The following is a 57,045-nucleotide window of genomic DNA, read 5'->3' as shown; positions in this document are numbered from 1 at the left end:
AAATTCCAGCCAATATCAAAGCTTTACTCGACCAAAGCTTTACGGATTACGACATTGAAGGAGCTGAAATTGCTGAGGCAGCTTCTGGGAAATCTTATGAGTTCGAAATTGAAGTGGGAGAAGAGGAGTTTGAAGTGGTGATAGATGCCAATGGTAAACTGACCAAGAAAAAAGAGGCGGATGAAGAAGGTGATGAAGACGATGATAATGACTAAAAGTAGAGTGTTTTTACAGTTTGTGTTTATGGTGTTGCCAAGCCTAATTTGGGCTCAAACTACATCGGTGAACATATCTGGCAATGTTAAAGACAAGGCCTCGCAAGAGGCCATGCCTTTCGTGAACATTGTTTTGAAAAAAACTTCGGATTCAACTTTCGTTTCGGGTACAATTTCTGACGACAAGGGTTTTTTCACCCTTACCGATGTCGCTCCGAGCGAATATCTAGTAGAATCCACATTTATAGGTTACTCAAAATATACTGCGCCTCTCTTTGTGGGTTCTAATTCGAAGTATATTGATTTAGGAAGCATTTTAATGGCCGAAGCTACGGAAATGCTAAGTGACGTTACCGTTACTGGTCAGCGCGATGCCGTGGCGGAGGCTATGGATAAGAAAACTTATACTGTAGATGCGAACGTAAGTCAATCGGGTGGAAGTGTATTACAATCAATGAACAATCTGCCGGGCGTTACTACGCAAGATGGTCAAGTGCAATTGCGAGGTAATAGTCAGGTGATGATACTGATTGATGGCAAACAAACCGCAATTACGGGTTTTGGCAACCAAAATGGATTGGACAATATTCCCGCTTCAGCGGTAGAGAAAATTGAAATTATTAATAACCCTTCTGCAAAATATGATGCCAATGGAAATGCGGGTATCATCAACATTGTGCTGAAAAAGGAAAAGCAAGAGGGGTTTAATGGAAAAGTTGGTTTAAGTACAGGATTTGGCGCACTGTGGGTAAGGAAACAAAACCTACCAGATATCAGGCCGCAGTACACCGCTACGCCAAAGCTAAACCCTTCCGTTTTATTGAATTATAGAAAGAACAAAGTCAACCTATTTCTTCAAGCTGATAATCTATACACCCAAACACTGAACAAAAACGAATTTATTACCCGAAGTTATGATGACGGAACTGTGATAAATCAGCAAATGAAGCGAAACAGAAACACTAACTTTTTTACTTCAAAAGCAGGTTTAGATTGGTTTATCAATGATGCGAATACGCTAACAGTCTCTGGCTTTTTCAGCCAAGAAATTATTAAGGATAGAGGCGATCAACCTTTCTTTGATGGAAACAGTGGAGACAAGCTAAGGCTTTGGCAGTTTTTGGAAGATGAAGTGTTGACCGCAGCCATGGCTACCGTAGCCTATGAACATAAATTTCAACAGCCAGGTCATAAGCTGAATATCGGCTTCAACTACACTTTCGATCGTGAGGATGAAAAATACTTCTTTGACAATCAAAAACCAGATTACAATACTCAGGAATCTTTCTTCTTGATTGCCGATCAAAAAGTAGCGGATTTCACTTTGGATTACACCAAGCCTGTAAGGCACGGTTTGCTGGAAACTGGAATCAAATTCAGGAGAAGGACAATTCCAACCAACATGCAATTCAATCCTTCTGCCACTCATTCTGTATTGGATACGGGTGCTGATGGCGTTGCTGAATACAAAGAAACCATTCCGGCTTTGTATGGTAATTACATATATGAAGTTAAAAAATTAGAAGCTGAATTAGGTTTAAGAGTAGAATATGTCGACTTGAAATATGTGGTGGATCCTAATCACAACACTTACCAAAGCGATGGCTATAACTACTTTCAGCCGTTCCCAAATGCGCGACTAACCTATAGATTGAATGATCAGAATAATTTTTCTGTGTTCTTCAATCGTAGGGTAGATAGGCCTGATGAAGTGGATATTCGCATTTTTCCAAAGTATGATGATGCGGAAATCATAAAGGTTGGTAATCCTGCTTTACAGCCTCAATTCACCAATACGATGGAGCTTGGCTATAAAAACATTTGGCAGAAAGGTTATTTGTATAGCGCACTTTATCATCGCATTTCTGATGGAACCATCACACGCGTTGCTACAACTGTAGATGATACAAACCTGATTTATAACGTTTCCCAAAATGCGGGCAAAAGTTATAACACTGGGGTCGAAGTGGTGCTTAATCAAGAACTGTCTGATCGGGTTTCTTTCAACCTAAATCTGAATGGCTACCGAAATCAAATCAATGCTTTTACGGTATACAACAAATATCCGGTTGAAAACACATTTACTGCCGAGAAACAAAAGGTGTATTCGGGCAATATTAAGCTCAACACTAATTTAAAGTTGAAAGGCAATACTGAAGCTCAATTTACTGCGATTTACCTCGCTCCGGATATTATTCCTCAAGGAACCATTCAATCGAGGTTCTCTCTTGACTTTGGGATTAAACGACCCATCCAACATGGAAAAGGAGAGCTCTTTTTCAACGCTACGGACTTGTTGAATACCATGAAAATCAAGAAGAAAATCAATGGTAATAATTTCTATTACACAAGCGCTGACTATTACGAAACTCAGGTGTTGAGAATTGGCTACAGCTATAAGTTTTAAAAGTTGAATGATGGACTTGGCTAAAATCGAGGCTTATTGTTCTGATATTTTGAAGGGGCTTTCCGCAAAGGAATACCCCTTTCATAATTTCATGCATACGCGAAATGTTGTAGAGCATGTGAAGGAAATTGCTGAACAAGAATCCGTCAGCAAATCGAATGTTGAGATTTTGACTGCGGCAGCTTGGTTTCATGATGTAGGCTATTCCGTGGTTAGGGAAGGGCACGAAGAAGAAAGTGCACGAATCGCATTTGAGTATTTAACTTCCGTCAACTGCAATTTCGAAGCCATTGAAGGCATCGTTTCTTGTATACGAGCTACCAGCATTCCTCAAAAACCAAACTCAAAGCTCGCCCAAATTTTATGCGATGCAGACCTTTATCATCTCGGTAGTTGTGACTATTTCTATTGGCAACATTTGCTGCGTATGGAGTGGGAAGGTTTTCAGCAAAAGAATTACAACGATTATGAATGGTTTCTGACTAACCGTAAATTCTTTCTAAAGCATAATTTCTTTACTTCATACTGCCGCCAAAATCTAGCACTGCAAAAGGAAAGGAATTTAAAGAGAATTGACGCTATGCTTTTACTTTATAGGTGAGAGAGAAGGGATATTTCGTTACCTCAAAACGCATGTTCTGAAACAAAAAAAGCCTTAGATTTCTCTAAGGCTTTTGCGGAACGGACGGGACTCGAACCCGCAACCTTCCCGAGTTATTCGGGACAGGCATTCTAACCCTGCCCATTATTGATAAGATCTATGATAAACCTCTTACTTTTCTGGGCTTTTATAAAGTTTTCCCTTTTAATGGCTTCTGTCTTAGTCTTAAAACTTTCAGTGTAGACAAGTTTCCAAGGTTGTTTTTTAGAGGTATATCCTGTTTTAGCGGAATTGTGTTTGTCTAGTCTCTTCTTGGGGTCATGAGAATATCCTATGTAGAAAGAACTATCCGTTTGACTTTGAATTATATATGTGTAAAACATACGGGCAATTATAAACAAAAAAAGCCTTAGATTTCTCTAAGGCTTTTGCGGAACGGATCCCGAATAACTAGGGAAACCCGCTACCTTCCCGAGTTATTCGGGACAGGAATTCTAACCCTGCCCATTATTGATAAGGTCTATGATAAACCTCTTACTTTTCTGTGCTTTTATGAAGTTTTCCCTTTTAATGGCTTCTGTCTTAGTCTTAAAACTTTCAGTGTAGACAAGTTTCCAAGGTTGTTTTTTAGAGGTATATCCTGTTTTAGCGGAATTGTGTTTATCCAGTCTCTTCTTAGAGTCTTGAGAATATCCTATGTAGAAAGAATTATCTGTTTGACTTTGAATTATATATGTATAAAACATACGGGTAATTATAAACAAAAAAAGCCTTAGATTTCTCTAAGGCTTTTGCGGAACGGACGGGACTCGAACCCGCGACCTCCTGCGTGACAGGCAGGCATTCTAACCAGCTGAACTACCGCTCCAAGATTTTTTTTGTGTCCCTTTCGTTTAAGGTGATGCAAAAGTAGTCGGTTAGATTTGAAATGCAAGGGGTGTTTGCGAAAAATATTTAAAGAAATTTGCTTCATTCTGTTTATCAGTCGGTTAATGGCGAAAAAAAATGAGATTAATTTTCTGCTTGCATTTAGCTGTTTCATAATGCTGGTTTTAGCTACCTTAACTTGATGGAATTCGAAATCAAACATAGAGAGTCCGAAACAAAGGGCGCTTTTTACATAGAAGAGAACGGAACTACGTTAGCTGAAATGACATATTCAAAAGCAGGTACCGACAAACTGATTATTGATCACACAGAGGTAAGCCCTAAGCTTAAAGGGCAAGGGGTAGGCTTGCAGTTAGTGAAACATGCTGTTGAATATGTTAGGGAGAAGGGAGTCAAGATACTTCCATTGTGTCCTTTTGCTAAGGCAACGCTTATGAAGCATCCGGAATGGAAAGATGTGTGGTGAAAAGGAGTTTTGTATACTCCTTCACATTACCATGTAGATGTTTTTAAATCTCTTGTGGCTTGCAAAATGTCTCTACGGCTTACTTGGCCTTTGAGTCTTCCGTTTACATCGACCACAGGAAAGCGCCTGTAATGCGTTCTGAGGAACTTTTGAGCACAGTCTAATACATCCATGTCAATTGAAATTGTTACTACGTTGTTGCTCATGTATTCGCTTACTGTGATTTTGCCATGATGCAGGTTGTGATAGGCTTCGTCTACCATAATTCTCATGCAGTCAATCTCAGAAAGTATCCCAATGATTTTACCTTTTTCGTTTACCACGGGAGCTCCTGAAATTCGATGTTCTAGAAAAACATCCATAGCATCGGCTATGCTCTGGTCTGGAGTGAAAACGATTACTTCCCTGCTCATGTAATCTGTTACCGGACGGTATTTGTGTACCCCTTTTGGCATTTCAGGGGCTTTTACGCCTTGAAAGTTCATATTAGTCTGATTTAATGGTTTATGGATTTTTTGAAACTTAAATAAACTACTGAAAATCAAACAAATATCAAAATTATAAATGGATTTATGTTTCTGTATTTAGTTTTTAGTCTGTGATGTTTTGGAAGAGTAAAATTATATTTTATGACCTGTCACTGGCTTAAAGGCATAAAAAAGGCTTACAATTTGTAAGCCTTTTCATTTCTTATTTAGAATCTTATCTATTTCCAATTTCTTGGTAAGCTCTTTCGGTATAACCAGTGTATACTTGTCTTGGTCTTCCGATAGGCTCTTTGTTCTCTCTCATTTCTTTCCACTGAGCAATCCAACCCGGTAGTCTACCCATAGCGAACATTACAGTAAACATGTCTGTAGGGATTCCTAAAGCTCTGTAGATGATTCCAGAGTAGAAGTCTACGTTTGGATAAAGCTTTCTTTCTACGAAGTAAGAATCGTTCAATGCCTCTTCTTCTAAGCCTTTAGCAATTTCCAATACAGGATCGTTTACGCCAAGCTTAGCCAAAACATCGTCAGCTGCTTTTTTAATGATTCTAGCTCTTGGGTCAAAGTTTTTGTAAACTCGGTGTCCGAAGCCCATCAAACGGAAAGGATCATCTTTGTCCTTCGCTTTCGCCATCCATTTTTTAGTATCTCCACCATCTTTCTTGATGTTTTCTAACATCTCGATTACGGCTTGGTTTGCACCACCATGAAGAGGTCCCCATAGGGCGTTGATACCACCTGAAATAGAAGCGTACAAGCTTGCGTGAGAAGAACCAACCATTCTTACTGTAGAAGTAGAACAGTTTTGCTCGTGGTCGGCATGAAGAATTAATAATTTATCTAGAGCAGAAGCTACTACAGGATCAACCTCATAATTTTCGGCTGGTGTAGCAAACATCATTTTCAAGAAGTTGCTGCAGTAGTCAAGGTTATTGTCTGGGTAATTTACAGGATGGCCAATTTGGTTTTTGTAAGACCATGCTGCAAATGTTGGCATCTTAGCAATTAAGCGGATGATGCTCATATCTACCTCATGAGAAGATCTGTTAGGATCTAATGAAGCAGGATAGAAAGCGGTTTGAGCACAAACCAAAGAAGATAAAACGCCCATTGGGTGAGCTGTAGAAGGGAAACCTTCCAAGATTTTCTTAACATCTTCGTGAACCAAGGTGTGATTCGTGATGGTTTGAGTAAACTCAGCGTACTCTTCTTGGGTTGGTAATTCTCCGTAAATCAGCAAATAAGCAACTTCTAAGAAAGAAGACTTTTCTGCTAACTCTTCAATCGAGTAGCCTCTGTATCTCAATATTCCCTTTTCCCCATCTAGGAAAGTGATTGCACTTTGCGTTGAACCGGTGTTTTTGAAACCTGGGTCAATGGTAATGACTCCGCTCTGTGCTCTTAATGAAGAAATATCGATGGCTTTTTCTTTTTCTTTTCCCTCGATTACCGGTAACTCCATGGTTTTACCGTCTACTTTAATCTCCGCAATGTTTGACATCTCTATTCTAATGTGTTTTTCGTTTTGGAAGTGCTCTCTCGTTGGCGAGCGAATTTAACGTATAAAACACGGAAATGAAACTGTTGTTCCCGTGTTTGGGGATTTTTAATTCACAGAACCAAGATTTAATGCTCATTGTCAATTCTGTAGCTCTTTTTCCCCAATTAATTTATTTTTAAGAACCGATTTTTTTCAGATTCTCTTCAATGATTTCTAGAATTTGATGAGCCACTTTTAAGGCTTTATAGCCGTCTTCAATGGTTACAACAGGCCTTGTATTATTCACTATAGCTTGATGAAAAGTGAATAATTCTTCGCGAATGGCATTGGAAGGATGAACTTTAGGATTTTCGAAAATGATCTCCTTTTTCCCTTTGTCTTCTCCCAAATCCAGAACCATGCTGAAAGGCCCTTCTTCACCCGTGGCTTCTTTCATGCGAACGACTTCCGATTTCTTTTCAAGAAAATCAACCGAAACATAAGCGTCTTTCTGAAAGAATCGAGACTTTCTCATGTTCTTAACGGCAATTCTACTGGTGGTTAAATTCGCCACACAGCCATTTTCGAACTCTAACCGAACGTTCGCAATATCAGGTGTATCGCTTACGACAGCTACTCCGTTGGCAGAAATGTTCTTCACTTCAGAACCCACAGCATGTAGAATCACATCAATGTCGTGAATCATTAAATCCAGCACTACGGGCACGTCTAATCCGCGCGGATTGAACTGTGCCAATCTATGCGTTTCAATAAACATGGGCTGTTTTAGGTGTTCTTGCGCAGCTATAAAGGCCGGATTGAATCTTTCAACATGGCCAACCTGGATTTTTAGACCTTTTTGATTGGCTAGCGAAATAAGTTCTTCTGCTTCCGCCACGGTATTGGTTACGGGTTTTTCGATAAACACATGTTTTCCGGCAGCTAAAGCTTCGGAAGCGCAATCGAAATGAGAAAGGGTGGGGGTTACAATATCTACAACATCAACTTCATTCAATAATTCTGCAATGGAAGCAAAGGCTTTGATATTGTGCTCTTCCGCTACATTTTGAGCGTTTTCTGGGGAAGCATCGTAAAAGCCTACAAGTTGATATTCGGGAATGTCTTTAATGCATTTGATATGGATTTTGCCGAGATGGCCGGCTCCGAGAACGCCTATTTTTAGCATAGAATGTTAGTTTTTTGCTTAGGGCAAAAGTAGCCATAAATCATTGAGGGTTCTAAGCAATAGGAGGGAAAGGTTTGAACCAGCCAACAATGGTGGCTTTTGGGGAGAAATGGTAAAATAGAGCTGCTTTCCGAATTTGGCAGCTCTATTTTGAATGGATTAATCTTCGATTACCACGATTTTTTCAATTTTATCGCCTTGTCTGATGTCATCGATAATATCTAGGCCTTCCATAACTTTTCCAAAGCAAGTATGATTTCTGTCTAAGTGAGCAGTGTTTTCTCTGCTATGGCAAATGAAGAACTGCGATCCGCCAGTGTTTCTTCCTGCATGTGCCATAGAAAGTACTCCTCTGTCGTGGTATTGGTTGTCACCATCAAGTTCGCAATCAATTTTGTAACCTGGGCCACCGTTTCCGATACCGTTTGGACAACCGCCTTGGATAACGAAATTTGGAATTACGCGGTGGAAATTGAGTCCGTCATAAAATCCCTTTTTAGCCAAGTCAGTAAAGTTTTTTACTGTATTTGGGGCGTCTTTTTCGTAGAATTCCACTTTCATTACGCCTTTTTCAGTATGTATTTCCGCTGTCATTCGTTATTTGTTTTATTTGAATACAAAAGTAACCAACACATCTTATGTTTAGGCTATCCAATCGCACTAAAATCAAATTGATGAACTTTTATCCGCCTTTTTTGGGAGCGGGAATCAGGGTGTCGCATATTTCTCCCGACTTTAAAAAGGCTGTGGTGAGCATGAAACTGAGGTGGTGGAACCGCAATTTGGTTGGTGTACACTTTGGCGGTTCGTTAATGTCGATGTCCGATGCGTTTTATATGCTCTTGATTTTGCAGAATATAGGCAGAGAGTATATTGTTTGGGACAAAGCCTCTACCATACGTTTTAAAAAGCCGGGCAAAGGGAAGGTGACCTGCGTTTTTGAAATCAATGATGCGATTGTGGAGCAGTTAAGAGCCGAAGCCGATGCCAACGGAAAAACTGAAATTATTCTTCCTCTACAAATTACAGACGAACAAGGCGATGTGGTCTGCGAATTGGATAAAACCATTTATGTAAGGAAGAAGTAAAAAGCCTTCCAATTATAATTTCAAAAACTTGAATGTCTGTGAGTTATGTGTAGCTATTGTTAACAAAACAGCCCGAGGTTCAAACCTCGGGCTGTTTTGTTAAATTTTTTATGTTGAACTGGATTAGTCGTTAAAGTGATATAGAAATATCATTTCACCTGAAAAAGCAGGTTTTGGGTTGTCTTTAATTTCCAATTTTACATTCAATTGGCATTTGGTAATGCCTCGTAAATCAGCCAAAGAAGTAAGTTTTACTCTTAAACGCACTTCAGAATCTACCACTACAGGTTGATTGAATTTGAGCTTTTCAATACCATAGTTGATCATCATTTTAATATTGTTGATCTCAGCAATTTGCTCCCATAAATGCGGTAGAATGGAAAGGGTTAAATAACCGTGGGCAATGGTGTTGCCAAATGAAGCTTCCTTTTTTGCTCTTTCGGCATCGAGGTGAATCCACTGGTGATCTAAAGTGGCATCGGCAAAAGCGTTGATTCTGTCTTGTTCTATTTTTAAGTATTCAGAAACGCCAAGTTCTTGACCGATATATTCTGCGAATTCTGCGTGGCTGCCTATTACTAGTTTACTCATAAGGTTGATTTGAATTGCCAATTTAAAAGAAATCGAACATTTATTAGTCTTAAATGTGAGTTGTTACTCCAATTGTCTTATGAATGGCATTTAAAAATCAATGGTGAGTTGATATGCCGTGGTATTGGTCTTGTGATCATCGTCTTCATTTTCAAAATTTGAACAGGTAACTCCCAAAAGCCTAACGCCTTCAGGGAAATCACTCCATTCAATTTGTTCTAAAAGGTTGAAGGTTAAAGTTTCGATTTCTGCCAGACGATCTATAAAATGAGTTTGGGTAATACTTCTTGTAATTTGAGTGAAATCGGAGAATTTAACTTTGAGTGTTAAGGTTTTTCCGAATTTCTCTGCCTTTTCCAGCCTTCTGAAAACCGTGTCCATTATGGGCAATAAGGCTGCTTTCATTTCTTCCAAAGTGGTCAAATCTTTTTCGAAAGTGTTTTCAGCACCCAAAGATTTTCTAATTCGATGAGGGTTTACCGGCCGATTGTCTTGCCCACGCACTATATTATAATAGTAGGCGCCTGCTTTTCCGAATTTGTGTCTTAAAGCCTCTTTGGTCCATTGTTTTAAATCGAAGCCATTGTGAATGCCCAAAGTGTGCATTTTTTTAGCGGTTACTTTTCCTACACCAAAGAATTTATCGATTTCCAGTTTTTCTAAAAACGGAATCACCTTATCAGGACCAATCAGGGTAATGCCATCGGGTTTTTGATAGTCGCTGGCAATTTTTGCCAAGAATTTATTCACGGAAATTCCGGCTGATGCGGTTAGACCTGTTCTTTCTTTGATTTCCTTTCTTATGGATTTGGCGATTAATGTGGCCGAAGCAATTCCCTTTTTGTTTTCTGTGACATCCAAAAAGGCTTCGTCTAATGAAAGCGGTTCTACTAAATCTGTGTATTCATGAAATACTTCTCTGATAATATTGGAGACCTCCTTATATCTTTCAAACCTTGGCCTTACAAAAATGATGTGCGGGCATTTATTGTATGCGGTTTTTGAAGGCATAGCCGAACGGACTCCATATTTTCGGGCTTCATAACTAGCAGCTGCCACTACGCCACGCTCTCGGTTTCCGCCTACAGCCAAAGGTTTTCCTCTGTATTCAGGATTATCGAGTTGTTCTACGGAAGCAAAAAAAGCATCCATGTCCACATGAATGATTTTACGATACGGTTCTGCTTCCTTTTTTTCCATGCGTTCGAAATTAACGAACGATTTTATGAACTTTGCGCACATTCATCAGATTCTAATTTCGTATGAACCGTTCTAAGAAAATATTTGTGGTGGTTTCTGTTTTGTTCATCATCGCCACATTGATTGTAGGATACGATATAACCACTAGAACTTCATTTCCTGGTTCTAAAAAGCTGCTGAAAGAATCCATAGCGCCTAGCGAAGATTCTGTTCAAGATACGGTTGCTGTTGACACGGTTTCGTTCGACCGTAAACCATAATCCAAATATTTGAGTTACAAAGGGCATGAAATCATCGGGCAAAAAGGTAGAGCTAGAGAACATTGATTTGGATAGAATGGGGGAGATGGCTGCTGAAAATCCAGGCTTGCTCAGCTATGCACATTCTGTAGGCGGTGCACTTGTAAAACCTGAAGATAAAGGCAAACTGAAGGGGCGAGCTGTTTCTGCAATGTATGAGCAAACCGATATGCAAGTTCAGCAGATTTATGAGCAGATGAAATTGTTGGCCGATCAAGCCAATGCCATCAGAAAACGTGTGGAAGTTTCTGAACGGATTTATCAGGCAAAAATGAGTTTTGAGCCTTTGATTGGAAAAACCTATCACCTTTATCAACGCGAAGATGGTTCCGATTTACTTTCGTTGATTGCGCCTAATGAATGGGGAAGATCCAAACCTTTTAAAAAGTTTGAAGCTAGTGTAAAGCTTTTAGCCGATCATACTTGGGAAATAATCAATGCAGATTATTAGATGATTGATCTACCTCTTCAAAATCCCTGAAAATAAATCTTATTGTTTTGTTCAGCCTAGTGACTTGAAAACTCATTTCGTGGGTTTGGAATCACAGTCTATATAAAAAAAATGTCCCGATAAAAACCGGGACTGGATAAGGTTCGATTAAAAAGTAGAGTTGCTTTTAATATTTTACACCACTAAGATAAGAATATAATTTGAACTTGCTAGATTATTTAACTGTTAAAATTTCAACTGAAAAGTCCATTGATCTCTAAATTGACTTTTTCAATGATAGAAGCGTAATCTTCTATATTTTTTACAAAATCCAACTCGTTTACGTCCACAATTAAGAGCTTGCCTAAGTCATATTTAGCAATCCAATCTTCATAATGAGTATTTAAATTTTTTAAATATTCTATACGAATCAGTTCTTCATAGTCTCTTCCTCGCTTTTGAATATTCCCTACAAGTTTTGGGATATCCGCTCTTAAATAGATCAATAGATCTGGTGGTTGAACATACTGAATCATGGATTTGAACAAATCCAAATAGTTATTGTAGTCGCGTTCAGTAATGTAGCCCGATTGCCTTAGGTTGGCGGCAAAAATGTGAGCGTCTTCATAAATAGTTCGGTCTTGAATGGTACTGGTTTCAGATTTTCTAATCCATTCTACCTGCTTAAATCTGCTGTTGAGAAAATAGACCTGCAAGTGAAACGACCAGCGTTTCATGTCTTCATAGAAATCTTTTAAGTAAGGATTGTCCTCAACCGATTCTAGCTGAACTTCCCAATGATAATCTCTCCCCAGCTTTTGTGCTAAAGTGGTTTTTCCACACCCAATGTTTCCCGCTATTGCTACGTGCATTTCCTTTTATGAATTTCAGGGCGCAAAGTTAGGGTTTCGTATAATTTTGAACCTATAAATACAGACATAAAAAAAGTCTGTGGAACCAGACCTTTTTTACGAACACCCAATAAATATGAAGAGATTTATTTATTGACCGAAAGGTAAGGTGGTAGTTTGTTTCGAGAGTAACCAGAAGATTAACAATATGTTACTTTCTTAAAAGATGGGCTGTGGGCTTTATATTTCGGTTTTTCATTTCAATAAATATTTACTCACGTAAGTTTTGAAAAGAAAAGCTTCTCTTGTTGTTTTGACTGTTTACAAACCACTCTGAACAAATGCCGCAAGTTAATTCGCGCTACAAGGGCCCACCATTTTACTATATCAATGGCCATTTTGAAACGGTGATTCCCAGCCTTAGGCGTAAGGTGGAAGGCGTGGTTTATGAGCGGCAGCGCATTGATACACCCGATGACGATTTTCTGGATATTGATTGGATTAAGGGTGATAATGAGAAACTCTTAATCATTAGTCATGGATTAGAAGGGAATTCTAATCGGCATTATGTGAAGGGTTTAGCAAAGCTTTTCGCTCATAATGGCTGGGACGTGGTAGCCTGGAACAATCGAACCTGTAATGGTGAAATGAACCGACAGCGTATTCTTTATCACCATGCGGCCAGCTACGATTTAAGAGCTGTGGTTGAACACTGCGTAAAGGAGAAAGACTACAAAGAAGTGGCTTTGGCTGGCATTAGCATGGGCGGTGGTCAAACGCTGCGCTATTTGGGAGAAGAACCAGATTTCAAAATTCCTGAGGTAGTTAAAAAAGCAGTGGTCATTTCTGCTCCATGTGCTTTGTTAGAAAGTGCAGAAACGCTTTCTGTACGCGCCAATCGTTTATATGAGATGAAGTTTTTGGTTCGTCTAAAAGATAAAATCAGGTTGAAGGCCGAGCAATTTCCTGATATCGACATTTCGAGATTGGATGCCATTAAAACCCTCCGTGAATTTGATGAGCTGTATTCCGGTCCAATTCATGGCTTTAAAGGCAGTGACGATTTTTATCAGCATTGCGATCCCTTACCATTCATTCCGCAGATTACTCGCGAAGTGCTTATTATAAATGCGTTGAACGATCCCTTGCTCAAAGGACTGTGTTATCCTTTCGAATTGGCGGATAAAATGAGTAATCTTTATTTAGAAACACCCAAAAGAGGAGGGCACGTGGGTTTTATTCAGTCTAATGCAGAGTTTGCGTATTCCGAAGTACGAGCGCTTGAATTCTGCCAAGAATACTAATCTAAATCGATAATTCGGTATTTAGCTTTCAGCAAAACGAAAACGCCATAAGCCAAAGTACCAATAGCGATTATGGCTAGAATAATGGTTCCAAATGTGTTTTCTAGAAATTGAAAAGCATCGGTGGTATTGTTCACATCACTGGTATTTGAACTCATTGCTGCCCTAAAGGCCAAATACGCGATCACTCCAAAAACAATAGCTCTAGATGAAAATCCAGCGATCCCAGCTTTAATCAAAATGTTCTTTTGTTGCTCACTTTCAATATCTGAAGTTTTGATTTTCTTTTTATAGATGCCAGAAGTTACCAAATGAACTTGATAGCACGCTTTAACAATAAATGACACAGAGAAAATATAAAGGAAAATTACACCTAAACTACTGTTGAGTAGAGGTTCAAAGAGTTTACTATCATCGGAATTATTCCAAGGGAAAACAACCAATTTAATGGCTGAAAAACCTAGCATTCCATAGAACAGAGCACCTGTTAAATAACTAAATCGCGTACTCAATCCTTTGGCATCGCGGCCAATATCTTCAGGGTCTTTTATGGCCACAATGCATGCCCAGAGCATATAAATAAAAAGGCCAAGTGCTGTTATACTCAAAAGTACCTTACCCAATATATTAGACGCTATATACTCAAAAGCATCTGTGCTTCCTGCTTTAGTGCCACCAAGACCTAAAACGGTTAATGTGGTTAGGCCTCCAATCAGTATGTAAACAAAACCTTTAGAAGCTATTCCAAATCGAGCTAGGGTTTCTTTCAGTTTCACGTTCTTGGTTTTGAAAGGACATAAAACGCGTGAATAATGCCTGGGATAATTCCCAAAATGGTGAGCAAAAGATTGATCCAGAATGCGCTGGACAAACCTCTGTCTAACGCAACAGCCACTGGAGGAATCAAAACAGCAAGGATGATTTGTAATAAACTCATAAAGATGGTTTTTGATTTTTATGAGTAAGTACAAACAGTGTGCTTTTTAGCTTTCTAAAGTAAAGTTGAAGTCAATATTGAATTGTAAAGCATTGTTTTACAGAGAATTGAATTTTTCATTTGGAATGAATAGGTAATGCAAAGAGAATATTGAATTGACCGAAAATGTAGAAATGAAATGGTGACTTTGTGGAATTCTTTCACCATTTCATAGTCAAGGATTTCTTCTAGAATCGCTTTAAAGCTAGGTCGCTAATGGTGTTGCCAATAGATAATGAAGAGGTTGCTGCGGGGCTTGGCGCGTTACAAACGTTTATTGCATTAGTTGCTTCAATAATAGAAAAATCGTCTAACAAACCACCAGTTCTGTCACAGGCCTGAGCTCTTACGCCAGCTCCTCCATCTACCAAATCATTTTCCTGAATTTCAGGAATTAACTTTTGTAATGCCTTAGTAAAGGCAGCTTTGCTGAACGAACGGTACATTTCGCCCATTCCAGTTTTCCAATATTTCCGAGCTACTTTTTGAAAGCCTGGCCACATTAACGATTCGGTTAACTCCGACAAATTGATTTGTGACTTTGAATAGCCCTCACGGCTAAAAGCAAGTACGGCATTTGGGCCTGCTTCAATGCCACCCTTCATCATTCTGGTGAAATGAACCCCTAAAAATGGGAAGTTAGGGTCGGGAACGGGATAAATTAAATGCTTAACGAGATATTCTTTTTCGGGCTTAAGCTTGAAGTATTCACCTCTGAAAGGAATGATTTTAAGATCTACTTCATCACTGGTTTTTTTGGCCATTTTATCACTGTATAGGCCACAACAGTTTATGATTAGCGCTGTTTCGAATGTTTGGTTTTCAGTAATAACCTCAGTGATTCCGTTCGTAGAACGAATATCGGTCACTTTATGATTGAGCAGAATTTGACCGCCTAGCTGTTCGATTTTTTCAGCATATTTTAAAGCTACTTTGGTGTAGTCTACTATGCCGGTATAAGGCACGTTGAGCGCTGCAATTCCGTTTACGTGCGGCTCAATTTCCTTTAGTTCTTCTACTGAAATTCTAGAGATTTTATCAAGCCCATTCTGGAGACCTCTTTGATAAAGGTTTTCCAAAAGGGGCTTTTGAAAATCGTCTGTGGCAACCACAACTTTACCACATAATTCATAAGGTACTTCTTCGCGATCGCAGAAATCAATTAGCATTTGGTAGCCATCAATGCAATTTTTGGCTTTTAAGCTGCCTGGTTTATAATATAAGCCAGAGTGGATTACGCCACTATTGTTTCCGGTTTGATGAGCGGCCAGTTTTCCTTCTTTTTCTAAAAGAACAAGTTTGGTATTGGGCCTTTTCTCCAAAATTTGATAAGCCGTAGCCAAACCAACAATTCCGCCACCAATTACGATCGCATCGTACTTCATATATTAAAACGGTAAATCGTCAGAATCATCACTGTTTAACCAATCTGGCTCATCGCCTGCGCTTGGTGGAGGAGGTGTGTTTCCGTCTGCTTGAGGTGCACTTTGTCCAGCACTTTCTGGAGTAATTCTCCAAGCTTGTAATGAATTGAAGTATTTAACTTGCCCCTGAGGGTCAGTCCATTTTCTGCCTTTCAAATTGAAGCTTACGTTCACCGTTTGGTTTGGCTTAAAGCTGTCCAAAAGGTCACATTTATCTTGAATGGCTTCGAACTTTATAAATTCTGGGTATTGAGGGTTGTCAGCATATTCTACCACAAATTCACGCTTTCTAAAACTGGCTGATATTTGTTGGGTTTCTGATATTTCGAGCAGTTTTGCTTTAATCTCCATGTATTCAAATTTTGTTCAAAACAATTGATTAATGGCGCAACTTGCAAATCTATTTTCAATCCAAAAAGGAATAAATAGGGCTAATTGCTTGATAGAGTGTTATCTGTACAAAGCAATTGAAATTGCTTCAATCGTTAAAGATTAGTAAATACGTAAAGAGAAACGTTTTCTTTCCTGAAAATGGAAGTAGCATAAAGCGTAAAATCATCATCTTTACTAGAATTAGAGAACGATACCAGAACAAGTTTTGTGAGGAAATTTTTAATAAGCTTTATTGGTTTGTTAATGATGGCTTTAAGTCTTTCGGCTCAAGTTACTACCGAGGGAAAAGACTTTTGGCTTGGTTACTTGCATAATGTTGATGCTCTTTTTCTAGAACTCTATTTCAGTGCTGAAGATTCTACAAATGTATTAGTGCAGGCACCTGGTGCTGGTTATAGCCAAAGGATTGTAGTGAAACCTGGTGTTTCTCAAAAATTGAACTTGCCTGTTTCTCTAATGCCTACGGAAGAAGGAGTCTATAATTATGGAATCCATATTACTTCAGATCGAAACGTTTCTGTTTATGCCTTAAACAAACGCCAGTTTAGTGCCGATGCTGCTGTGATTTTGCCTACACCTGCTTTGGGGAAGGAATATTATGTAGTTGCCCATATGGAACCGCCTGAAGATCGAGAGGAGAGGTCTCGTGAGTTAGAATTTTTAGTGGTGGCTTCCGAAGATGATACGGAGATAGAAATTACTCCTACAGGAAATACTTTTGGAGGATGGCGGGCAGGAGAAACTTATACCATCACTTTAAATGCTGGGCAAACTTACCAAGTTAAATCTGAACAAGATTTAAGTGGTTCCTATGTAAGAACGGTTGGGCAAGAAGCTTCAGATTGTAAAAATATCGCAGTTTTCGGAGGAAATGTTTTTACCAATGTAGGAGGTTGTGGAGGTTTTAGAGATCATCTTTTAGAACAGATGTTTCCCGTTTCAACATGGGGTAAAAATTTCCTTTTTGTACCTTATGAAACACGTATCGGTGGTGATTATGTGAAAATTATTGCTGCTGAAAATAATACCTTGATTAATATTAAAGGCTTTACCCCGATTACATTGAATGCAGGTGAGGTTAAAATTTATAAGGCTTTAGCAGGTGTACGAACTATTTCAGCGAATAAACCCATAACGGTTGCTCAGTTTAGTAGAAGTCAGGAATGTGATGACGTGCCTTCAGATCCTTTTATGATCATTGTAAGTCCTTTAGAACAGCGGATTAAGTCTGTAACTTTCAGTGCTTTTGTTGTGCAAACCATTGAGAAGTACTACTTGACGTTAATTACAGCTTCGGATGCGGTTAACGGCATCACTTTAGATAATAATGATATTTCCAATCGCTTCACTTTTGAAGGTTCTGCAGCTTATGCTTCTTTCGAAATTAGTCAGGGAAACCATAGGCTTGAAGCTCCCAATGGAGTGATTGCTTATGTATATGGATACGGTCAGGCAGAATCCTTTGGGTATTCTGCAGGTGCAAGTTTGGAAAATCTAAATGCTCAGCTTCTTTTAGATGACCCTTTGATTACTTCGGACGCTGAATTGGGTTGTGTTAATTCCAATATTACCTTCAGAGTGCATTTTGATTTACCAGAAGGAGAAAAGCTGCGATATAGCCAATTCGATTGGCATTTTGGAGATGGCCAAATGCTTTCGGGTCAAAAGGTGAATCATACCTACACAGAGGCGGGAGAGTACACAGTTACGGTTATTGCTTCGGATGGGGGGGAGCTGTGGCAACTCTGAAACTTTTGTAAAGGAAGTTACAATCATTGATGTAGAATCGGGTGAAATGGCAGGTCCGCAATCGGTTTGTCCAAATATTTCAGATGTAGAATATACTATCGATGGCTCTGATGAAAACACCTATAATTGGATAGTTTCAGATGATGGTAGGATCACAAGTGGTCAGGGAACAAAGAAAATTCAGGTTTCTTGGGGCGGGTCAAACGACAATGCTTTTGTAAAAGTTGTTGCTCGTAATACCTTAGGATGTTTAAGTGATACGCTTTTTCTGCCGGTAAAAATCAATAAAGAATTAGAACCACCCGCACCTTTTGGAGCTTCAGAAGTTTGCTTTCTGGATTATCAAGAAGTGGCATATTATACTCCACAAACGAATGGTTCAATCTATACTTGGGAAGTTGAAGGGGGAGAATTTGTTCCGAATGGAGCTAATACTGGAAATGAGGTGAAAGTGAAGTGGAATGGGATAGGAAAGGGGCGGCTTTGGTTCTTAGAGTTTAATACACTTATTGAAGACTGTGATGGCTATTCTGATTATTTGGATGTGATCATTTATCCTGAAATAAAAACACCTGCAAAAATCACTAATGTTTCCTGCTTTGGAGGAAAAGATGGAGCTATTGAAATTGCACCTTCAGGAGGTAAGCCAGGTGAATATTCAGTTTTGTGGGAAAACGGAATGACTGGCCTTTCTATTTCTGGTCTATCTGCTGGAGAATATAAAGCAACCATTACGGATGAAGCGGGCTGTGAAGTACAGAATTCCTATATAGTCATTGAGCCACAGAAGTTAGTGATCGAAAGCCTAGAGGTATTTCCTGTAAGATGTTTTCAAGAAGCAAATGGAGGGATTTTGGTTGAGGTTTCAGGAGGAACACCAACTTTAGGCAAGTACACCTTTGTAGTTACAGGTAACGGTGAGACTATAATAGGTCCAAATCCAGATATTTCTGGGCTTAAAGCGGGTAATTATACCGTTACGGTTAGGGATTCCAAGCAGTGCGAAACTTCACAGACTTTTGTAATTACAGAACCACCTCTTTTGGAAGTGGATATTAAGTCATTCATTAATAACCCCATTTGCCCACAAGCTTCAAATGGTGAAACGTATATTGAAGCCAAAGGAGGAACCCCAGATTACCAATTCTATTGGAGCAACAAACCAGATGAAGATAACCAACAAGGAAATGATTTTTCGCAGGGTGATTATGTTTTGAGGGTATTAGACAGCAACGGTTGTGAAACAAAAATGAATTTTACCATCGAAGAAAGATTTCCAAAGTTATTTCTGCCTACTGCTTTCAGTCCGGATGGAGATGGCCAAAACGATGAATTCAAACCTGTAAATGATTGTAATTTGAATTACACGCTTCAGGTATTTAACCAATGGGGTGCAATCATTTTTGCTACTGAAGGTACCGATAAAGGTTGGGATGGAACATTTCAAGGTGCGCCCGTGCCAGCTGGGCAGTACAGCTATATCATTTTTTATTCAGGAGCTGTTAATGGAGTCAGCTTTGAAGAAACCCGCAGAGGATCTTTGAAAGTCATTCGTTAATCATACCTAGTTTTCATTCCCTTTTTATAATTTCAACATTGGACTGAAAATTTTTCATTTTGGCATTAACCGTATATAAATCCTCGGCTGGTTCGGGCAAAACCTTCACGCTTGTGAAAGAATACGTCAAGCTTTTGATAAAGCGGCCTGACGATTTCAAACATATTCTGGCCATAACCTTTACCAATAAGGCTACCGAAGAAATGAAAACCCGAATTCTGAAAGCTTTGGAAGAAATGGGAGCCGGCCATCAAACGCAGCTTTTTAAAATTCTCTGTGAAGAACTGGCCGAAGATTTAACCCCGGTTCAGATTCAGCAAAGAGCAGAAGAGGCTTATGATCTCATCATTCATAATTATGGTCGTTTTGAAGTTTCTACCATCGATAGTTTCTTTTCTCGGGTTTTAAAATCCTTTGCCAGAGAGCTGGATTTGCCGCTGAGTTACGAAGTTGAAATGAATACTGCCCTAGCCTTGCAAGAGGCTATGCAAGAGCTTTTCAAGAGTTTGGACGAAAATCCAGAAGTCAGGCAGTGGCTTACACAATATGCCAAAGAGCAAATTGAAAACGATAAATCCTGGAATGTAGATCAGCAAATCGAAAAGCTAGGGAATAACCTTTTTCGCGAAGCTTTTCAAGATGGCTTCGAAGATTTGAAACTTAGTTATGAAGACTTAAAAAAAGTCATCGAGGCTTTAAAGGCTGAAGTAAAAACCTTCGAAAATCAGTACAAAGCTTTGGGTGAAAAAGCACTGTCTGAAATGGAGAAGAACGGTTTCACTTTTAAAGATTTTCATTTTGCGGCTTCTGGTGCAATGGCTGCTTTTAATGCAATCACAAAGCTGGAAACTGATATTGATACGAAAAGTAGATTTAATCAAACCATGGCTGGAGATATGCCTTGGGGAGCTAAAAAGAGTCCGCATTTCGAGCAAGTTAATCAACTGGGCGAAACGGTTCTGCATGCTTTAGGAACAGAAGCTCTCAACATGATTGAGCATAAGCTGTTGGATTATAACACTGCCAAAGCCATTTTGAAAAATATTTATGCTTTTGGATTGCTAGAAGAATTAAATAAGCATTTGAAAAGCTATAGAGACGATCAAAATGTAATGTTGATTTCAGATACAAACATTATTCTGAAGGACATTTTACAGCAAGCCGATGCCCCTTTTATTTTCGAAAAGCTGGGGAGTTTCTACAAGCATATTATGATTGATGAGTTTCAGGACACTTCAAATTTTCAATGGAGCAACTTGAAGCCTTTGGTGATTAATGCACTTTCCGAAGGAAATGAAGTGCTGATTGTGGGCGATGTGAAGCAATCCATTTATCGTTTTAGAGGAGGAAACATGCGACTGTTGCTCTCTGAAATAAAAGAAGAATTGGGTGCTTTTTATCCTCCTGAAGCCGATCGTGTTTTGAGTGATAATTGGCGAAGCTTAAGTCGTATTGTATCATTTAACAATGCACTTTTTAGCAAACTTCCAGAAGCTCTGGGTGGTATTGATGAATTGAAAGATACTGCTCTTTTTACCCAAGCTTACGATCAGCATGAACAGCAAATTAAGGGAGCTGAAGGTGGATACGTTCAAATGAGGTATTATACTGCTGAGGAAGAAAATGAAACTTGGCAGCAGCAGGCCATAAATGATTTGCTTGGTCAAATTCATGACAATTTACAAAAGGGATTTTCGCTCAGCGATATGCTCATTTTGGTAAATCGAAATAAGGATATTGCTGAAATTGCCAATGCTTTGCTCATGGAACGTATTCCATTTATCAATGGAGATTCTCTGAAACTTGAGCAAAGCGAAGCTGTTCAGTTTGTGCTCGAACTGCTCCGATACCTTCAGTCCGATCGAGATGAGGTTTTAGTATTAAATCTTATCACTCTCTTTTTCAGATTGAAAGATGTGCCCGAACAAGCGGTTATGCTTCGGGCCAAAGGAGAAAGAATGACCTTAGAACAGGCTGGTTTTCCTGCTGTTTTTTTAAAAAGGCAATATGAGCTTAAGCAGTATGCGCTTTTCGATTTGGTGAGTGAGTTGCTTTTAATCTTTGAATTTGAGAGCAAAACAGATATTTATCTTCAGCAATTGCTCGATGTGGTTTTAGAACAATCCAATCGAGGTGCTAATTCCATCAATACATTTTTAGAATGGTGGGAAAAGGAAGGAGAAGATAAAACCGTAGCCACAAGTGAAAAAACGAATGCGATTCGTATTCTTTCCATTCATAAATCCAAAGGTTTGGAAGCGCCTATTATTTTCATTCCATTTGCGAATTGGGATATGTTGCCCAACCCAACTATTCACCAATTTTGGACAAAAAATGTTCCTCAGGCTTACCAAAACCTACAATACATTCCGCTTGATTTTAGCCGAAGAACGCTGGAGAAGTCACACTTTCAGACCGACTTTTACAATGAAGCCATTGAAAGTGCGCTAGACGTTTTGAATAAAACTTATGTGGCTTTTACCAGGCCGCGCGAAAAGCTGTACTTATCGGCTCCATTGATCAAAAATACCAAAGGAGCTAAAAATATCCATGGTTTGCTGTTCCCCTTGCTTTCTGAAATGGGCTTGACACTTCGTGAAGAATCGGGCTTTGTGCAATTCAGTTGGGGAGATGATGGCCATAGATTGGGCTCGGGAGAAGAGATTGAAAAATCGATCGCGATGAAGGTTTACCCACAGATTTCATTTTTGAATCAGCTCACCATTCGGAATGATTCAGAGCGTTTCTTTATGCTCCAACAAACCTCTGAGGCTCAAAATATCAACTTAGGAAATCAGGTGCACGAAGTTCTTTCTGCCATTCGCATCAAGGAAGATTTGGATATGGTATTGCGTCAGTTTTTGCAAGCCGGTGATTTGAATGCTTCTTCTTCTGAAATTGTAAAGGAAAAAATCACCAAACTTTTCAATGACGATCACATCAGGCTCTGGTTTTCTGATGAATACGAAGTGTATAACGAACGAGAAATTTGGTTCGATGGAAAGGTTCACAAACCCGACCGGCTTTTAGTAAAGGGTAAAGAAGCTGTTGTGATTGATTATAAAAAGGAAAAGGAAAGTCCGGCTCACGATGAGCAAGTGAAAAGGTATATGAAAGCCATGAAAGGTTTGGGTTATGAACAGGTTTCTGGCCATTTAATTTATGTTGAACCTGTTGTTGTGAAGGAGGTGAAATTATGATGAGGACTTTCCATCACCTGGTTGTCGATCAAATCCAAGAAAGTGATTTGCAGCTTTTAAAGAGCCAATGTTTTGTGTTTCCTACCAAAAGGGGAGGCGTATTTTTTAAGCGTGCTTTGCTGCAAAAATATGGTCATCAGGATTTTATGCTGCCCACAATTTATAGCATCGAAGACTTCGTGCAACGGATGACAGGCCTGAGCATAACCGATGAGCTGACGCTGCTTTTTCACCTGTTCAAAATTTATCAAACCCGCGAGAAGGATTTAGAATTCGATGCTTTTTATGCCTGTGGCAAAGTGATTTTGAAGGATTACGATGAAATAGATCGCTATTTGGCCGATGCTAAGCAAATCTATTCAGCGCTTCAGAATATTAAGGAAATTGACCACGTATTTGGTTACAACGATGAGTTCAGGGAAATCATTTCACGCTTTAGAACCCTCACCGAAAAGCAAGAAAAAACCAAACTGCTGACTGAGTTCCTCAAAATCTGGAAAGAAGTAGGTTCGGTTTATGAAGATTTTCACGGTGAACTTCTCAAAGAAGAGAAAGCCTATGGTGGTATGCTCTACCGAAACCTGGCTTCGGTACTTAGCCAAGATCACTTCGATCACCCTTTCGACTATTATCATTTCTGTGGTTTTAATGCCCTTTCGAAGTCGGAAGAAGTTATTTTCGATGCACTGGTGAAAGCCAAAAGAGCTCAGCTCTATTGGGATATTGATGGCTACTTTATGTCTGAAAAGAAGGAAGAAGCTGGTGATTTTATGCGTGAGTATCAGGCCAAATGGCCCGATAGTGTTTGGTTCGATGCCAATTCACTGGATGAACCTAAGCAGGTTGTTGTTCATTCTGCACCTCAAAATATGGCCCAAGCTCATTTGGCGGCAAAGCTGGCAGGCGAACTGATTCATCAAGGTGCTAAGCCTGAAGAAACAGCCATTGTGTTGGCCGATGAAAAATTGCTAGTACCATTTCTATATGCCATGCCTTTGCACGATCAAAAGGTGAATGTTACAATGGGTTACCCCATGCGTTCAACTATTGTCTTTGATTTCGTGCTGAGTTATTTGGAGCTGATGCGTAAGGCTCAAAAAACAGAAAATGGCTTGGTTTTTCACACTTACGACCTTCGCCCTTTTTTATCGAATGCCTATACTGCCATTTTTCATGAAGGAATTTATCAGCAATTAAACGACTGGTTTGTTCGTGAAAAGAAAACGAAAATCACGCTTGCTGAGCTTCTTTTAAAGATTCAATCTACGGAATTGAAAGCTTTGTTGAGTGCAAATCAGAATTGGGACAACATAGCGCTGGCCTTAAAGAATTACTTGACTTCCTGTTTTTATGATTTTAAAGAAAAGGAGGCTGGCCTAACCGATCGTGAGTTCATTTACTTCTTTTTTAAATCGCTTAACCAGTTCAATGAATACCTGAAACAAAAGGGAGAATTTTCTTTAAGGCTGATTAAAAAGATAATTCAGGAGCATTTTAGGGCTGTGAAAATTCCTTTTGAGGGCGAACCTGTACTGGGCATTCAGGTAATGGGTTTTCTGGAAACCAGAACTTTGGATTTCAAGCATTTGATTGTGGTTTCGGCAAACGAAGGCAAATTGCCAACTCCTCGAAATCTGAATTCATATATTCCTTACGGCTTAAGAAAGGTTTTTCAATTACCAACCTTCGAAGAGCAAGAAGCCATTTATGCTTACCACTTCAAGCGCCTATTGCAGCGAGCAGAAGATGTGCATTTTATTTATGATAATACCACGCAAGGTGATTCTACAGGTGAAAAAAGTCGTTTCATTCTGCAACAGCTTAAGCGGTATAAAAAGCTAGAGCACTATTCAATTACAGAGAAATCTTATGAAGGAGTTGTGCCTGAAACCTTGAATTCAACGGAGGTTACAGTGGAAAAAGGGGAGAAGGTATTCCAGCTGCTAAATCGTTTTGTGGAGGGTACTGAAGAGGGTAAGTTTTTGTCGCCAACTTCTTTAACCAATTACATTACCTGTCCATTAAAATTCTACCTAAAAAATGTGGCTAGCTTTAGAGAACTGGACGAAGTTGAAGAAGATATCGATGCCCGAAATTTGGGAATTGTGGTTCACGAAGTGCTAGAATTCTTGTATCAGCCATGGGTGAACCGAGAAATTACTGCAGAGCAAATCAGACTTTTAAAAGGGCTGGTAGAAAAGCAACTTGTAGATTCGCTCGAACGCAATAAAATTATTCAAGAAAATCAGCAATTGTCTGGACGCGATTTGGTAACCAAACAAGTGATGGAGCAGATGATTCAGAAGGTTCTAGACCTGGATATTCAAGATGCTCCTTTTAAAATTATCGGCCTAGAGGAAGAGCAGTTCGAAACTCTAATTTCTGTTGAACGGCAAGGTAAAGTACGGGTAAGCGGCACCATTGACAGAATGGATGAAAAGAATGGCGAACTCAGAATTACCGATTACAAAACAGGTAAAGTAGAACTGGTGGGCAAAAAACTAATGCTCAGTGATACCGATGCTTACATTGAGAAGTATTTTGAAGACCCAAAATACAAATCTGGTTTTCAAGGATACCTGTATGCTGTTTTAACGCAATGGCATTTTTCCATGCCGGTGAAAGTGAGGATTACAAGCATGCGGAAGTTGAGCGAAGGCACAAAATGGCTGAGAGATGGCGCAACCATACCAGAAAATGTGATTGATGTTTATCGAAATAGACTATCAGCTTTGGTCAAGGAGATCTACAATCCAGAAATCTCCTTTTACCAAACCGATGACCTTAAACGCTGCGAATATTGCGAATTTCAACAGTTGTGTAGAAGGAATGGCTAACTTGATGCAAGGGCATCAAGTTGCGCTAGCCAATTGAAAAGTGTAGCTTTTCTTAATTTTGTTAAAGCCTGAAATCAAGAAGAAAATTGGAATCACCGATAGGATGGTATCCAAAAGTAAGATTTCAGAATAGTTCTCAATCAGGAAGAAAGTACCCAAACTGAAACCTGTGTAGAGAATAGTCAAAACCGCAAAGGATTTGAATGAAGATACTGCAGGGCCTTCAATTTCAAATAGTTTGATGGCTAATCTTACACTATGATAGAAATAGAGCACCATAGCCACTGCAAACACGCCTGATAAAATGTTGATTGTACTGGTCGAAAACTGGCCTTCTAAACCATACTTACTGTCGATCGCCCAAATTAAATATGAAGGGATTGTGATCGCAATGAGCCAGTTGAGGTGAGTATTGGCTTTTTTGAAATCGAGCAATTTCGAAAGGTAGTTTTTTACGCCTATAAAAGCTCTGATTTCGGAAGCCAGCATTGCAATGATGAAAACACTGTACAATGTCATTTGGCGATTTTCTACCAATTCCAAAACGGTAATGGCAACGATGGAAGTCAGTAAAATCCATCCTGAAATAATGCTGAAGTCTATTTCTTTGCGATGTTCTTCAGCGCTAGAATCTTTAAATATGGGTTTCGGTGCTCTTTTTAAAAGTGGAGCTAATTCGTTGAAATCTTTTGCTGTTTTCCATTCTTCTGAGCCATCCTTCCGCACTAAACTTTCTCTGTTAATAGTCTCTAGTAATCCTTTTGTTTTGAGAGGGCCAAATTGTTGGTCATTCTTTTTGTAATACCATGCTTGTTCCATCTTTTTAGGTTTTTAGAATAATTGAAAAGTTAACAATTAGACTACGAAAAAGAATCCAGAGAGTAGCGTTAGGTCATTTTTAGAATTGAATGGTTGCGATGTGTTTTTTTCGGTAAGTGGTTATTTTTAAGGCTTTTGAATGAAAAGGAACAAAAATAAATTATAACATTTTTTAACACATGAAGCTTCAAAAACTTGTCTTTAGCTCTTAAGTCAGTTTAGGTTGAAATGCTAAAACGCATTTTGTAATGGGGTTTGCTGAGTTGCTACTTACTCGCCATTGATCTTCTTTAAGTAATCGATAACACCCAAAACATTATCCATTTCGGTGTAAACGAAACTTTCGCTGGATTTAGCCTCAACTTTTTCATGCACCCAAGTATCGTGAAAGGGAATATGAATGGCTCTGCCTCCAATTTCACATATGGGAAGAATATCGGATTTAAGCGAGTTTCCAATCATTAGAAATTCATGAGCTTCAATTTTATGCTGGCTGAGGATTTGGCAATAAGTTGCAGAATTCTTTTCGCTTACAATTTCTATATGCCGAAAATGATCAGCCAAACCCGATCTTGCTATTTTGGTTTCTTGATCCCATAAATCGCCTTTGGTTATGATCAGAAGCCTATATTCATCTTTCAATGCTTCAATGGTTTCTTCAATACCAGGCAATATCTCTACGGGGTGAATCAACATTTCCTTACCAAGGTTGATGATGCGTTCAACATCTCTTCCTTCAATTTTATAATCCGTGAGTTGCAAGGCCAACTCAATCATGGAAAGCATAAATCCTTTGATGCCATAGCCAAAAAGTTCCAAATTTCTTCTCTCGACTTCATAGAGCTGAAGTTCCAATAAGTTGGTGATTTCGAAGTATTGCCCTAGAATTTCTTCGTAAGCAAGTCGTGTTTTCGTAAAAATGGGTTCGTTTACCCAAAGTGTATCGTCAGCATCGAAGGCAATGGTTGTGATTTTAGACATGATTGTTTTTGTGTATTTCCGATTGGATAAAGTTAGCAGGTTAAACTAGGTCGTTCAAACCCTGAAAAAACCAGCCATAAATTAAAGCTGCCTGTCAGAAGATTAAAGGCTATTTACGGTAATTTTTTTAAGAATATAGTAATGTGCTATAGTCATTACATGTGGATATGGCGCTTAAAAAACTGAAATCAACCTAATTAAACCACACCCTAGATTAAACTACTATGTCTAAATTTCTCAAGAAAAACTACGGATGGCTAATCGTGACCCTTATTGCTCTCGGCCAATTGATTATTGTCATCGCACAGATAGATTTTAGCAACGGCATTTCGTACAAAGAAAGCCCCGATAGCCGATTTGACGATGGCCTTGCCTTTTTGGTACATGTAACGGGAGAATGGGCTATTCGCTGGATGGTGGCAATTTTATTAGCTACTCCGGTTACAATTCTTACGGGGCTTCACAGCGTATTGGTGCGACAAGCCTTGGGTATAGCCACTGCAATTTTCAGTATGCTCCACTTTGCGTTTTTTATTGTGGAAGAAGGTTTCAACGAGACTTTTGAAGAAATTAATTACATCGCAGGATTTTTAGCCATCATCATTCTTATTCCTTTGTTACTGACTTCAAACCGAAAATCAATGAGACTGTTGAAGAAAACCTGGAAGAAAATCCAGAGGTTCTCTTATGCGGTTATTGTGCTCAGTTTGATCCATATCGCTTTTTTGGAAGATGTATGGATTGCTTACGCTTTGGTAGTAGGCTTGGGCTTTGTCATGAGAATGGATTCGGTAAAAGAAAAAATTATTGCCAAACGTATTGAAGTTTTAAGCAAGTACACCGCCAAAGCTTAACACCAAACGGAAGCTAGATTGGAAAGGCACTTTGCAGCTTTAGCTGCAGGGTGTTTTTTGTTTTTGATCTTCTGGTTTTGAGCAAACTCCCAAACTATGATAGTTTATAGTTTTGCACAGCCCGTCTAAATCGGGAAAAAGACTTTCTGCATGGATACCTAGTCTATATAATTCCCGCTTTATATGCCTCTTTCTCTCAAAAGGAATCATAAACTTGAGAAGATTATATTGTATAGATATGTCCATAGGTATTGTTGGGTGTTTGAACAATTGAAAGATTCCTTGTTGAGCCTTAATGCGAGGACTTAGGTCTGGCACTAATAAGAAAGAATACTCAATTTCTTGGTTGAATGGATCTTCTTCTTGGTATAAATTAAACTTATCTGGGGCTTGATAGGCAATTAGAGCTCCGTCCACTTTTTCGTTTAGATCCTCTACTGCAAAGTATAGAGCTGTTAATATGCTGAGAGACCAATCGAGTAATCTTGTTTTAAGACCATGATGTTGTGCAGCAGCTAATAAAATTAACTGATTGGTTTCCGTTAATTGATAATGGGTTTTAATCTTGAAATGATCAAATGATTGACGTTCCAGTCTTAGAAGTTTTGAAACATCTCCTTTAAAACCCTCTGAGTCAATTAGGCGACCAATTCCTGGGGTCAGTTTATAACCACAGTAGCCATGACCTCGAAAGAGCCACGTTTTAGAATAACAATGTTTATTAGTTAACTTAATGGCATCCTCGATAGAATGGATTTGTTCAAATGTCATTTTTGAAATTTTTTTAATGAAAATTAAAAAATAAATAATATCACTTCTTCTTCCAAGCCAACAGAGCAGGAAGTAAAATCATATCGGCTGCTACTGCCAAAGCAAAAGTGATAGCTGAAAAAAGGCCTATATAGAAAGTAGTGCTAAAGCCAGAGCATAGAAAAACCATAAAACCAACGGAAAGCACCAGAGTGGTCAGCAAAATGCTTTTTCCAGCCGAAATGAAGGTGCGCTGAATCGCTTCGCGATGGTCGTGCGTTTTTCTTTCCAATTTATAACAGGTAATAAAGTGGATACTATCGTCTACAGCAATACCAAAAGCTATACTGAAAATCACTGCGGTAGCAATATTCAAATCGACATGAAGAAGCCCCATAATTCCGCTGAGCATTATTAAAGGCAAAACATTTACAAAAACGGCAACCAGCATAATGTACCAACTTCTGGCAATAAGAAGCATAAGCCCAGCCACAATTACAATAGCAATAAGAAGTCCTTTAATAATAGAAGTTACAATGTAATCATCGGTTTTGTCAATCAGGTAAGATGTACCCGTAAGCCGATAATGGTATGAGTTGTTATCTATGTTTTGGGCCATAAAGGTTTCGAAGGCCTGATTTCGCTTTCGAGCTTCGGCACTTCCAATATCTTGCATGCGGCCATTAATTCTCATCGTAATACCGTTTTCAGACTGAACACGATTTCTGAAATCTTCAAACTTTCCAGAATAATAGAACCTTTTGATTCTGGCCAAATCTTCTGCCTTGGGCAAAATATATGCACGATTTGAGCCGCCATTCAATGCTTGGTTTATGGTTTTAATAATGGCTAATGGAGATTCAATATGGCTCACTCCGTATGTGGCTTTTAAATAGTTTTCGGTTTGATCTAGGGCTTCTAAAGTTTCTGAAGTGAAAAGTGAACTTTCGCTAGGCAGCGTGAAAGTCATTTCAAACGGGCGACTTCCATCATAGTATTTATCGAAATATTGAACGGTTGCTGTGAGCGGGTCATTCTTATCTACCCCAACAAAAATGTAAGTGTTCTTTTTCACCCACAGGGTTGCCAAAATGCCTAATACTAAAAGCGCGAATGAAGTAAGAGTGATGCCCGATTTTCGCTTTATAATCCAGCTAAAAACCATATTCAGTCTTGTAGACCAATCGGTTTGACTCCTCTTTTTTCCATGTAAGCTTTTACCCAAAATTGTCAGTAGGCAAGGAACGGTGATGAAAATAACCACAAAGGCGATTACCACACCAACACCTGTATAGATACCGAAGTTTTTAATCGGACTTACTGGTGAAACAATGAGTGAGAAAAAGCCCACAGCCGTAGTGAGTGAGGTTAGCAAGGTGGCCAAACCCACATGTTTAATGCTGTGTTTCAATGCCGATGAAACTCCTTGTTCAGTTTTTAGAAGATCATTGAATTTGTTGCAGAGATGAATTACATCCGACATGGATACAACCAGCAGAATAGGAGGAATCATGATAGAAAGAATATCCACGGGATGCCGCATCAGCCCGAAAAATCCCATCATCCAAATTAGGGTAATAAGCAGAGCGAGTAACGGAATGATTACTCCTCTAAAAGAGCCAAAAACGATAACCAACATGGTGATTACCACCAAAACTGCAATGCCTAGGAGTGTAGCCAATTCGTTCTTCAACCGGATTGAAAAATCATATTGCGCCTGAACTTTGCCGGAAATGATATAGTCATTAAATCCGCTGTTTTCCAGTTCATTTTGGAGTTCTTCATAAAAGGCATCGGCCAGTTTTTTATCTCCAAACTCAATATGGCGAAGAATCAAGCCAAGCGATTTGTCATCCTTGCCAAAAAACTGGCCATAAACACGTTCATTGTTTTCAATGTCTTTCCATTCAATATCCCGATTGGGAGGGAAAACGTTGAAGCTGTTTACACTCAAAGGAGTAACCTGAAACCGCTTATAGTTTGTTGGTGAAATAACGGCTTCAATGGCTTTCTCTTTTTCCAATTTTTGCGTGAGTTCATCTATTCTTTGAAGAAAATTTGAACCCAAAGGGTCTTCATCTTGAATAGAGAGAAGCAGGAAGTTGTTGTAAACGCCAAATTCTTCGGTTATGCCTAAATAGTATTCAAGATCTGTGTCGCCTTCGGGAAAAAATGAATCGAAATTATCGTTGAACTTTAGGAAGCGAATTTGAGAGCCTAAGGCCAGAGTAATGAGAAGAATGAGGAGTAGTCCGCTGTAGGCTTGGCGTTTATTCACATTTGTAAATATAGTGATCAAAAACTTTAACCCACCAACTTCGCTTTCGTTTCAAAATTGCCTTATTTTGAAGTCGAACGAACGCAAAAGATTTCTGGAATATGAAACAGTATCATGATTTGATGAGGCACATTTTGGCCAATGGTGTAGATAAAGGAGATAGAACTGGGACAGGCACCAGAAGTGTTTTTGGTTATCAGATGCGTTTCGATTTATCAGAAGGTTTTCCTGTAATCACCACCAAAAAGCTTCATTTACGATCGATCATCCACGAGCTTTTGTGGTTTCTGAAAGGGGATACCAACATTTCCTATTTGAAAGAAAATGGTGTTTCTATTTGGGACGAATGGGCTGACGATGAAGGCAATCTAGGGCCAGTTTATGGCTATCAGTGGAGAAATTGGCCAGCAAGAGATGGCGGTACCATCGATCAGATTACGAAGGTGATTGATCAAATTAAGAATAACCCCAATTCAAGACGTTTGATAGTAAGCGCTTGGAATGTAGCCGATGTAGATAACATGGCTTTACCTCCTTGTCATGCGTTTTTCCAATTCTATGTAGCTGATGGCAAACTCTCTTGCCAGTTATATCAACGCAGCGCAGATGTATTTTTAGGTGTTCCTTTTAACATAGCATCTTATGCATTGTTGGTGCTAATGGTAGCTCAGGTTTGCGATTTAGAGCCGGGTGAATTTGTTCACACTTTTGGCGATGCTCATTTATACTCAAATCACTTTGAGCAAGCAGAATTGCAGCTTTCAAGAGATTTTCGGCCTTTACCAACTATGAAGATTAATCCTGAGGTTAAGAATATCTTTGATTTTAAATTTGAAGATTTTGAATTGGTTGGCTACGATCCACACCCACATATTAAAGCGGCTGTAGCTGTGTAATTAAATTGCCCAGAATGGTTTCCGGGCTTTTATATTCTTTTCCATTGAAAGTTCTGAAGTATTTAATGCCGCTGGCATTTGTGCTGAAAATCATTTCGGCACTTTCTAAAACAACAGGTGCTTCTTTTACTTCTTCAACTTCGATTTGATTCAAGATCCACTTTCGCATTACGCCCTCGATACAACCGGTGGAAAGGCTTGGCGTATATAATTTCCCTTCTTTAACCCAAAATAGATTTGCGATGTGGGTTTCGGCTAAGTAGCCATCACCATTCAGCAGAATAATATCGTCCCAATTTTTTGCCTTTCTTTCAACACCTGCTAACACATAGGGTAGGGCACTCATTGTTTTAGCGAACGAAGTAGGAGAAAGATTGACAATGGCTTTTTCGGCTATTCCAATGGTTTCGGCTTGGCTAAATGGATTGGTTATGCTTTCGGCCACTTCTAACAGAAAACAAGAATTTGAATTTTCTGGGGTATAAAGGCCGCCATTCTCGCGCCAAACTTGTAATCTTGCGCGAATGTTGCCCTGCACCTGATTTTCTTCGGCTAAGTCACTAATCATTTTGGTTAAAGAAAAGCTTGAAAATTCAGGAGGTCGGATTCCCAAAACTGTGCATCCTTTGATTAATCTTTCTAAATGAAAATCAATCAAATTAATTCGGTTAGGGCCTGTAACAATTGTTTCGAACAGGCCGTCTCCATAGCAGAATGCACGATTCCGATGATCGAGACTAAGTTTTTCGATTGAGATGAGTCGGGAATTAAATATCGCTTTCATGTAGGTAATGAACCACTTAAACAGATTGCGCGACTAAGTAGGCGATATTTATCTAATATTGAAAGCAGAATAAATTAACCAATGGCTGAGCAGAGTAGTGTTTTTGACATGATTGGTCCCGTTATGATTGGCCCATCGAGTTCTCATACCGCAGGAGTGGTGAGAATCGGTAGAGTGGCCAGAAAAATTTTGGGATGTTCTCCAGAAAGTGCCGAAATCACTTTTTACAATTCATTTGCCCGAACCTACGAAGGGCATGGTAGCGACAGAGCCATAATTGCAGGATTACTTGATTTTAAAACGGACGATACACGCATAAAAACTGCTTTTGATGAAGCAGAAAAGGCGGGCTTTGTTTTTAGTTTCCGTTCTGTGGGTAATTCTCTAACCATGCACCCTAATACTGTTAAAATTAGAGTGACTGCCAAAGGTGAAACTGTGGAGGTAATTGGCGAAAGTAGAGGAGGAGGAGTAATTAAGATTACAGGAGTGAACGGATTCTCTGCAGGCTTCAATGCCAATCTTCACACCCTAATTATAACCGCAGAAGATAGAAAAGGAGCCATTGCCTTTATTGCCAGCGTACTTTCTAATTCAGAATGCAATATTGCGAACATGTCGGTAAACCGTAAAGGTAAATCCGACTTGGCTTGTCACTTTATAGAAGCTGATTCAGGGCTGGATAAACTAACAATTGAATATTTGAACCATTTGAGTTGGGTGAAAAAGGTCATTTACATACCCGACATAGATTTTTAAACTCTAAAACATGATTTGGAAAAGAAAACTTTACCTCGGTATTGCCGGTCTGTGTATGTTCTTTTCGTCCTATGGTCAAAGTGGATGGACGCTTGAACAATGCATAAATTACGCATGGCAAAACAACCTGACAGTTCGAAATAGCGAACTGACCAAATTGAACAATGAGATTTCTCTCAAAGAATCAAAGTTTTCCCTGTTACCTAGCGTAAATGCCAATGGTAGAGTGGGTAAATCTTTTGGTAGAACCATTGATCCTGTATCCAATAGCTTTATCTCGACTGACTTCTTAAGTAGTGGGGTTTCTGCTAATGCATCGGTAACATTGTTCAACGGAGGAATTCTTAGAAACAGAATCAAGCAAAACGAGTTGAATCTCGATGCTAGTGAGTTTGATGTTGAGAAAGCCAAAAATGACATTGGGGTTACTGTAGCCACAAACTTTTTGAATGTTCTTTTGAATCAAGAACAGCTTAACAACGCTCAATTTCAATTAGAGTCGGCCAAAAGCCAATTGGAGCGTACTCAAAAATTGGTTCAAGCAGGGTCACTTCCTTTAACCAATCAATTGGATTTAGAATCGCAGGTGGCTACCAATGAGGTTTCAGTTGTAAATGCTGAAAACGCATTAAGGCTTGGGATTTTGAACCTTAAGCAGGCGATGCAAATGTCGGCCGATGAGGAATTGGAAATTGTGGCTCCTGAAATTGACATTGATCAAATTGTGTTAGCTAGTGAATCACCATCTCAGATTTATCAAGTTGCTTTAGAAGGTCAGCCAGAAGTGAAAAGTGCTGAACTTGGTATTGAAAGTAGCGACATGGGAGTGAGAATTGCTAAAGGTTCTTTCTATCCTTCATTAAGTTTGAGTGGAAGTATTTCTACCAACCACTCAGATAGAGCAAGAGATTTGTTAAGAACTGAGCCAGTAACAATTCCAAGTCAACAAATTGGATTTGTACAAGGTACTAATCAAAGCGTTTTCTCTAACTCAACTGTACAGAATGTTCCTGTTTATTCAGATAAGTATGGCGTTTTGAATCAATACGCTGATAACCGTGGTGAATCGGTTTCATTAAACTTGAATGTTCCAATTTTTAGCAGATACTCAAACAGTGCCAATTTGCAAAGAGCAAAAATCGCTCAGCAAAGAGCTGAAATCACTTCTCAAAATGTGAAGAATCAATTGAGACAAACCATTGAATCTGCTTACAATAGCGCTTTGGCAGCATTAAATACGTATAACGCTACACTTAAAAGAGTGGCAGCTTTAGAAGAGTTTTTCAGAGCTACAGAGCAACGTTACAATGTTGGTGATGTGAATTTTGTAGAGTATCAGGTGTCGAACAATAACCTGTTTGCCGCTAGAGCAGACTTGATTCGAAACAAATACGAGTACGTATTTAGAACCAAGATTTTAGATTTTTATTTAGGAAACCCAATTACATTAAAATAACATGGCTAAGAAAAAAGGATCAAATAAGTTAATCTATATACTGCTTATTGCGCTAGTATTGATTATCGTAATTGCCATTGTAGGTAAGCAAGCTGGTTTTATCGGTCAGCCAAACACCCTGAAAGTTCAAATGGCTGAAGCAAAACGTACAACTATTGTTGAAAAAGTAACAGCTTCTGGAGTTGTTCAACCTGTTACCGAAATCAAGCTTAGCCCTGATGTTGCTGGGGAAATTATTGAATTGAATGTAGAAGAGGGCGATTATGTAAATGAAGGAATGGTTTTGGTGAAAATCAGACCTGATAACCTTCAGTCTGCTTTAGATAGAGCCAGAGCAAACTTAAATCAGCAACGTGCCAACTTAGCATCAAGCAAAGCGCAGGTTTCTAGAAACAAAGCTCAATTAACTCAATCAGAATTGGCTTATAAAAGAGCTGAGCAGTTGAAAAAGGAGAACGTAATTTCTGATGCTGATTTCGAAACTGCTAAAGCAAATTATGAAGTAGCAAAACAAAACCTTGAAGCTTCAGAAGAAAGTGTTAAAGCGGCTGAGTTTATCATCAAATCGAGTGAGGCTACTGTTCAAGAAGCAGAAGAGAACGTTCGTCTTACCGTTGTGAGAGCCCCTTCTAGCGGAACCATTTCTAAGTTAGATGTTGAAAAAGGTGAACGTGTAGTTGGGACTCAACAAATGGCTGGTACTGAAATGATGCGTATTGCTGACCTTACCAAAATGGAAGTTCAAGTTGATGTGAATGAGAACGACATTATCAGGGTTTCTTTAGGGGATACGGCAGTAATTGATGTAAACTCATATACTTCTATGGATAAGAAATTCCAAGGTGTTGTAACTGCAATTGCTAATACAGCCAATACTAAATCATCAGCTGATGCGGTAACTGAATTCCAAGTGAAAATAAGAATCTTGAATGAATCTTTCCAAGATTTGATGTCTGAAATTCAAGGCCCATCTCCATTCCGTCCTGGTATGACAGCGAGTGTTGAAATTATCACCACTACTAAAAATAACGTTCTTTCAGTTCCTTTAGCAGCAGTAACTACGCGTAACTTGAACGATAAGGGTGGTGTGGTTAATTCAGCGCCTTCACAAGACAATGAAACTCCAAATTCACCAAGCGCTAAGCCAGCACAGGAAGAGGATATCAAAGAAGTTGTGTTCATCAATGATGGTGGAAAAGCGAAAATGGTGGAAGTTAAAACTGGAATCAGTGACTACGATAATATCGAGGTAATTCAAGGTATTAAAGAAGGGGATCAAGTAATTTCAGGGCCTTTCTTTGTAGTGTCGAAGCAAATCAAAGAAGGTGACTTAGTGGAAAAAACTGAGGCTAAATCTTTCGGAGGAACAACCGCTGGAAACAACTAGTCTGAAATAAATTGAATAGAAAAAAGGGGCTGAATCATCTGATTCAGCCCCTTTTTTTAGCCTTCTTCTGCAATTTTAGCTCGTTCTTGAGCCACCCATTTTTTCAAATCTTCAATTTGTGCTTCTGAAAGTTGAGCCTCTTTGTGCATAGGAGTATAATTTGGTAAAGGCATATGTCCGGCTTCTACCTCTTCTACCATTTCATCCAATTTATGGTCTCGCTTTCTAGCGGAATAAGTGCCCCATTCAGAAAAGTTTAACTCATCTCTCCCGTGTTCAATGTGCTCAGCTATCCACCAACTCACAGGGGCAACATTGGCATACCAAGGGTAACTAGGCTGATTGGAATGGCAATCATAACAAGCGCCTTTCAGCATTGAAGCCATAGATTGATCTACGTTCAATATTTCAATTATGTCATTTTCAGTAACGGGTTCAGCTATTTTTTCTGGCCTGTTAATAAACTGAATTACTATAAAAACAAAGAGCAGGAAAAGGAGCACATAACGCAATATCTTTTTCATAATGTGAGATGAATTTGGTTCTTACAGCATGTAATATCAAAAATTCCTGAGAATAGAAGGGAATGCCAAATCTTAAAAATGACTTAAAAAAGAAAAGCCCGGTGACCAGCCGGGCTTTTCAAAACTGCTGAAAATGTATGTTAATTATTGTCAGAGCTGATGGAGATAGCTCCGGTTCCATGGACTGCTTTTCCATTTATTATAGTCGTTGAGGTGGCCCCAGAAGCTGGAGCTACGCTATAATAGAGGTCAGATCCGATGGTTGTAAAGCCTGGGATGGAAGTGTTAGAAGCTAGCTTTTTAATGTCTATTTGCTCCTTTACTTGTTCCAAACTTCTTTGTCCGCTAGAAAACGCATCGATTGTCTTTTTGCTAACTACCATGCGAATGCTTCTTGGTACTTTAGAATTTCTGCTGATACCGTTCAAGTTTACATTCATGATAATCACTTCATCGTCTCCTAAACTTCTAAGTGTTCTGCCATATTTCACTAGGTTCTCTTTCAAAATGTCTTCCAATTGAGGGTAGGCTTCTTCCATCTCTTTATTCAATTCCTCTTCTGTTTTATCATCTTTGCCTACGCCAACAGCCCCTGTTCCTGAATCTCTTAAATAGAATACGGAACGAGCATTTCTTGAAGAGAGATTAAGGTTATACATCACTCCAAAACCTTCAAAGTATGTCCAAGAGGTGCTGCCGCTTCTGGTAAAAGCATTGCTGATGGAGCTAGAGAACAAATCATCGAAAATACCAGCCAATATTTTTGCATCGAGCATTCCTTTTTCATCAGTTCCTGATTTAGTCACTTTGATTTTAGACATAATGCTGCTTTCATTGATTTTACCAGAGGCAAAATCCTTTAAGTCTTTGTAGGTAGCCATAACGCTAAGCCTTCTTTTGTTATCCCCGCGAGAGCTAGAGATTATTGCATATGCCCCGTTGATTTTTGTGTTTTCAGATTTTACATGGAGGGTGTATTCACACGAAACCTGTACTTTTTCTGAATCAGAGAGTTCGGTTAATAAGCTACCGTAGTTGGCCAGAAAGTTCTTCGCCAAGTCAGCAATTTTAGCCTCTTTTTCCTCATTTAACTTGTTCATGTCTTCTTCGGTAACTTCTTTGTTCTTGTCCGTTATTTCCACAGACTTTTTAAAACCTTGAGCAAATACCACATCATTATAAGTAGTGTATCCAGAACCGAAAAGCATATTGCTGTTCACGTTAAAAATGACGCCTGTGCTGGGAATGTTTACACCTTTTGCTCCTCTTGAACCAAAGAAGGATGCTCTTCCATCAGAGAAAATTTCGTCTAATACGTTTTCTAAAATATGGATGTCTTTATCCATTTTAGAAAGCTCTGATAAATCCACCTCACGGCTTGGATACCCTGCTACCACTACTTCTGACAAGCTGTTTTGCTGCGCTTTTGCGGGTGAAGCCAGGGCCGTAAATCCCATGATCATCAGCGCTAATTTGAATGTTGTTTTCGTTTTCATAATTCAGATATTGATTCTTTTACTTTGTTTCAAAATTGATTTTGGTTGAAAATTCTTGAGAATTGATCGAGCCTTGTTTGAAGTTCTCGAAATCAGAAACCTGCACTTTAGCCTCCAATGTGTAAGTGCGTTTATAGGCTAGGGGAGTTGGTTTCTGCTCTTCTTCTTTTTCGTTTTTGTCTTCAGGGTCCTTTACATCAAGGATGAACTGAATGCTCTCATTGTTTGGTAGTTTGGGCAAATAAGTGTTGAAATCGATAAGGAATTTGCTGATTGATTTCTGAAGTCTTTCTTGTTGAAGTTTTACCATGTTTTCTGAAAAGAAAGTGTCCATAACTTCGGCATCTGCATTGGTAAACATTCTGCTTTGCACGTTGATGAAAATCCGTGCATTTTCAGCTAAAAGCTTTATTGTAAGTCCTTTACCTTTTTGATATTCTGCTTCAGAGTGACTGAAAACGTTCATTAAGGGTTCATCGCTCCACTTTTTTAGAAAGTTTTCAAAGGTTACGCGAGTGACTTCGGCATCACGTTCAATCGCATTGAAGTTTCCATTTCCGGATTGAGCATTTAAGGAGAACTGAACCACCAGCCCCAAGATTGCCAATAGATATTTTGAGTTTTTGACCATTGTTATTTGTTGTTTGGAGAATTTCGAGCCATTATTCTTACTTCATTGGAAAGGTTGATGAGCGCATCTTCAATTTCCAAATGCTTGTTAATTGTAGCGTCTTCTAGTTGAGTGAAGGCCGCTTGGATATTATTTAAATCTTCAATTCGTTGGGTTTGCCAGTTGTCGGAAAAACTCACGATCAGTTCTCTGAAAATCTGCCTATAATCATCTTTCATTCTATCACTCAAATCGGCCATCTGATTAATCAATTGAGCTTTTTGTTCGGCAATGTTGAGGTCTATTTCAGTTTTTGTAAGCGGTACGTTTTCAATGAGGCCTGCTTGGTAGTTTAGTCCAGCCTGCAAAACTTGCATTTCAGAACCTAAACTATCTTTTACTGAGCCAATATTCTGGCTTACTCTTTTGTAAACTTCTTCCGTGTTTCTGGCCAAAAGCTGATTGACTTCATCTTCGCTTAGGCCATTGTGGATTTCACCAAAACCCAGTTGTAAACCTTGTTCGGAATAGTTGAATGTAAACCCGGAAGCCCAACCTGCTGTAATAATCAGTAGTATGGTAGCTGCTACGGCCACATATTTTCTCCAATACAACCACTCATCGTTTGTGCGTGGTAAAAGGAGAGGAGCTTGCGGAGTGATTTCTTCATCATCCCAATGGTTCATAGCCATTCGGGTAGATTCCATCTCCTCTAATTCCTTCTGGGCTTCAGGATTCGATTTTAAGTATTCTTCAATCCGAGCCTTATCTTCCTGGCCCAGCTCATCGTAGAGATAGGCTATCAGGTCTTCGTTGGTTGGTTTATAGCTCATAATGAATCGTTTCTTTATTAATGTTCCATTGCTCAAGCTGCTTTTTTAAAGAGCCTAAAGCGTAGTATAATCTCGATTTAACTGTGTTTTCAGAAATATTCATGGCCTCTGCTATTTCTCTAATTTTCAGGCCTTCATATTCTTTCATAATCACCACCATGCGTTGTTCTTCCGGTAAAGCGGCTAGAGCTTTCTTTAGCACATCTTTCAGTTCCAAATTGCCAAACTCTCTTTCAGGGTCGGCATTTCTGTGGGTAGTTTCGGTGTTTTCAATTTGGGTCTTATCGTTTTTGCCTTGAATTTTCATGAATGGAAAAATCCATTTCTTCTGTTGCCTGCGAGCTTCTTCATGGCAATAGTTGCTGGCTATTCTATACAACCACGATTTGAAACTGGCTTCATCTTTAAGAGAGGCTAAGTTTTTATTCATGGAAATGAATGTTTTCTGAGTCACCTCCATGGCCTGATCGTGATCGGCAAAATATTTATAAGCAAAATTGTAAATGCGCTTATACCATTGCTTAACCAACTGGTTTAGCGCAATTGCATCACCCTCTTTCGCTGCTGTGATTAAGAAGTTGGTTTGTGGCATCAGGCTGATTTCCTTCATTGAATTATCGTCTTCCCAACTTTAGGATGAAACACGCGTGAAAAAAGTTTGATGGAATTTATGAAAATGTTTCCGCTTACTTATTGTTGAATTTTAATCATCTGAATTTCAGTTAATTATAGTTGTAATAAACTAAGAAGTGAAATACATGATTTAGATCAGGTTTTTTAGGTAACCAAGGTCACTTTTTCAGTTGATCGACATCAATTCAATCCCCTAAATATTAGCGCACCTTTGTTGTGTAATCAAAACGATAAGGCGATGAAACTCATCAATCATCAATCATTTTTCAGACTGGTTTTGGCTGCTAGCATTTTCTTAGGTGTTCAGGGCCTTCAAGCTCAAACTACTTTTAAGTTAAGCGAAGCCAACCAGAGTTTTATAGTAAAAGGTACTTCCACGCTTCACGATTGGCATATGGAAAGCCAAGAAGCCAAAGGAAGTTGTGTAGCCAATGTTAAATCTGGCAGTATAGAGTTTATCTCGGGTTCTGTTCAGCTTACGGCTGAGACTTTAAAAAGCGGTAAAAAAGGCATGGATAAGAATGCTTACAACGCGCTTAAAACCGATGATAATCCACAGATCAAATTCCAATTAGGTTCATTTGAGTCGAATGGAGCAAAAGGTGTGATTAAAGGAAAACTCACTTTAGCAGGAACTACCAAAGAAGTTCAGTTTGAAGTGAACGTAACCGAGAAATCATCTTCAATCCAATTGACAGGTTCTACAACATTCAATCTTACATCTTTCAATGTAGAACCACCAACCGCCTTAATGGGCACAATCAAAACCGGTGACGAAGTCACCATCGAATTCAATGCAACTTTCCAAAACTAATATAACCATGAAAACTTTTAGATTCACACTCGTTATTCTGTTCTTATTAAGCAGCGTAATGACCTTCGCGCAGGTAGATACCCGCAAACCTCTTCAGTTCTACAGACCAGCCGGAAAATCGGGTCTGAATGTATTTGAAACCCCAAAAGCAGATACCGTTAAGTATGAAGGCTTCCACGTAAGAGTTGGTGGCGACTTTGCCATTCAGTTTCAGGGTTTAAGTCATGAAAATTCTGTAGTGGGTGATCCATTAGTGGATTTAGGTTCAAACTTTAACCTACCAACTGCAAACCTTAACATAGACGCACAATTGGCCGATGGTATGAGAATGCACTTGAGAACCTACCTCTCTTCTCGTAACCACACTCAGGCTTATGTAAAAGGTGGATACCTGCAGTTCGATAAGTTAGACTTCATTCAAGAGGGATTCTTGTCTGGCTTGATGGATATAGCTACCATTCGTGTGGGTATGGACCAAATAAACTATGGTGATGCGCAGTTCAGAAGATCTGATAACGCAATGGCTATCTACAACCCATTTGTTGGAAACTACATTATGGATGCCTTTACTACTGAACCATTCTTGGAGGTGACTTTGCAGCCTTCTGACTGGATTTTGGTTGCGGGTATAACCAATGGTAGATTGAATCAAAGCCCGGTAAAAGGAGACGATGGGTTCGTATTCTACAGCAAAGTAGGTTGGGACAAACAAATGAATGACGACTTAAGACTGAGATTGACAGGTTCATTATACTCTAGCTCAGATAAAGGTACTCGAGACTATATCTACAATGGTGATAGAGCAGGAGGTAGATACTACAGCTTGTTGGCAACAGTGGCCAATGGAGGTAGCAACTTCGACCCAAGATTCAACCCTGGTTTTGCTTATCATACTGCTATTCAGATTAACCCATTCGTTAAGTATCAAGGCCTTGAGTTCTTCGGAGTGTATGAAGTAAGTTCAAATGGTAATGATGCTGTTGGCGGAAGCTTTACACAACTTGGTTTGGAAGCCCTATACAGATTTGGAGTGAATGAGCAATGGTATCTTGGTGGCCGATACAACTCAGTAAGCGGTGAAAAAGCTGACAATGCTGCAACCCAGGATATAAGCCGATTGAACCTTGGCGGTGGTTGGTTCATGACTAACAACGTGCTTATGAAACTTGAATACGTAAATCAAGAATACTCTGGTGCTGGTTTCAACAACAGCCGCTACCAAGATGGTAAATTCAACGGTATCGTACTCGAAGCAGTAATTGGCTTCTAATACCAAAACTGACACAGATAATTGCCTGAATTCAGGTATATTAAAACAAAGATTGAAGGTTTAAACCTTCCACAGCAGATGCACAGATTGATCGTATTCATATTATTGTTTTCTTCAATGTCACTACAAGGTCAGAGCTACCTTGTAGTGACGGAGAAAACTCTGGTTATCAACGGAAAAACTTCTCTAGGGAAGTTTTCTTGCGCTTATGAAAACGGAGTAGAACAAGACACTGTGCAGTTTGCTCATCCAACAGAATACAGTGTGCGCATTCCTGTTGATTCCTTTGGCTGCGGAAACCGAATGCTCGACAGAGACTTTGCAAAAACCCTTCGCGCTGAAGAATATCCCTTTATAGAAGTTGTTTTAGAAGATTTTGAAAACAAGAATTCCTCATATTCTGGAGTTCTGAATTTGAGATTGCTAGGGAAAGAACTCGAAATTTCGTCTGTTAGTTTTAAGGAAGAAAAAGGCGATGCTGGTAAATTCCTTTCAACGGATCTCTCTATCGGTTTAACCCAGTTTCAAATTAACCCACCAAAGAAGCTCTTTGGCCTGCTGAAAATTCAAGATGAATTGAATATAGAGCTTCACCTAAAAGTGAACTGATTTCTATTTGAGAAAGGAGATTTTCCCTTTGGAATTCCCTGCAATACGGTTCGCTTCTTCAGTTACAGATTTAGGGAAATGGTTGATTTCTAATATTTTAATGGCATTAGTACTGGTTAGGTTGCCTGTTTTTAGCTTATAGTCAAACAGTATTTCGTCATCTTCAATAACTTCAGAAAAATGATAGAGATCATACTCTTCTTTTAACAGTTCAACCATTTCCAGATCGTGGGTAGCGATAAACACCAAATTCGTGTTTCGATTTAAGTAGCTCAAAACCGCCTTTCCAGCAGCAATTCTTTCAACCGTATTGGTGCCTTTAAAGAGTTCGTCCAAGAGAATTAAGTTTGGATTTTCATCGCTTCCTTCTTCTAAAATTCCCTTGAGGGCTAGCACTTCTTCAAAATAATAACTCTTGTCACTTAATAAATCATCAGAAATTTGAATGGCTGAAAGCACCGGCATTCTGGGAGATTCAAAATGATCAGCAAAGCAAATGTTGAGCGTTTGGCCTGTAATGACATTAATCCCAATAGTTCTTATGAAAGTGGTTTTTCCTGACATATTTGATCCTGTTAGAATGATGGACTTGCCTGTTAGGGAGATCGAATTTTTGACAGGGTCAATGATTAATGGATGATAAAGTCCTTCGGCTTTTAGTGATTCTTGACTGGCAGACTGGCTAAAAGTGCAATGATGCTCAATGTCGTTTCTCAGCGCTCGAATGGAAATGGCTACATCAATTTGAGCTGTAAATTTGAAAATCGTATGAATGTTATCTCTTCTATGGTCTAGTTTTTTCAGGGCACTGAATAGCAAAATGGGTTCCGCTAAAAGCACGATACGCAGCAACTCAATAATGAATTCCGCTACTTGACCAACATCGGATTTAAGCCCTTCTTCGATTTTAAATATCGCTAATGTCCTTCCCATTCTGTCAATTTTCTGAATGGATTCGCTAAGGTTTGGTGGCGAACTCGGTGCAAAATCCTTCAGCCTTTTGGCTACTCGAACCATTCTAATTAGCTGAGGAATGGATGAGCCGTATTCATAAAGGTTCTTCTTATTCCAGTAATGAATGCCAAAGTTGATTGGAACAAGAAGAATGAAGGCGATCCAAAGCTGCGGAAGTAGGGTAGCGGCCAGCAAAATCAAAAGGATGTTTAATCCGCTGAGGCCTATAATCAGACCATACCATTTTGGTTTTTGAATGTATTCTTCTTGAAAAAGAGAACTAATGAATGAAGATTCTCTTTTATTCAATTTGCTGAGTTCTAAGAGACACTTTCTTTCTATTTCTGGTTGGGCTTCGAAGAACTCAATCAGTTTTTCTTGCTCACGAATGCGGTCTCCATTTTTAGGTATGGATCGAAGAAGGCTATAAAGATATTGTTGTCCAGGTTTTGAAATGGTTCGGTCGATGAACATAAATAGTTCATCCATGTCCAAATCGTTATAAGTTCTATCGGAAATTGAAGAGCAGGTTGAATCCGGTTTCAGCTTGAGCCAATAACGACTAATGCTTTCGAACAAAAAGCCACCATTTTTAAGCTTTGCGTGATTTTCTACTAATTGAAGACGCTCTTTAGAAATGGATCCGAACATTCGCGTGATTATAGGTTAAGAAGCTTGATTTACAGAACCTTTTTATGAGTTCGAACTGAAAAAGAGTAAGCGAGACAAAAATGAAATGTGAGGTGCTTTAATCGGTTGAATGTTTGCTGCGGATTAGCGGCTTCTTAAAACTTTTCTTTCAGCCATGTCATATTTTTGCCCCACTTTGAGCAAATGAAAACGCTCTTTTCCTTCAGGAATAGGTTCGTATTTATTCGTGTTTTGATTCCAATAAGTGCCATCGTAAACCACTATATAAGTGTCGCCAATCACTTCGAATTGATTTCCCTCTACCAATATTGCGGTGTTTTCATCTAGTGCAATTCCCAATAGATCGGGGTGTTTTTCTAATATTTCGAACATATCGAATTGGCGATTGCGAGCTAAAGTGTGTTGATCTACGGCAATGTTTTTTACGAAGGCCAAACCTTCTTCATGATCACCCATCATTACCGTATTGGTTTTTGAATCTCCTCTGGCCAAATATGAGCCCTGAATGGTAGCACCAGCCGAACTTCCTCCAATGACTCCACCACGTTCTAAAAGTGCATTTAGATTTTTCTGGGTGAGCGTGTTTAAATAGCTATCTGCCAATCTCCATTGTCTTCCGCCTAGAAACCAAACACCAGTTGCTTCATTGATAACATTCGCAAATTCGGGAGTGTCAGCTTCTTTAGGGTTGGTTGTGTGAAGCACAGTTACTTTCGATGCACCTTTTTCTTTCCACTCAGCAATAGTTCTTTCTACTACTTGAGGTGTGATGTTATTACCTCCCGCAGTAGGAATTACAATGATGTGAGAGTTATTTCCGCCTGCCAGTTCTATAAACTTGTTGAAAACGGATGTATCTCTTAGGGCGCCACCAGCAATAATCAAATGCCCATTTTTAGGTCCTGTAGTTTGTGCAATAGTTGCCGTTGCGAATAGACAGAAGAAGAAAGTATAGATTAATCGCTTCATTTTTTGATCATTTTAGCAACCTTGGTGGTCATGATTTCAACCCAAGCTTGATACATTTTGCCTGATGGATGCAGTCCATCTTCAGCTACAAGTGACAAATCCTCTTTTGCACCTTTGGAAATGGGAGTGATGTTGAAATATTGAACATCATATTTTTTGCTGATTTGCTTATTCACTTTGTTATAAGCTTTCAGCTCCTTTTCAATTTGCTCTTCTTTTTCGGCTCCGAAAGGCGTTTTACCATAGTCCGGAATAGAGACTACGAAAACATTTTCAGCTTTTCCTCCGGCCAGTTCGATAGCTATTTGAAGCAGTTCTTCAAATTCAGGAGTATAACTTTCTACGCTTTTCCCTTGGTACTGATTGTTTACCCCAATCAGGAGAGAAACCAAATCATAGGGTGGAGCTAATTCCTTGTCAGCTTCTATGGCGGCTTTCAGATCGTCAGTTCGCCAGCCTGTTTTAGCAATGATTTTCGGGTCAGACATAGAAATTCCTCTTTCTACCAATTGCGCTGCCAATTGAACAGGCCAACGTTCTGAAACCGCTACACTTTCTCCGATGGTATACGAATCACCCAATGCCAAATATTTGATGGAATTTTGACCAAGTGCAGATTGAGTCATAAGAGTAAATGTTAGTATGCTGAAAAGGAAGTATTTCATAGGATTGATTATGCCACTTTTGTTGGGGTTGTCCCTTGTTGCTCTTTTTTGCCTTTAAAGAATTTTCTGACAGCAGTTGCCCCACCAACCACAGCAAGAGCAATAACTTTCCAGAATTTAACTAAAAGAGCGAAAAAACCAGCTTTTGCAAGAATCTTTCCTGCAATTAAGCCTCCAATTCCATAAGCTGCAACTTTGTCTATGCTAGAATCGAAATCCCTATATCTGTTGCCTGCATTGAATTCAATACTGTTCAAAACAGGATCAATATTATTATTGATCAGATCAAGTTGATCAATGTCGGCTATATAGTTAAGCATCAAGTATCCTTTTCTGCCCAACACACGAATGTTGTAATTTAGAGTATTCATTTCCAACTCTTCAAATTTCAATTCTTTAGCCCAATAAAGTTTTTTACTCGTAGCATCGTAGTAGGGTTTGGCTGCCCAACCGATTAGGTCTACCATTGGGTAACCCGCTGCTTGGCGAGACTTATTTTCTTCATTTACGCTTTCTTTCATGTCGTCCATAAGCTCGTAATAGTTGATGGAAGAGGCATCTTCATCTTCAATATGTCCTTCTTCTATATAAGATATCTCGATGGCATAGTCCATGAAAAGAGGATTAGAATCTATTGGAAAAAGGAGCCCTAATGTGGATTCATCCGATGGGTTTTCCCATAAGTCTGATAGAATATATTGCGCCTGTGTTTTGTCAAGAAATTTGAATCCTTCTGGCACTTCAATTGTAGCAAGGTCATCTCCTAGATTGATAGTGCCATATTCATAAGAGAGGGTGTTTTCTATACTGTCCGAAGCATGTTGATAGTATTCTTGAAGTGCCTGAAGTTCTTCTTCAGTATAAGAAGTAGTATCTTCTTGAGCTTGTGCACTTAGATTAAAAAATATGCACAATAGAAAAAAAAGTAACTTTTTCATATTGATCGTTAAGGTTGAACAATCAATATATCAAAGAAATCAGATGCTTTTTAATACAATTTGATCAATTATCTGGAAGGTCTCTTAAATCTGCAGGAACTACACGCGAAACACCTTGTTCAATCATGGTTATACCATAAATAATGTCGGTGCTGGCCATGGTGCGCTTGTTATGAGTAACAATAATGAATTGAGATTCGGCCGAGAATTTCTTGATGATTTGATTGAATTTATCAATGTTGGCATCATCCAAAGGAGCATCAACCTCATCAAAAATACAGAAAGGCGCTGGCTTCAATAAGTAGATGGAAAACAGCAAAGAAGTGGCCGTTAATGTCTTTTCACCTCCAGAAAGCTGATTGATGGACAATGGCCTTTTTCCTTTAGGCTTGGCCATAATTTCAATTGGCGATTCCAATGGATTGCTCGGATCAACTAGGGTCAAGTCGCAATCATCTTCTTCAGTAAAAAGTGAACGGAAAACCTTAATGAAATTTTCTTTGATCTGGTGAAAAGCAGAAAGGAATGTGTCGCGGGCCACCGTGTCAATTTCATCAATGGTTTGAAGCAAAGAATCCTTGGCCTCCGTAAGATCATTCCTTTGGACGGTAATGAAATCGTGTCGCTCTTTAATCTCTTCGTAAGCCTCCATCGCCATAGGGTTGATGGGGCCTATTCTTTCAATTTTATCTTTTACTTTTTGAACCGCAGCTTCCAATTCTTCAATTGGAGCTTCGTCTTCTTCTGTTACTTCCTCTCTCAAAAGCGCATTCAAATCAATGTTGAACTCAACTGAAAGTCGTTCCTTAATGGAGGTCATTTGCAGTTTGGTTTCATTCAACTTGTTCTGAAATTCCATCAAGATGGTGTCTGCCTGCTCGCGTTTGTATCTCAGCTCTCGGAGGGTTTTGTCGGCAACATCAATGTCGCCACGCTGGGCGTAATATTCCTTTTCAGCTTCGTTAACGCCTTTTTCAATCGTTTCTTTCTCATCATATAAACCAATGAGCTCATCATCATTGGTTTCTGATGTTTCGATGAGGCGTTTAATTTCAGCCTCGTTTTTCTCTAATTCATTCTGGTTTTTCTCAATCCTGGCTTTACTGCCTTCGTAGGCGGTTTGTTTATAGCCAATTTCTTGAGTTACCGATTCGAGTTTATTCTGCTTTTGATGGAAGAGAATATTTACTTCGTTGTATTTCTGTGATTTTTCAGAAAGAAGTTCAGCTTCTTGTTTGGCCAGCTTTTCTAAATCGCCAATTCCTTGCTGAAGATTGATGAATTCCCTTTCAGCATCTTTTACCTCAGGCCTGAGTTCAATCAGGTCATCGGAAATGTTATCGATATTTCTGGCAATGTCTTCCCTGCGGTTGGCATTGCTACTGAGCATTTGCGAGAGCTGCTCTTTGCGGGTTTTTACAGAAATATATTCTTCATTAACCTGATTGTATTCTTTTTGAAGGCTATCAATTTCGGTTCGGTAGCTACTCGATTTGAGGTGAGCTAGTTCTTTTTGCTTTTCATCCAGTCTCTCCTTAATGTCAGCAATTTGAGTTTCAAGTTCCTTGATGCTCTTTTGTAGCTTCTCTAAGTTTTTAGCTCTACCAATTCTTTTTCCTTCAAAAAGCCCTACAGAACCTCCAGAAATGCTGAATTTCCTTTTTGTGTATTTCCCACTTTCGGTGATGAAAACGGCATCTTCGTCTAAAGGTATTTCGCCCGGGCCGCCATTGATCACAAACACATTTTCTAAGATATGCGCAATCAACCTGCGATAACGAGGTTCGTACTCAACGATTTCAGTAGCAGGAATTGCGTTCTGATACAGCTTGGTTTGAGCAGGTTCGTATTTATCGAAAGCATCAAGAATGAAGAAATTGGCTTTTCCTCTGGCAGCATCGCTGAGAATGTTCACCGCCTCGAACGCCTGCCTTTCATTATCTACAATATAGTAGTTCATGTAAGGCTCCAAATAATTCTCGATTGTGATTCTGTATCGATCATCACAAGTAAGAATATCGGAGAGGAGAGGAGCGTTTTTGTTCCAGTTAGCTTTCTTCTTCAAGAATTTAATCGCTTCAGGAAAACCCTCTAAGTTCTCAACCAAGCTTTTGGTAAGGTTGTACTCATTGCGCTGAGAGTCTACTTTTCTACTCAAGGAAGTTACCTTTTCCCTTATTTGGTCAATGGTTTCTTCCGTATTGGTAATGGCCTCTCTTTGTCTCTCTTCTTGGTTTTTCTTGAATTCTAATTCACTCTTCTTCTTGGTAAGAAGTTCTTCAATTTCGGCAAGCTTAGTGTCAAACGATTCTAAATTGGCAGATTGCTCTGATGTGTCTGAAGTAGTTTTTTCAAGTTCTCGATTCAGCGTTTGAAGCTGAATTTCTTTGATCTCAATTTCCTTTTTTAGATTGAAGAGCGTTTCGCGTTTGCTGTTGAAGGCTTGGCTTTTTTCGTTGTAGGCGGTTTGAGCTTCGTTAGCTTTTGCCTTGTGAGTATCATAATCCTGTTTTAATATTTCAACTTGAGATGAAGCCGTTTTAAAGTCTTTTTCAACAACTTCTTTTTCGTTTCTCAAGCTTTCTAAGCTGAAAGCCGCTCTTTCGTTACTTTTTTTGTCAGATTCAAGCTGTTCGCGAAGGTTATCACTTTTGTCTTCCAAATAGGTTAACCTTTCGTTTTTGATTTTGCGATCGCTTTCGAACTGACGAATTTTATTTACATGCTCGTTGAGTGTTCTTTGTCTTGTAGAAAGAAGTTTTTCCTTTGAAATGAGGTCAGCTTTTCCTTTTTCAATCACGGCCTCTTGATTGGCCATCATTTGATTGATCTCGATTTTTTTGTCGCCTTGTTGCTGAAGCTCCTTTTCAATGTTTTTAAGCTTCTTATTTTGGCTTTCTACCGTTTTTCTGGTCAGCCTAACAGAAAGACTTTTATGTTCTTCTTTTAAAACATAATATTTTTCGGCTTGTTTGGCCTGCTTCTCTAATGATTTGAGGTTCTTTTCAATCTCAAAAAGCAAATCTTCAACCCTGTCCAGGTCATCGTCTGTTTCTTTTAACTTTTTAAGCGTTTCCTTTTTTCTCTTCTTGAATTTGGAAATTCCTGCGGCTTCTTCGAATAAATCTCTTCGTGAATTCTCTTTATCATTCAGAAGGTCATCCACCATTTTTAGCTCAATAATGGCATAGCTGTTAGAAGCTATACCCGTATCCATAAAGAGCTCGTTGATATCTTTCAACCTACAATTTACCCCATTCAGAAGGTATTCGCTTTCTCCCGATCGGTAATAGCGCCTTGTTATAGTAACTTCGGTATATTCGGTTGGAAGAAGGTTTTTTGTGTTTTTAAAGGTTAGTGAAACTTCTGCCAGCTGAGTCGGCTTTCGGTTTTTTGTCCCGTTGAAAATGATGTTTTCCATTTTCTCTGAGCGCAGCATTCTGGTTTTTTGCTCGCCAAGAACCCACCGAATAGAATCTACAACATTGGATTTTCCGCAACCGTTTGGACCTACAATCCCTGTAATTCCCTCATCAAAATTGATGACGGCTTTATCTCCAAAACTCTTAAAACCTTTAATCTCCAGCTTGGTCAGTTGCATAGAATACCTCCGAAAAAATGGACGTGGCAAGCAAAATTAGAATTAATTCTTAGATTTGCTAATAGCCATGGATTTCGACTTCGGTAATATCATCTATATCATTTTTGCGATTCTTTATTTCGTGTTCACTGCTACGAAAAAGAAGAAACCTGAGCGTCAACCAACTACTTCGGATTCGCCTTCCAGAAAGGGCGACACGCTTGGTCCTCCGCCAGTAAAACATCAACCTACTTTTGAAGAACTTTTAGAAGAGTTTACCGGAAAGAAAAAGCAAGCTCAAGAGGTTTTAAGAAAAGAGGAACCAATTTTGGAGCAGGTAAAAATCAAAGAGCATAAGCCGGTTACAGCGATCACAAGAGAACGTGAAAAACCAAAAGCCAGACCTTCTCAACAGAATGAGCGTTTTGAGGAATTTGAAGAGAAAGAAAAGGAAACCACCGATTACCAAGAAATGCTTAGCGATTTAGACGGAGCTAAAAAGGCATTCGTTCTTAGCGAGATTTTCAACCGTAAATATTAGGGCAAAAAGAAACCCTCACGAGGAGGGCATTTACTTTCTAATCTTCTAAGACTTGCTGAAGTTTATAGGTACTTCAACTCTGGTGGCAATCTGTTTACCGTTTTTGATTCCAGCCTTCCATTTCGAAGATTTACGAATAGCTTCAACCACTTGTCTATCAAATTGACGACCTAAGCTTTCAACCAATCTTACATCTTTTACATTTCCATCTTCAGCAATTAAGAAAGAAACCATAACTGTGCCTTCTCTATATTTTGAAGGAGAGGTTTCTGGATATGCTAACTCTTTTGCAATTTCTGACTTCCAAGATTCAAAACCCTTTTGCGGAGCTGGCTGTGAATCGCCTTTACCAAAGCTGGTATAGATGTAAGCAACATCTGCAACAGTGATAGGAGCGTGCTCTGTTATAGCTTCACAAGAAAATATGAAGAATAACAATGCAGCTACAGGCAGGGGAGTCAACAATTTCAACCAGCTTATCTTCTTCTGGGCTTTGATCATATCCACTCTTTTCAAGGTTTTATTCTTGGCGAAGTGGCTTCCTTGATTCAACCCCATTTTCTGAAATACCAACTTTACCAAAAGTTTGGTGTAAGCCAATTGACCATTGGCCAATACAGCTTTGTTGTCGGCTTCATATTCGTGAATTTCTTCAAGTAAACTTCTATACAAATAGATAAAGGGATTGAACCAGAAGAAAATCTTTAAAACCTCCATAAGCATAATATCTAAGGAGTGTTTTTGCTTAATATGAACCTTTTCATGATCCATAATTTGCTTCTTTTCTTCAGCAGACAGCTCAATAGAATCGTCCCACATTAAGTATTTGAAGAAGGCAAAAGTTGGCATTTGACCTTCGGTTTTAACAAGGAAGTAATGATCCTTAAACCTAGTCTGATGTCTTCTGTACCAAAGAAATTCTTTGAAGGATCTGATTTGAATAAACAACCTTAAACCTAAAGCCACGAAACCTGCAATATAAAGGAGTAGCGCCACTTCCCACCACAACATAAATGGCCTTTCAGATTCAGCGACAACCGTAACTGAAGTGAATCCCTTCGGTTCAATAATTGGCTCTTTCGTTACCTCATTGCCTACCTCGTGAATGGAATTTAGAACACTCGGGGTGTACTCTGGATTGTAATCCACTTCTATCAAAGGGAATGCTAATGAGAAAAGCACCGCAGATAGTAGATAGAATCTGTTGTACTGAAAGCTTCTCTCATTTCTTAGTACGAAATGATATAGTAGATAGAAAACGGCTAGGCAAGTAGCGGTTTCTAAAACGTAGAGAAGCCCATCATTGAGCGTATCCAGCAATTCCAGCGTTGGGTGCTTTGACATAAACTGCCTTTTAAATTAGAGGTATTATTCTTCTTCTTTTAAGTCATCTTCAACATGTTTTACTAAAGACTCAAAGTCTTTAACGTCCATGTCGTTTTCTTTGGCGAAAAACGAAACCAGTTTTTGGAAAGAACCTCCAAAATATCCTCCAATAAAGTTTTTCAAGTAGAAATTACTGTAACTGGTTTTGTCAATAATAGGAAAGTATTCATGAGTTTTTCCGTAGGCTTTATAACCTACAAACCCCTTTTTTTCCAAAATTCTAATGATCGTAGAAACGGTATTATAAGCGGGTTTTGGTTCTGGCATTTTTACGAGCACATCCTTGACAAATCCTCTGTCAATCTCCCACAAAATCTTCATCACCTGCTCTTCCGCCTTTGTTAATTCTTTCATAACTCAAAGTTGTTAATACTTATGTTGTGTCTAATATCAATGATAAAACTATTCGGGTAGTTTTCCAACTAACAGCGTAGTTTTTTGACTAAGATTTATTGAGTAAAGGCGTATGTGATTAGGTTCGCACCCATGCGTAGCGCCTGAAGTCTTACGGATTGAGGGTCGTTATGAATGCGTTGATCTTCCCAGCCGTTTCCTAAATCACTTTCGTAAGAATAATAGCAGATTAATCGACCTTCATAAACTAAACCAAAACCTTGTGGGGCTTTTCCATCATGTTCATGAACCTTTGGGATTCCTTTTTCAAATTCGAATTTCTGATGGTAAATAGCGTGATCGTGTGGCAGTTCTATAAATTCTAATTCTGGAAAAACCTTTTTCATCTCCAGTCTAATAAATTGATCGAGACCATAGTTGTCGTCAATGTGGAGAAAGCCTCCAGCAAGCAGATAATTTCTCAGATTTTCAGCTTCCTGATTAGAGAAAACAACATTTCCATGGCCTGTCATATATAGAAATGAATAATCGAAAAGGCTTGGACTGCCAACTTCTACCACTGCATCTTCGGTATCGATATTGGTCTTTAAGTTTTCGTTACAAAAAGTAGCAAGGTTGGGTAACGCAGTTTTGTTAGCATACCAGTCGCCACCACCATTGTATTTCAGTTTTGCAATTTTTATTTTGTTCTGTTGAGCATTGCCTTGTGTTGAAAATATCACAAGCAAAGCCATTATAAAACCACGAATTAGGTTTGCCATAGCATCACATTTCTCAAATTCAATTCATAATAGTCAAAATATTGACTGCTTTAAAGAAAGCCTGATATAATTGAACTAAGTTTTATTCGAGAATGCTTTAGAATTGGTGTAGATGGAAACGAATTTTTAAAATGGACATTTCTGTAGGAGATTTATGGGTTGAGAAATTAAGGCAACGATTGGCTGAGCCACTGCCTGGAAGAGAGGCACAAGTTCTTATGGCTCCATCGCCTGTGGATGAAAGTCGGTTTAATGAGAATCCGAATAGTCCCGCCCGCCCCGGTGGAGTGATGGCTTTGTTATACCCGAAAAATGGAGAGCTGTATCTGCCTTTGATGAAAAGGCCAAGTTATGCAGGAGCTCACAGCGGCCAAGTGAGTTTTCCGGGAGGGAAATTAGAGGATTCAGATCGCGACCTTATAGAAACGGCCTTAAGGGAAACTGAAGAAGAAATAGGAGTGAAGGCTACAGATATTACCGTGTTAGGCAATCTTTCTGACCTATTTATTGTCGCTAGCAATTTTAAAGTGAAACCAACGGTGGGTTTTTTAAGTCAGGTGCCTGAATTCATTCCAGACCCGATTGAAGTTGAGGACGTATTGGAAGTTTCAATCGCTGACTTGAGAAACGAAAGTTTGCGAGGAATTCAAGAAATGCGTTTCGGAAAGTATGTGATTCAGTCACCTTATTTTCATGTTGGCGGACATCAAGTTTGGGGTGCCACTGCAATGATATTAAGCGAATTACTTCATGTTTTAGAATCCGTTGGATTATAAATCTGGGTTTTCGAGAATAGCTGTGGCTTCTATTTCCACCAAATAATCTGGGCCAATAAAACGCGAAACTTCTACCATGGTGGTACATGGTTTGATTTCTTTGAAAAACTCGCTGTGTGCTCTGCCAATTTCTTCCCATTGATCGATGTTGGTTACAAACATTCTGGTTCTTACCACATCTTTCAATTCTGCACCGAGAGATTTTAGTGCTTTCTCTATTTTTTGAATAGCAAATTTTGTCTGTGTATAAGGATCGTCCTTACCTACAAGAATTCCCTCGTCATCGGCAACCGTTCCCGTAACCTCAATCGTATTTCCGATTCTAACAGCTCTGGAATATCCAACAATATCTTCCCAAGGGCTGCCACTGGAAAGGTTAATTCTCTTTGAGGTGGCCATTTTCTAAATATTGAACGAGTTTTTGAAGAAGTGATTTTGGGTCGAAAGGTTTCGAGATATATTCTTCCATGAAATGAGCATTTTTATTCGGCTCTATTTCGCTTTCGCTAAAGGCGGTAAGTCCTAAAATCAGGGTTGAAGTATTGAACGCGGATTTTTGCTTAATGGCTGCTGCACATTCAAAACCGTTCATGCCTTCCATTTGAAGATCCATAAGAATCAGGTCGAATGAAGCCTGATTGGCAATTTCAACGGCCTTTTCTCCACTAGAAGCCTCATAGAAATCGGCATTCCATTTTTGGAACAATCTTTTGAGCACCATTCTATTCATATAGTTATCGTCAACTACAAGAATTTTGGCCAACTTAAGATCATCCGTAGTATTTGCCTTATCTGCAGCGAGAATGTCGAAAGATTCTGGCAAGCCAAATTCAATTTTAAACTTGAATTCCGCTCCTTCGTTTGCTTCACTTTTCACGCTGATTTCTCCATTATGCATTTCCAATAATTTTTTTGTGATGGCCAGTCCAAGTCCAGTTCCACCATATTTGCGGGTAGTATCGCTACTCGCTTGTTCGTAGTCGTTGAAAATTTCGTCCAGTTTTTCTTTAGGAATACCAATTCCAGTATCGGCTACAGTGAACACTAAGGTAACTCTATCGTCTTTTACGCCCACCAAAGAAGCGCTTACATTTACGCTACCTTCGTCAGTGAATTTTAAGGCGTTGCTAATCAGGTTGTTGAAGATTTGAGTCAATCGTGTTGGGTCACCAACTAACTTATTTGGAGTGTTTTCTTCCAAGCCAAAATTGAGAGCGACACCTTTGCTAGATGCTTTAAATTTGAAGCTATCGCGAATATTCTTTAACAGGTCTATTAAGGAGAAGTCGATGTTTTCTAATTTGAGTTTACCAGCTTCCATTTTGTTGTAATCCAAAATGTCGTTGATTAAGCTGCTAAGGCCTTCTGCTGAAAATTTCAGGGCATCGATGTATTCTTGAGTCTCTTCGTTTTCATTGTCAATGTCCAGTAAATGGCTCAAACTGATGATTGCATTGAGCGGAGTTCTGATTTCATAACTCATCACTGAAAGGAACTCAGACTTAGATTTAGTAGCGTCTTCAGCTTCTTTTCTGGCAATTTTTAATTCCTTATTCTGAATGTTAATCAAGTGGGTTCTTTCGGCCACTTTTTCTTTCAATTCTAAGTTGATTTTGCTTTGAAGCCTTTCATTTTCAATAAGTTGAATAATGAGAGATTCCTGGGTAACGGAATGGTTTTCGAACAATTCTTTCATTTTATGACCCAAGCCAAACGCAAAAAACAACACCTCAAAACTCACAGCAATTTGCACGAATGGAATCACATTGGAATCTAGGTTGAGAATGTATTCTGCCGAAGCAAAAATGATAATGCTTACAAGAAACACTGAAGCCAGCGTAAAGTATTTGGCCTCTACTGTGTTCAATTTTCTTATGGAAAGAATGAATACGATTACGCTTGTACTCAGGATGATATTGAAGAAATTATGTACAATAAGCGAGTTCAAAACATCTTGTGAAAGCGTAACATAAATGGAGTTAATGATAAAGGCGGCTCCAATGCTCCACGCGAACCACTTAAAATAACCGTCCCATTTTTTATAGTTCTCTTGCGTGTTTAAGAAATAGCGGGCAAAGAATAAATA

At 39.1% G+C, this 57,045-nt stretch carries 55 protein-coding genes and 1 tRNA gene (2 of these 56 running past the window's edge); 22 read left to right on the top strand and 34 right to left on the bottom strand.

The features are described 5' to 3' along the window. The 3 genes in view from ACXACJ_RS09295 to ACXACJ_RS09285 are tightly spaced (at most 7 nt apart) and all read left to right on the top strand, a layout consistent with a single transcriptional unit that may run on beyond the window. A protein-coding gene (locus ACXACJ_RS09295; RefSeq protein WP_475134088.1) for a PepSY-like domain-containing protein crosses the window boundary here: on the top strand, positions 1-215 show its final stretch. The gene continues 256 nt to the left of window position 1, outside the view; the window shows 215 of its 471 coding nt (coding positions 257-471); its start codon lies beyond the left edge, outside the window; its stop codon occupies positions 213-215. Next, a complete protein-coding gene (locus ACXACJ_RS09290; RefSeq protein ID WP_475134087.1) occupies positions 208-2,622 on the top strand; it encodes a TonB-dependent receptor in 2,415 nt (804 codons plus the stop codon). The genes ACXACJ_RS09295 and ACXACJ_RS09290 overlap by 8 nt, the downstream gene beginning before the upstream one ends. Before the next feature lie 7 nt (positions 2,623-2,629). Then, complete coding sequence (locus ACXACJ_RS09285) at positions 2,630-3,223, top strand: HD domain-containing protein (RefSeq protein WP_475134086.1); 594 nt, start codon at positions 2,630-2,632, stop codon at positions 3,221-3,223. A gap of 131 nt (positions 3,224-3,354) precedes the next feature. On the opposite strand, the gene ACXACJ_RS09280 is transcribed toward ACXACJ_RS09285, so the two are convergent. The 3 genes from ACXACJ_RS09280 to ACXACJ_RS09270 all read right to left on the bottom strand — a co-directional run bounded on the left by ACXACJ_RS09280 (position 3,355) and on the right by ACXACJ_RS09270 (position 4,091). Then, complete coding sequence (locus ACXACJ_RS09280; protein WP_475134085.1) at positions 3,355-3,606, bottom strand: GIY-YIG nuclease family protein; 252 nt, start codon at positions 3,604-3,606, stop codon at positions 3,355-3,357. 111 nt (positions 3,607-3,717) lie between these two features. Continuing rightward, positions 3,718-3,969, bottom strand: a complete 252-nt coding sequence (locus tag ACXACJ_RS09275) for a GIY-YIG nuclease family protein (protein WP_475134084.1) — start codon at positions 3,967-3,969, stop codon at positions 3,718-3,720. 48 nt (positions 3,970-4,017) lie between these two features. Further along, positions 4,018-4,091: transfer RNA gene (locus ACXACJ_RS09270), tRNA-Asp, on the bottom strand. 201 nt (positions 4,092-4,292) lie between these two features. Between ACXACJ_RS09270 and ACXACJ_RS09265 the strand changes: the two genes are divergently transcribed. Then, positions 4,293-4,577: a GNAT family N-acetyltransferase gene (locus tag ACXACJ_RS09265; RefSeq protein WP_475134083.1), complete on the top strand. Its 285-nt coding sequence runs from the start codon at positions 4,293-4,295 to the stop codon at positions 4,575-4,577. A 26-nt stretch (positions 4,578-4,603) separates the two neighbouring features. Here the strand turns inward: ACXACJ_RS09265 and ACXACJ_RS09260 are convergent, their stop codons facing one another. From ACXACJ_RS09260 to ACXACJ_RS09245, 4 genes are all read right to left on the bottom strand, one after another. Then, positions 4,604-5,062: a CBS domain-containing protein gene (locus ACXACJ_RS09260; RefSeq protein ID WP_475134082.1), complete on the bottom strand. Its 459-nt coding sequence runs from the start codon at positions 5,060-5,062 to the stop codon at positions 4,604-4,606. Between the two features lie 217 nt (positions 5,063-5,279). Further along, the gene (locus ACXACJ_RS09255) at positions 5,280-6,566 is read right to left on the bottom strand and encodes a citrate synthase (RefSeq protein ID WP_475134081.1); all 1,287 of its coding nucleotides are present in this window, start codon (positions 6,564-6,566) and stop codon (positions 5,280-5,282) included. 175 nt (positions 6,567-6,741) lie between these two features. After that, entirely contained in the window at positions 6,742-7,731 is a 990-nt protein-coding gene (locus tag ACXACJ_RS09250) for a Gfo/Idh/MocA family protein (RefSeq protein ID WP_475134080.1), read from the bottom strand. 159 nt (positions 7,732-7,890) lie between these two features. Beyond that, positions 7,891-8,325 carry a peptidylprolyl isomerase gene (locus ACXACJ_RS09245; protein WP_475134079.1) on the bottom strand — a complete coding sequence of 145 codons (435 nt, stop codon included), beginning with the start codon at positions 8,323-8,325 and terminating at the stop codon, positions 7,891-7,893. Between the two features lie 80 nt (positions 8,326-8,405). Here ACXACJ_RS09245 and ACXACJ_RS09240 point away from each other — a divergent pair, with 80 nt between their 5' ends. After that, positions 8,406-8,819, top strand: coding sequence for a DUF4442 domain-containing protein (locus ACXACJ_RS09240; protein WP_475134078.1), 414 nt, complete (start codon positions 8,406-8,408; stop codon positions 8,817-8,819). 123 nt (positions 8,820-8,942) lie between these two features. Here the strand turns inward: ACXACJ_RS09240 and ACXACJ_RS09235 are convergent, their stop codons facing one another. Beyond that, a complete protein-coding gene (locus ACXACJ_RS09235; protein WP_475134077.1) occupies positions 8,943-9,410 on the bottom strand; it encodes a MaoC family dehydratase in 468 nt (155 codons plus the stop codon). A 90-nt stretch (positions 9,411-9,500) separates the two neighbouring features. Continuing rightward, positions 9,501-10,610: a DNA polymerase IV gene (gene dinB / locus ACXACJ_RS09230; protein WP_475134076.1), complete on the bottom strand. Its 1,110-nt coding sequence runs from the start codon at positions 10,608-10,610 to the stop codon at positions 9,501-9,503. Between the two features lie 62 nt (positions 10,611-10,672). Here dinB and ACXACJ_RS09225 point away from each other — a divergent pair, with 62 nt between their 5' ends. Then, positions 10,673-10,870 carry a hypothetical protein gene (locus ACXACJ_RS09225; RefSeq protein WP_475134075.1) on the top strand — a complete coding sequence of 66 codons (198 nt, stop codon included), beginning with the start codon at positions 10,673-10,675 and terminating at the stop codon, positions 10,868-10,870. Positions 10,871-10,895: 25 nt separating this feature from the next. Beyond that, positions 10,896-11,360, top strand: a complete 465-nt coding sequence (locus ACXACJ_RS09220; RefSeq protein ID WP_475134074.1) for a DUF2452 domain-containing protein — start codon at positions 10,896-10,898, stop codon at positions 11,358-11,360. A 233-nt stretch (positions 11,361-11,593) separates the two neighbouring features. Here ACXACJ_RS09220 and ACXACJ_RS09215 read toward each other — a convergent pair whose 3' ends face one another. Continuing rightward, the gene (locus tag ACXACJ_RS09215; protein ID WP_475134073.1) at positions 11,594-12,211 is read right to left on the bottom strand and encodes a deoxynucleoside kinase; all 618 of its coding nucleotides are present in this window, start codon (positions 12,209-12,211) and stop codon (positions 11,594-11,596) included. A gap of 320 nt (positions 12,212-12,531) precedes the next feature. Between ACXACJ_RS09215 and ACXACJ_RS09210 the strand changes: the two genes are divergently transcribed. Next, positions 12,532-13,494 (top strand): YheT family hydrolase, encoded by a 963-nt coding sequence (locus ACXACJ_RS09210; protein WP_475134072.1) that lies wholly within the window; start codon positions 12,532-12,534, stop codon positions 13,492-13,494. Here ACXACJ_RS09210 and ACXACJ_RS09205 read toward each other — a convergent pair. From ACXACJ_RS09205 to ACXACJ_RS09190, 4 genes are all read right to left on the bottom strand, one after another. Then, positions 13,491-14,270, bottom strand: a complete 780-nt coding sequence (locus ACXACJ_RS09205) for a DUF1206 domain-containing protein (RefSeq protein WP_475134071.1) — start codon at positions 14,268-14,270, stop codon at positions 13,491-13,493. The genes ACXACJ_RS09210 and ACXACJ_RS09205 overlap by 4 nt on opposite strands. Continuing rightward, positions 14,267-14,431, bottom strand: coding sequence for a YqaE/Pmp3 family membrane protein (locus ACXACJ_RS09200; RefSeq protein ID WP_475134070.1), 165 nt, complete (start codon positions 14,429-14,431; stop codon positions 14,267-14,269). Before ACXACJ_RS09200 ends, ACXACJ_RS09205 begins: the two co-directional genes overlap by 4 nt. Positions 14,432-14,658: 227 nt before the next feature. Further along, positions 14,659-15,855 (bottom strand): L-2-hydroxyglutarate oxidase, encoded by a 1,197-nt coding sequence (gene lhgO, locus ACXACJ_RS09195; RefSeq protein WP_475134069.1) that lies wholly within the window; start codon positions 15,853-15,855, stop codon positions 14,659-14,661. A 3-nt stretch (positions 15,856-15,858) separates the two neighbouring features. Continuing rightward, entirely contained in the window at positions 15,859-16,245 is a 387-nt protein-coding gene (locus ACXACJ_RS09190; RefSeq protein WP_475134068.1) for a DUF3127 domain-containing protein, read from the bottom strand. Positions 16,246-16,494: 249 nt separating this feature from the next. Between ACXACJ_RS09190 and ACXACJ_RS09185 the strand changes: the two genes are divergently transcribed. Genes ACXACJ_RS09185 through ACXACJ_RS09170 form a run of 4 tightly spaced genes read left to right on the top strand, consistent with a single transcriptional unit; the run spans position 16,495 to position 25,631 of the window. After that, on the top strand, positions 16,495-18,036 hold the full coding sequence (locus tag ACXACJ_RS09185) for a PKD domain-containing protein (protein WP_475134067.1): 1,542 nt from the start codon (positions 16,495-16,497) through the stop codon (positions 18,034-18,036). Positions 18,037-18,082: 46 nt separating this feature from the next. After that, positions 18,083-19,594, top strand: coding sequence for a T9SS type B sorting domain-containing protein (locus tag ACXACJ_RS09180; protein ID WP_475134066.1), 1,512 nt, complete (start codon positions 18,083-18,085; stop codon positions 19,592-19,594). Between the two features lie 59 nt (positions 19,595-19,653). Continuing rightward, the gene (locus tag ACXACJ_RS09175) at positions 19,654-22,794 is read left to right on the top strand and encodes a UvrD-helicase domain-containing protein (protein ID WP_475134065.1); all 3,141 of its coding nucleotides are present in this window, start codon (positions 19,654-19,656) and stop codon (positions 22,792-22,794) included. Beyond that, complete coding sequence (locus ACXACJ_RS09170) at positions 22,791-25,631, top strand: PD-(D/E)XK nuclease family protein (RefSeq protein ID WP_475134064.1); 2,841 nt, start codon at positions 22,791-22,793, stop codon at positions 25,629-25,631. Before ACXACJ_RS09175 ends, ACXACJ_RS09170 begins: the two co-directional genes overlap by 4 nt. A 15-nt stretch (positions 25,632-25,646) precedes the next feature. Here the strand turns inward: ACXACJ_RS09170 and ACXACJ_RS09165 are convergent, their stop codons facing one another. Continuing rightward, complete coding sequence (locus tag ACXACJ_RS09165; RefSeq protein WP_475134063.1) at positions 25,647-26,450, bottom strand: DUF4339 domain-containing protein; 804 nt, start codon at positions 26,448-26,450, stop codon at positions 25,647-25,649. Positions 26,451-26,720: 270 nt separating this feature from the next. Beyond that, positions 26,721-27,431, bottom strand: coding sequence for an HAD family hydrolase (locus tag ACXACJ_RS09160; protein WP_475134062.1), 711 nt, complete (start codon positions 27,429-27,431; stop codon positions 26,721-26,723). A gap of 224 nt (positions 27,432-27,655) precedes the next feature. Here ACXACJ_RS09160 and ACXACJ_RS09155 point away from each other — a divergent pair, with 224 nt between their 5' ends. Next, the gene (locus ACXACJ_RS09155) at positions 27,656-28,285 is read left to right on the top strand and encodes a ferric reductase-like transmembrane domain-containing protein (protein ID WP_475134061.1); all 630 of its coding nucleotides are present in this window, start codon (positions 27,656-27,658) and stop codon (positions 28,283-28,285) included. 39 nt (positions 28,286-28,324) lie between these two features. Here the strand turns inward: ACXACJ_RS09155 and ACXACJ_RS09150 are convergent, their stop codons facing one another. Both ACXACJ_RS09150 and ACXACJ_RS09145 read right to left on the bottom strand, forming a co-directional pair. Further along, a complete protein-coding gene (locus ACXACJ_RS09150) occupies positions 28,325-29,056 on the bottom strand; it encodes an FRG domain-containing protein (protein WP_475134060.1) in 732 nt (243 codons plus the stop codon). 40 nt (positions 29,057-29,096) lie between these two features. Next, positions 29,097-31,313 carry an efflux RND transporter permease subunit gene (locus ACXACJ_RS09145; RefSeq protein WP_475134059.1) on the bottom strand — a complete coding sequence of 739 codons (2,217 nt, stop codon included), beginning with the start codon at positions 31,311-31,313 and terminating at the stop codon, positions 29,097-29,099. A 101-nt stretch (positions 31,314-31,414) separates the two neighbouring features. Here ACXACJ_RS09145 and ACXACJ_RS09140 point away from each other — a divergent pair, with 101 nt between their 5' ends. After that, positions 31,415-32,209 carry a thymidylate synthase gene (locus ACXACJ_RS09140; protein WP_475134058.1) on the top strand — a complete coding sequence of 265 codons (795 nt, stop codon included), beginning with the start codon at positions 31,415-31,417 and terminating at the stop codon, positions 32,207-32,209. On the opposite strand, the gene ACXACJ_RS09135 is transcribed toward ACXACJ_RS09140, so the two are convergent. After that, positions 32,187-32,993, bottom strand: coding sequence for an aminotransferase class IV (locus ACXACJ_RS09135; protein ID WP_475134057.1), 807 nt, complete (start codon positions 32,991-32,993; stop codon positions 32,187-32,189). The two genes, ACXACJ_RS09140 and ACXACJ_RS09135, sit on opposite strands and share 23 nt — an antisense overlap. An 81-nt stretch (positions 32,994-33,074) precedes the next feature. On the opposite strand from ACXACJ_RS09135, the gene sdaAB reads away from it, so the two are divergent. The 3 genes from sdaAB to ACXACJ_RS09120 are packed head-to-tail and all read left to right on the top strand — an operon-like array spanning position 33,075 to position 36,595. Further along, entirely contained in the window at positions 33,075-33,752 is a 678-nt protein-coding gene (gene sdaAB / locus ACXACJ_RS09130; RefSeq protein WP_475134056.1) for an L-serine ammonia-lyase, iron-sulfur-dependent subunit beta, read from the top strand. Between the two features lie 10 nt (positions 33,753-33,762). After that, the gene (locus ACXACJ_RS09125) at positions 33,763-35,208 is read left to right on the top strand and encodes a TolC family protein (RefSeq protein ID WP_475134055.1); all 1,446 of its coding nucleotides are present in this window, start codon (positions 33,763-33,765) and stop codon (positions 35,206-35,208) included. Between the two features lies 1 nt (position 35,209). Beyond that, positions 35,210-36,595 carry an efflux RND transporter periplasmic adaptor subunit gene (locus tag ACXACJ_RS09120; RefSeq protein ID WP_475134054.1) on the top strand — a complete coding sequence of 462 codons (1,386 nt, stop codon included), beginning with the start codon at positions 35,210-35,212 and terminating at the stop codon, positions 36,593-36,595. Positions 36,596-36,651: 56 nt separating this feature from the next. On the opposite strand, the gene ACXACJ_RS09115 is transcribed toward ACXACJ_RS09120, so the two are convergent. The 5 genes from ACXACJ_RS09115 to ACXACJ_RS09095 form a co-directional block, all read right to left on the bottom strand. Next, positions 36,652-37,119, bottom strand: a complete 468-nt coding sequence (locus ACXACJ_RS09115) for a heme-binding domain-containing protein (protein WP_475134053.1) — start codon at positions 37,117-37,119, stop codon at positions 36,652-36,654. Between the two features lie 140 nt (positions 37,120-37,259). Continuing rightward, the gene (locus ACXACJ_RS09110) at positions 37,260-38,615 is read right to left on the bottom strand and encodes a hypothetical protein (protein WP_475134052.1); all 1,356 of its coding nucleotides are present in this window, start codon (positions 38,613-38,615) and stop codon (positions 37,260-37,262) included. Between the two features lie 19 nt (positions 38,616-38,634). Beyond that, positions 38,635-39,246 (bottom strand): hypothetical protein, encoded by a 612-nt coding sequence (locus tag ACXACJ_RS09105; RefSeq protein ID WP_475134051.1) that lies wholly within the window; start codon positions 39,244-39,246, stop codon positions 38,635-38,637. A gap of 2 nt (positions 39,247-39,248) precedes the next feature. Continuing rightward, positions 39,249-40,058 (bottom strand): anti-sigma factor family protein, encoded by an 810-nt coding sequence (locus ACXACJ_RS09100; RefSeq protein ID WP_475134050.1) that lies wholly within the window; start codon positions 40,056-40,058, stop codon positions 39,249-39,251. Next, entirely contained in the window at positions 40,048-40,668 is a 621-nt protein-coding gene (locus tag ACXACJ_RS09095) for an RNA polymerase sigma factor (protein ID WP_475134049.1), read from the bottom strand. Before ACXACJ_RS09095 ends, ACXACJ_RS09100 begins: the two co-directional genes overlap by 11 nt. A gap of 261 nt (positions 40,669-40,929) precedes the next feature. On the opposite strand from ACXACJ_RS09095, the gene ACXACJ_RS09090 reads away from it, so the two are divergent. The 3 genes from ACXACJ_RS09090 (at position 40,930) to ACXACJ_RS09080 (ending at position 43,384) form a co-directional block, all read left to right on the top strand. Continuing rightward, a complete protein-coding gene (locus tag ACXACJ_RS09090; protein WP_475134048.1) occupies positions 40,930-41,505 on the top strand; it encodes a YceI family protein in 576 nt (191 codons plus the stop codon). A gap of 7 nt (positions 41,506-41,512) precedes the next feature. Further along, positions 41,513-42,775, top strand: coding sequence for a hypothetical protein (locus ACXACJ_RS09085; protein ID WP_475134047.1), 1,263 nt, complete (start codon positions 41,513-41,515; stop codon positions 42,773-42,775). A gap of 78 nt (positions 42,776-42,853) precedes the next feature. Next, on the top strand, positions 42,854-43,384 hold the full coding sequence (locus ACXACJ_RS09080; RefSeq protein ID WP_475134046.1) for a hypothetical protein: 531 nt from the start codon (positions 42,854-42,856) through the stop codon (positions 43,382-43,384). A 3-nt stretch (positions 43,385-43,387) separates the two neighbouring features. Here the strand turns inward: ACXACJ_RS09080 and ACXACJ_RS09075 are convergent, their stop codons facing one another. The 5 genes from ACXACJ_RS09075 to smc all read right to left on the bottom strand — a co-directional run bounded on the left by ACXACJ_RS09075 (position 43,388) and on the right by smc (position 51,162). Further along, a complete protein-coding gene (locus ACXACJ_RS09075) occupies positions 43,388-44,989 on the bottom strand; it encodes a MutS-related protein (RefSeq protein ID WP_475134045.1) in 1,602 nt (533 codons plus the stop codon). 123 nt (positions 44,990-45,112) lie between these two features. Next, positions 45,113-45,958, bottom strand: coding sequence for a cyanophycinase (locus ACXACJ_RS09070; RefSeq protein WP_475134044.1), 846 nt, complete (start codon positions 45,956-45,958; stop codon positions 45,113-45,115). Further along, positions 45,955-46,584 carry an SGNH/GDSL hydrolase family protein gene (locus tag ACXACJ_RS09065; protein WP_475134043.1) on the bottom strand — a complete coding sequence of 210 codons (630 nt, stop codon included), beginning with the start codon at positions 46,582-46,584 and terminating at the stop codon, positions 45,955-45,957. The genes ACXACJ_RS09070 and ACXACJ_RS09065 overlap by 4 nt, the downstream gene beginning before the upstream one ends. A gap of 47 nt (positions 46,585-46,631) precedes the next feature. After that, the gene (locus tag ACXACJ_RS09060) at positions 46,632-47,561 is read right to left on the bottom strand and encodes a DUF2167 domain-containing protein (protein ID WP_475134042.1); all 930 of its coding nucleotides are present in this window, start codon (positions 47,559-47,561) and stop codon (positions 46,632-46,634) included. A 64-nt stretch (positions 47,562-47,625) separates the two neighbouring features. After that, positions 47,626-51,162: a chromosome segregation protein SMC gene (gene smc, locus ACXACJ_RS09055; RefSeq protein WP_475134041.1), complete on the bottom strand. Its 3,537-nt coding sequence runs from the start codon at positions 51,160-51,162 to the stop codon at positions 47,626-47,628. A 67-nt stretch (positions 51,163-51,229) separates the two neighbouring features. Here smc and ACXACJ_RS09050 point away from each other — a divergent pair, with 67 nt between their 5' ends. After that, positions 51,230-51,682, top strand: a complete 453-nt coding sequence (locus tag ACXACJ_RS09050) for a hypothetical protein (protein ID WP_475134040.1) — start codon at positions 51,230-51,232, stop codon at positions 51,680-51,682. 45 nt (positions 51,683-51,727) lie between these two features. Here the strand turns inward: ACXACJ_RS09050 and ACXACJ_RS09045 are convergent, their stop codons facing one another. The 3 genes from ACXACJ_RS09045 to ACXACJ_RS09035 all read right to left on the bottom strand — a co-directional run bounded on the left by ACXACJ_RS09045 (position 51,728) and on the right by ACXACJ_RS09035 (position 54,156). Continuing rightward, on the bottom strand, positions 51,728-53,026 hold the full coding sequence (locus tag ACXACJ_RS09045; protein WP_475134039.1) for a M56 family metallopeptidase: 1,299 nt from the start codon (positions 53,024-53,026) through the stop codon (positions 51,728-51,730). A 24-nt stretch (positions 53,027-53,050) separates the two neighbouring features. Further along, a complete protein-coding gene (locus ACXACJ_RS09040; protein WP_475134038.1) occupies positions 53,051-53,422 on the bottom strand; it encodes a BlaI/MecI/CopY family transcriptional regulator in 372 nt (123 codons plus the stop codon). Between the two features lie 95 nt (positions 53,423-53,517). Beyond that, positions 53,518-54,156: a DUF4159 domain-containing protein gene (locus ACXACJ_RS09035; protein ID WP_475135078.1), complete on the bottom strand. Its 639-nt coding sequence runs from the start codon at positions 54,154-54,156 to the stop codon at positions 53,518-53,520. A 158-nt stretch (positions 54,157-54,314) separates the two neighbouring features. Here ACXACJ_RS09035 and ACXACJ_RS09030 point away from each other — a divergent pair, with 158 nt between their 5' ends. After that, positions 54,315-54,959, top strand: a complete 645-nt coding sequence (locus tag ACXACJ_RS09030; protein WP_475134037.1) for an NUDIX hydrolase — start codon at positions 54,315-54,317, stop codon at positions 54,957-54,959. On the opposite strand, the gene ACXACJ_RS09025 is transcribed toward ACXACJ_RS09030, so the two are convergent. Both ACXACJ_RS09025 and ACXACJ_RS09020 read right to left on the bottom strand, forming a co-directional pair. Then, positions 54,954-55,358, bottom strand: a complete 405-nt coding sequence (locus ACXACJ_RS09025; protein WP_475134036.1) for a RidA family protein — start codon at positions 55,356-55,358, stop codon at positions 54,954-54,956. The genes ACXACJ_RS09030 and ACXACJ_RS09025 overlap by 6 nt on opposite strands. Further along, positions 55,336-57,045 carry the 3' portion of an ATP-binding protein gene (locus ACXACJ_RS09020; protein WP_475134035.1) on the bottom strand. It continues 651 nt past the right edge of the window, so only the last 1,710 of its 2,361 coding nucleotides appear in the window; its start codon lies beyond the right edge, outside the window; it ends in the stop codon at positions 55,336-55,338. The genes ACXACJ_RS09025 and ACXACJ_RS09020 overlap by 23 nt, the downstream gene beginning before the upstream one ends.

It is taken from the genome of Roseivirga sp. AWQ4_251 (genome assembly GCF_056158225.1).
Note: the sequence above shows the minus strand (reverse complement) of the source record. Positions and strands in the feature narration are given on the sequence as shown.

Excerpts from the sequence above, each read along its gene's own strand:
- ACXACJ_RS09115 (WP_475134053.1), bottom strand. The coding sequence starts at position 37,119 with ATGAAAAAGATATTGCGTTATGTGCTCCTTTTCCTGCTCTTTGTTTTT.
- ACXACJ_RS09165 (WP_475134063.1), bottom strand. The coding sequence starts at position 26,450 with ATGGAACAAGCATGGTATTACAAAAAGAATGACCAACAATTTGGCCCT.
- ACXACJ_RS09120 (WP_475134054.1), top strand. The coding sequence starts at position 35,210 with ATGGCTAAGAAAAAAGGATCAAATAAGTTAATCTATATACTGCTTATT.
- ACXACJ_RS09045 (WP_475134039.1), bottom strand. The coding sequence starts at position 53,026 with ATGTCAAAGCACCCAACGCTGGAATTGCTGGATACGCTCAATGATGGG.
- ACXACJ_RS09110 (WP_475134052.1), bottom strand. The coding sequence starts at position 38,615 with ATGAAAACGAAAACAACATTCAAATTAGCGCTGATGATCATGGGATTT.
- ACXACJ_RS09210 (WP_475134072.1), top strand. The coding sequence starts at position 12,532 with ATGCCGCAAGTTAATTCGCGCTACAAGGGCCCACCATTTTACTATATC.
- ACXACJ_RS09025 (WP_475134036.1), bottom strand. The coding sequence starts at position 55,358 with ATGGCCACCTCAAAGAGAATTAACCTTTCCAGTGGCAGCCCTTGGGAA.
- ACXACJ_RS09060 (WP_475134042.1), bottom strand. The coding sequence starts at position 47,561 with ATGAAAAAGTTACTTTTTTTTCTATTGTGCATATTTTTTAATCTAAGT.
- ACXACJ_RS09240 (WP_475134078.1), top strand. The coding sequence starts at position 8,406 with ATGAACTTTTATCCGCCTTTTTTGGGAGCGGGAATCAGGGTGTCGCAT.
- ACXACJ_RS09150 (WP_475134060.1), bottom strand. The coding sequence starts at position 29,056 with ATGACATTTGAACAAATCCATTCTATCGAGGATGCCATTAAGTTAACT.
- ACXACJ_RS09090 (WP_475134048.1), top strand. The coding sequence starts at position 40,930 with ATGAAACTCATCAATCATCAATCATTTTTCAGACTGGTTTTGGCTGCT.
- ACXACJ_RS09140 (WP_475134058.1), top strand. The coding sequence starts at position 31,415 with ATGAAACAGTATCATGATTTGATGAGGCACATTTTGGCCAATGGTGTA.
- ACXACJ_RS09260 (WP_475134082.1), bottom strand. The coding sequence starts at position 5,062 with ATGAACTTTCAAGGCGTAAAAGCCCCTGAAATGCCAAAAGGGGTACAC.
- ACXACJ_RS09135 (WP_475134057.1), bottom strand. The coding sequence starts at position 32,993 with ATGAAAGCGATATTTAATTCCCGACTCATCTCAATCGAAAAACTTAGT.
- lhgO (WP_475134069.1), bottom strand. The coding sequence starts at position 15,855 with ATGAAGTACGATGCGATCGTAATTGGTGGCGGAATTGTTGGTTTGGCT.
- ACXACJ_RS09275 (WP_475134084.1), bottom strand. The coding sequence starts at position 3,969 with ATGTTTTATACATATATAATTCAAAGTCAAACAGATAATTCTTTCTAC.
- dinB (WP_475134076.1), bottom strand. The coding sequence starts at position 10,610 with ATGGAAAAAAAGGAAGCAGAACCGTATCGTAAAATCATTCATGTGGAC.
- ACXACJ_RS09215 (WP_475134073.1), bottom strand. The coding sequence starts at position 12,211 with ATGCACGTAGCAATAGCGGGAAACATTGGGTGTGGAAAAACCACTTTA.
- ACXACJ_RS09155 (WP_475134061.1), top strand. The coding sequence starts at position 27,656 with ATGTCTAAATTTCTCAAGAAAAACTACGGATGGCTAATCGTGACCCTT.
- ACXACJ_RS09170 (WP_475134064.1), top strand. The coding sequence starts at position 22,791 with ATGATGAGGACTTTCCATCACCTGGTTGTCGATCAAATCCAAGAAAGT.
- ACXACJ_RS09035 (WP_475135078.1), bottom strand. The coding sequence starts at position 54,156 with ATGGCTTTGCTTGTGATATTTTCAACACAAGGCAATGCTCAACAGAAC.
- sdaAB (WP_475134056.1), top strand. The coding sequence starts at position 33,075 with ATGGCTGAGCAGAGTAGTGTTTTTGACATGATTGGTCCCGTTATGATT.
- ACXACJ_RS09040 (WP_475134038.1), bottom strand. The coding sequence starts at position 53,422 with ATGAAAGAATTAACAAAGGCGGAAGAGCAGGTGATGAAGATTTTGTGG.
- ACXACJ_RS09105 (WP_475134051.1), bottom strand. The coding sequence starts at position 39,246 with ATGGTCAAAAACTCAAAATATCTATTGGCAATCTTGGGGCTGGTGGTT.
- ACXACJ_RS09235 (WP_475134077.1), bottom strand. The coding sequence starts at position 9,410 with ATGAGTAAACTAGTAATAGGCAGCCACGCAGAATTCGCAGAATATATC.
- ACXACJ_RS09085 (WP_475134047.1), top strand. The coding sequence starts at position 41,513 with ATGAAAACTTTTAGATTCACACTCGTTATTCTGTTCTTATTAAGCAGC.
- ACXACJ_RS09125 (WP_475134055.1), top strand. The coding sequence starts at position 33,763 with ATGATTTGGAAAAGAAAACTTTACCTCGGTATTGCCGGTCTGTGTATG.
- ACXACJ_RS09250 (WP_475134080.1), bottom strand. The coding sequence starts at position 7,731 with ATGCTAAAAATAGGCGTTCTCGGAGCCGGCCATCTCGGCAAAATCCAT.
- smc (WP_475134041.1), bottom strand. The coding sequence starts at position 51,162 with ATGCAACTGACCAAGCTGGAGATTAAAGGTTTTAAGAGTTTTGGAGAT.
- ACXACJ_RS09065 (WP_475134043.1), bottom strand. The coding sequence starts at position 46,584 with ATGACTCAATCTGCACTTGGTCAAAATTCCATCAAATATTTGGCATTG.
- ACXACJ_RS09160 (WP_475134062.1), bottom strand. The coding sequence starts at position 27,431 with ATGTCTAAAATCACAACCATTGCCTTCGATGCTGACGATACACTTTGG.
- ACXACJ_RS09280 (WP_475134085.1), bottom strand. The coding sequence starts at position 3,606 with ATGTTTTACACATATATAATTCAAAGTCAAACGGATAGTTCTTTCTAC.
- ACXACJ_RS09070 (WP_475134044.1), bottom strand. The coding sequence starts at position 45,958 with ATGAAGCGATTAATCTATACTTTCTTCTTCTGTCTATTCGCAACGGCA.
- ACXACJ_RS09190 (WP_475134068.1), bottom strand. The coding sequence starts at position 16,245 with ATGGAGATTAAAGCAAAACTGCTCGAAATATCAGAAACCCAACAAATA.
- ACXACJ_RS09095 (WP_475134049.1), bottom strand. The coding sequence starts at position 40,668 with ATGAAGGAAATCAGCCTGATGCCACAAACCAACTTCTTAATCACAGCA.
- ACXACJ_RS09255 (WP_475134081.1), bottom strand. The coding sequence starts at position 6,566 with ATGTCAAACATTGCGGAGATTAAAGTAGACGGTAAAACCATGGAGTTA.
- ACXACJ_RS09285 (WP_475134086.1), top strand. The coding sequence starts at position 2,630 with ATGATGGACTTGGCTAAAATCGAGGCTTATTGTTCTGATATTTTGAAG.
- ACXACJ_RS09100 (WP_475134050.1), bottom strand. The coding sequence starts at position 40,058 with ATGAGCTATAAACCAACCAACGAAGACCTGATAGCCTATCTCTACGAT.
- ACXACJ_RS09290 (WP_475134087.1), top strand. The coding sequence starts at position 208 with ATGACTAAAAGTAGAGTGTTTTTACAGTTTGTGTTTATGGTGTTGCCA.
- ACXACJ_RS09050 (WP_475134040.1), top strand. The coding sequence starts at position 51,230 with ATGGATTTCGACTTCGGTAATATCATCTATATCATTTTTGCGATTCTT.
- ACXACJ_RS09225 (WP_475134075.1), top strand. The coding sequence starts at position 10,673 with ATGAACCGTTCTAAGAAAATATTTGTGGTGGTTTCTGTTTTGTTCATC.
- ACXACJ_RS09200 (WP_475134070.1), bottom strand. The coding sequence starts at position 14,431 with ATGAGTTTATTACAAATCATCCTTGCTGTTTTGATTCCTCCAGTGGCT.
- ACXACJ_RS09245 (WP_475134079.1), bottom strand. The coding sequence starts at position 8,325 with ATGACAGCGGAAATACATACTGAAAAAGGCGTAATGAAAGTGGAATTC.
- ACXACJ_RS09265 (WP_475134083.1), top strand. The coding sequence starts at position 4,293 with ATGGAATTCGAAATCAAACATAGAGAGTCCGAAACAAAGGGCGCTTTT.
- ACXACJ_RS09180 (WP_475134066.1), top strand. The coding sequence starts at position 18,083 with ATGGCAGGTCCGCAATCGGTTTGTCCAAATATTTCAGATGTAGAATAT.
- ACXACJ_RS09220 (WP_475134074.1), top strand. The coding sequence starts at position 10,896 with ATGAAATCATCGGGCAAAAAGGTAGAGCTAGAGAACATTGATTTGGAT.
- ACXACJ_RS09075 (WP_475134045.1), bottom strand. The coding sequence starts at position 44,989 with ATGTTCGGATCCATTTCTAAAGAGCGTCTTCAATTAGTAGAAAATCAC.
- ACXACJ_RS09080 (WP_475134046.1), top strand. The coding sequence starts at position 42,854 with ATGCACAGATTGATCGTATTCATATTATTGTTTTCTTCAATGTCACTA.
- ACXACJ_RS09030 (WP_475134037.1), top strand. The coding sequence starts at position 54,315 with ATGGACATTTCTGTAGGAGATTTATGGGTTGAGAAATTAAGGCAACGA.